Source organism: Ruegeria sp. ANG-S4, assembly GCF_000814005.1.
In the GTDB taxonomy this organism is placed as follows: Bacteria; Pseudomonadota; Alphaproteobacteria; order Rhodobacterales; family Rhodobacteraceae; genus Ruegeria.
Window position 1 is genome coordinate 114726 of sequence record NZ_JWLK01000010.1, and the last position, 57671, is coordinate 172396.

Below are 57671 nucleotides of genomic sequence, written 5' to 3' on the forward strand. Positions count from 1 at the left end.
CGTCGCTGCGCGGTGCCGGTGCCCGTGTGAAAGTGACTGAAGTTGACCCGATCTGCGCGTTGCAGGCTGCGATGGACGGTTACGAAGTTACCCTGCTGGAAGACGAAGTCGAAACCGCAGATATCTTTATCACCACCACCGGCAACAAGGACGTGATCCGCATTGAGCATATGCGCGAGATGAAGGACATGGCCATCGTCGGCAATATCGGCCACTTCGACAACGAAATTCAGGTGGCCAGCCTGAAGAACCACAAATGGACCAACATCAAGGAACAGGTGGACATGATCGAGATGCCCTCGGGCAGCCGTATCATCCTGTTGTCCGAAGGCCGTCTGCTGAACCTCGGCAACGCCACCGGCCACCCCTCGTTCGTGATGTCGGCCTCGTTCACCAACCAGGTTCTGGCGCAGATCGAACTGTTCACCAAGGGCGATCAGTACGAAAACAAAGTCTACATCCTGCCCAAGCATCTGGACGAGAAAGTGGCCCGCCTGCATCTGGACCGGATCGGCGTGAAGCTGACCCAGATGGATAGCGAGCAGGCAGCATATATCGGGGTCAAGCCCGAAGGCCCGTTCAAGCCGGAACACTACCGCTACTGAGCGCGGTTCGAGTATGACCGAACCTTCTGGGCGCCGCCGGTATCTATTGCTGGCGGCGTCTTTTGTTTTCAGGATTGCAGTTGTCGCGATCTTGTTGGGCGGAGGTGGCTGGTGGTTGTTGGCGCATCCTGAAACGCCCGTTCCGTCACATTGGAATCCTCTTCGCGCGCTGAGTGTGACCGCGCCTGTGACGCCGGTCACGCGGTATCAACTGAACCGAGCGCTGGCGGACGAAGCGCAGTGTCGGGCGGCGATATCCCAAGCGGGTGCTCGCTTTGACGCGATGGAGGATCTGGTCGTTGACCAGAACTGCGGCATCACTGGTCGGGGGATGCTGTCGCAGCTTGTGAGCGCACAGATAAATGGGGCCGAAACCAACTGTCGAACCGCATTGCGGCTGGTCCTGTGGGAGCATCACGTCGTTCAGCCCGCTGCCCGTGACATACTGGGGACCGAGGTCGCGGGATTGCGCCAAATTGGCAGCTACAATTGCCGTAGAATGCGCACGGCACAGGGTGACAACAGTCGCTGGAGCAGCCACGCGCGCGCGGACTCAATTGACATCATTGGTGTCGTTCTCGCTGACGGGCGTAGTTTGACCTTAGTTGAGGACTGGGGCGGCACCGGCCCAGAGGCTGATTTCCTTCGACAGATCTGGCGCGGTGCGTGCGATTGGTTTCGCGTGGTTCTGGGCCCTGATTTCAACCGTTTGCACGCAGATCATTTCCATTTGCAAGGACCCGGCTGGGGCTATTGCCGCTAGGGTGGTGAGCGGGTTTTCACCTGTTTTGTACCCAAGGATGGAAAACGGGCCCCATTTCCTTTCCGGGGCCCAGACGCACCGCGGCTGTTTGCCAACCGTGAGCAACGCCAAAGCGCCGCAAGCGGAATCCGCGACACGGGCAAGCGTTACGATTTGAGCGTGAGATATACAGACGATCTAAAAAAAGATGCGGGTTAGAGCCTGATATGGAGCTTTTGACCAAGGTCCCTGTCGGTTGCAGCCTCGCGTTCCATAATGCGGATGCGGCGACTGTCACGGCCGGTCACGAGTCAGAGCTTGAAACCGTTAAAACAATTGCCGATCAGTGAACGCGTTGAATTTTAGAGAAAACTTCTGAACTTGGTGTTTGATCTGACACAGTGACATCAGCTAACTTCGACCCGTGACCAGGACGGTCAGGACCATGATTTTCCATACGCGTGTGGTGAGTTGGGAGCACGCGGGGGTAGGGAAGGTTCTGATCCGTCGGAACCTTCCCTTTTTAATCAGCCTGTGTCTGGCCCAGCTCGCAAATAACGGACCATTCGTCGTCCGTCACCGGCTGAACCGAAAGGCGGGAGTTCTTGACAAGCACCATCTCGCACAATCGTTCGTCAGCTTTGATCTGATCCAGCGTGACAGCTGTTAGAAAAGGCCGAACCGCTTTGATATCCACGCATTCCCACCGTTCATCATCGGTTGTGCTGTCCGGATGCGCTTCGGCACAGACTTCGACAATGCCTACAATCGCTTTGTCCTTTTGGGAATGATAAAAGAAGCCACGGTCGCCAATCGCCATCTGGCGCATGAAGTTTCGCGCCTGATAGTTGCGCACACCGTCCCATTCTTCGCCTGCTTCACCTTTGGCGACCTGTTGATCCCAGCTCCAGGTTGAGGGTTCGGATTTGAACAGCCAATTCGCCATCAGCCGATTACCTTTTTCCACGGGATCAGCTCGACCGACTGAAACAGCCCGGCCTTGGCATAAGGATCACCGTCGGCCCACGTTTGCGCCGCGTTCAGATCTTCTACATCCAGAATGATCAACGACCCAATCATATCGTCACCATCCAACAGAGGCCCGGCCTGCGCGACGACGCCCGTTTCCTCGATGTAGGCCAGGTGCGCCGAACGGTTGTCCAGCCGGGTTTGCAAGGCGCCGTCCTTGTCACGGGCAATCAGGGCGATCAGCATTTCATTCCTCCTTGAGTGGGCGATTGAGCAAGGTGTCAATTGCGTCTTTGACGTTGATCTTACCGTGGCTGAGATCGGCGACAATCATGCTTATGGGGATGTCCAAACCTTCGGCAGTGGCCAGGTCGGCTACGGCGCGGGCTGTTGCGACGCCCTCGACGGTCGTGTTTTGATCAAAGGGACGATTTAGACCCAAACACAGGCCAAAGCGATAGTTTCGGGACAACTCTGACGAGCAAGTCAAAACCAGATCACCCAGTCCCGACAACCCCATCAAGGTGTCAGCCTGCGCACCGCGCATCAACGCGTATCGCTGCATTTCGGCAAACCCGCGCGTCATAAGGGCCGCGCGGGCACTGTCGCCCAGCCCCGCACCGATTGCCGCACCGCAGGCAATTGCCATCACGTTCTTCAAGGCCCCACCCAGCTCAGCGCCAATTGTGTCGGTGGTGCGATAAAGCCGCAGATTACTGGTCGTGAGTTGCGTTTGCAATGATCGCCCCACGGTTTCGTCGCCACATGCCAGCGTAAGCGCCGTTGGCAGCCCCCGCGCGATATCATCGGCAAAACTGGGTCCCGTCAAAAGCGCGGGTTGTGCCTGCGGTACCGTCTGTTGCGTTACGGAAATCGGACCCAGTCCGGTCGTCAGTTCGATTCCCTTGCAGCATGCCACCAGAGTCTTTCCCGCCAACATGTCGGAATGTTCGGTCAGCGCCGACCGAAGGTTTTGCATGGGCACAGCCAAGAGGATGACATCGGATGCGGCCGCACCTGCAATGTCCTCGGTCACGGTCACATTTGATGGCAAGGCGACACCTGGCAACCGCGCGGTATTCTCGCGTGCTTCCTGCATCCGTCGGGCATGATCAGCGCTGCGGGCCCACAAGGTGACGGGCCCATTGCCGGCCAGCGAAATTGCCAATGCGGTCCCGAAAGCACCGGAACCCAGAACTGAAACGGTCAAGCCTTGGCCCCCTTTTTACCGCCACCCAGCATTGCGGGGCTGTCCTGATCCAACGGCCACCGCGGGCGGGCCATCAGGTCCAAACCGTCCCGCGCGCCAGCTTCAAAACGCTCCATCCCCGCAAATGCGATCATTGCTGCGTTGTCCGTACACAGGCCGAGTGGCGGAGCGGTAAAACGCACACCAATGTGGGAACAAACCGACTCTAACGCTGACCGAATGGCTGAATTGGCTGCCACGCCGCCCGCAACGGCAATCACCGGGTCGTCAGGTTCCTGTTCCAGATAGAGGGCAATTGCGCGGCGGGTTTTTTCGGCCAACGTATCGACGATCGCCAGTTGAAACCCAGCGCAAAGATCGGCTCGGTCCTGTCGCGTCAAACCACCTTTTTCAGCGACAATCTGATCGCGTGTCCGCATTAACGCAGTCTTGAGGCCGGAAAACGACAGGTCGCAACCGGGCCGGTCCAGCAATGGGCGCGGAAAGCGAAAACGTTTGGGATCACCCGAACGTGCCTCGGTTTCGACCGAAGGGCCGCCGGGTTGTTTCAGGCCCAGCAAGCGCGCAGTTTTGTCAAACGCTTCGCCCGGCGCATCGTCGATGGTGCCGCCCAAGCGGGTAAACTGTTCCGGCCCCTGGGCGATCAGGTATTGGCAATGCCCGCCTGAGACCAGCAGCATAAGGTAGGGGAACGCGATTCCGTCAGTCAGTCGCGGCGTCAGCGCGTGACCGGCCAGATGGTTGACCCCGATCAAGGGCAATCCTGTGGCCGCGCTCAAACCTTTTGCGCACATGACCCCGGACATGACCCCGCCGATCAACCCGGGCCCGGCAGTGACGGCAATGGCATCCATGTCACGCAGGCTCAGCCCGGCGGCATCCAGCGCCTGAACCACGCAAAGGTCCAGTTTTTCGGCATGGGCACGGGCCGCGATCTCGGGGACGACGCCGCCGAACGCGCTGTGCAGCTCGGTTTGGCCATGCACGACAGAGGACAGAATTTCGACTTTCGACTCCCCGGTTTTTTGCACAACTGCGGCGGCTGTGTCGTCACAGCTGCTTTCCAGTCCGAGGATCGTAAGTGTTTGCACCATTGGCCTGATCCGTTGCATCATGACTTCGAAGCGGGGTATCACCCCGCGCGGACGCAAACAATCCCAAGGCCGAAGGCGCCGCCTGTTGTACTTGTTGATGACCCGCCCTCGCGCCGCCTCGGAGAGGTTCGTTGCGCAGCTTCCAACGCGCGCCCGGTCGCGCGTCACGGTGGTTCATTCCCCTTTACTTGAGATCCGCCCGCTGGATGTGCAAGTGGCGACCGCTGGCGTTCGCGGATTGATTTTCACCTCTGCAAACTCGGTTAACGCTGCGGTGTCGTTGGGCGTCGACCGGACGCTGCCCGCGTTTTGCGTCGGCTCGACGACCACAGGAACGGCAAAAGGGGCAGGGTGGCCTGCCCAGATGGTTGGTGCAACCGCTGAGGAGCTGGTGGCCAACCTGCTGAAATTGCGTCCGGAAAGCCCGCTTTTGCATCTGCGGGGTGAACACAGCAGGGGAAACGTCGCCGAACGGTTGACCGAATCCGGTCTGACGACGTTGGAACAGCCCGTCTATCAGCAACGTTTGCTGCCCCTGACACCGGAAGCTCAGTCTGCTGCGAGTGGTGACCGGCCGGTCATCGCGCCGATCTTTTCACCCCGGACCGCGCGACAATTTGCCGATGTCTGGGATGGGACAGCTCCGTTATGGCTGGCAGCCATTAGTCAGGCTACGGCGGAACCACTTAGATCTTTGGCGTTCCAACGTCTGAAGATCGCTAAGGAACCAACGCCAAAGAAGATGAGTAAAGCCGTTAAAAAACTTGTGAAACATGCCTTGCGGGTTGAGGGCGGACCCGGTGCAGATTAACTTGGGATCGTCTGTACTTCGCGTATTTTTGGAATCGATAAGGGGAATGTGACGGTGGCTGGTAACAAGAAATCCGATCAGGAACCGGTAGAAGGCCCCCAATCGGAGGACACGGTCGAGTCTCAGACCGTAGAAAACAGCGGCAAGGAACAAGGCGCGTCCCTTGACGCGGCAGACAACCCGGACGAGTTGACTTCCGAAGCCGAAGCCGAAGCGGCATGGCGCGCAAAAGAACCTGCGCAAGAGAAGGTGATCGAGCGTACGGTCGAAAAGCGCGGTGGATTTTTACCGGCCCTGATCGGCGGCGTCGTTGCGGCCGGGATCGGATTTGCCGTGGGCAGTGGTGTCTTTTCCTCGGGGGGGACGGAAACGTCGGACGCAATTGCCGCGCTCGAGTCCAAGCTGTCGGATCAGTCTGATCAGATTGCACAACTGACCAAGTCCCTCAGCGATGAGCCCGATGTTTCGGGCCTGTCGGATCAGATCAAAGCGTTGTCAGACAAGCTCGCGCCGGTTGAAAGTGATCTAAGCGCGGTGAAATCCAGCGTGGACACCTTGTCCGGCCAGGTCGGACCGTTGGGTGATCGTTTGTCGGCGCTTGAGAAAGCCCCGGTTGAGGCAAGCGTCTCTCCCGAAACCGCTGCGGCATTTGAGGCCGAGCTCAAGAAACTTCAGGATTCGCTGACCGCTCAGCGCGGCGAGGTTGAAAAAATGGTTTCTGACGCACAGGCGCTTGAGGCCAAGGCCGCCGCCGAGGCGCGTGCTGCCACCAACACGGCCATCCTGTCCCGCTTGCAAGGCAAATTGGACGCGGGCCAACCCTACGAGGATTTGGTGTCGCAGCTGCAGGCCGGTGGGTTGACTGTGCCCGAAGCGCTGACCGCATCGGCTGACAAAGGCGTGGCGACGATCGCGGCGCTCAGTTCTTCGTTTTCCCCGGCGGCCCGCACGGCATTGGCGGATGCACGCGATGCAAACAAGGGCACCGGATTGGTCGCGTTTTTGCAACGTCAGACCGGTGCCAGGTCGGTAACGCCGCAAGATGGGGATGATCCCGATGCCGTTCTGTCGCGTGCGCAGGCAGCCTTGTCGGATGGGGATGTTTCAGGCGCATTGACCGAGCTTAAGTCCTTGCCCGAAGCCGCTCAGACCGCCATGGCGGATTGGGAAACCGCAGCACAGGCCCGTCTGGCCGCGGTGGATGCCGTAAATGCGCTTGCCGCAAGCGTAAACTCGAACTGAAGGACCTGCTATGCTGTGGTCATTGTTTAAAATTCTTGTTTTTGTTGCGATTATCGGTCTGCTTGCCATTGGCGCCGGGTTTCTTATGGAATCCAGCGGCGGTGTTCAGGTCACCGTTGCGGGAACGGAATATACGCTTGGTCCTTTACAATCGGTCATCGCGCTGGGCGTGCTGGTTTTTGCGGTTTGGTTGTTTTTCAAGCTGCTCAGCCTGCTGGTCGCGACGCTGAAATTCCTCAATGGCGACGAAACGGCCCTTTCGCGTTATTTCGACCGCAGCCGCGAACGGCGCGGATATCAGGCGCTGGCTGACGGATTGATGGCCCTCGCGTCGGGCGAGGGGCGTGCGGCGATGACCAAGGCGAACAAAGCCGAACGGCTGCTCAACAAACCCGAATTGACGAACCTTTTGGTTGCTCAGGCTGCCGAGATGACCGGCGACACGAAGAAAGCCGAGGAAACCTACAAAAAACTGGTGACCAACAACGCTACCCGATTTGTCGGTGTGCGTGGAATCATGAAGCAAAAGCTATCCGAAGGCGATGACGAAACCGCCCGCAAACTGGCGGAAAAGGCATTGGCCTTGAAACCCCGGCACGAAGAAACGCAGGACGTGCTCTTGAGCCTGCAAACCAAAGCGCAGGATTGGGCGGGGGCACGGTCGACGCTGACCTCGAAATTGAAGGCTGGATACCTCCCGCGCGACGTTTTCAAGCGGCGGGATGCCGTTCTGGCGTTGTCCGAAGCAAAAGGCATTCTGGATGACTCGGCCACGGTTGCGCAGCAGGAACACGCAATTGAAGCCAACCGGTTGTCACCTGATTTGGTTCCAGCCGCAGCCATGGCCGCGCGTGCTTACATCGAAAAAGGAAAACCGCGCCCTGCGACCAAGATTCTGAAAAAGGCTTGGGAGGTTCAGCCTCATCCCGATCTCGCCCACGCCTTCGCCGAGATCGCACCGGATGAAACGCCCGAGCAACGGATCAAACGGTTTACGGCACTGACCCGCATACACCCTGAAAACCTGGAAACGCGGCTTATTCTGGCTGAATTGAACATTGTAGCAGAGGACTTTCCCGAAGCCCGCCGTGCGCTGGGTGATGTTGTGGAAAACAAGGCAGACGCAAGGGCCTATACGCTGATGGCGGCGATCGAACGGGGCGAAGGCGCGTCAGATGCCGTTGTTCAAGGTTGGCTGGCCAAGGCGTTGAACGCGCCGCGCGGGCCGCAATGGGTCTGCACGAACTGCCACGATATCCAACCCGAGTGGGGACCCGTCTGCCAGAACTGCGGCAGCTTTGACACGCTGAGTTGGCAGACGCCGCAGACACCCGAAATCGCCACCGCCACCGGGGTGCACATGTTGCCTCTGATCGTCGGTGCGCTCGAAGATCAGTCCGAGGTGGAAGACATATCCGATGTCGAAGAGCCGGACCCGGAGGATGTGATCGAAGCGAGTGCCGAGGCTGTCGACACCGAGGCACAGAAACAGGCCTGATCAGGAACCTGGCGCACGAGGGTCGCGTTAGTCCTGCGGCGGTTTGCCTGTATATGTCCACCGATACTGTGGCGGGGTGGGGCCCTTGTTGCGGCCACCCTGCTGTGATTGTTCCCATGCGTGCGCGAGGATGCCGACTGATCGCGACAAGCAAAACAGACCCCGCGCAAGTGGTGCCTCAAATCCCAGTTCGGCATAGATAACAGCTGTTGCGCCATCTATGTTCATTGGAACCGGTTTACCTTTTCGCGCTGAAAGCGCCGCTTCGACATCCTGACCCGTTTTCATAAAGCGCCCCGAACAGGCACCTGCATCAACTGCTTCGGTAACCAATTCCATCAGGCGCGGGGCACGTGGGTCTGTCGGCGAGTGAAAACGGTGACCAAAGCCGGGCAATATTTTGCCATATGTTGCGATCCAGTCGTCCATGGCATTTTCCAAACCGCCGGAATGCGCGTCGATAAAGTGATACATCATGACCGCTTGCTCGCCCGCCCCTCCGTGAACGTCGCCAAGCATGTTGACGGCGCTGGCCATCGCGTTGTTGAGGGGCAAGCCACAGGTGACGGCCATACGGGCCGCCGCAATCGATGGTGCCTGCGGACCATGGTCCACCGCGGATACCAGAGCAGCTTCGAACAGGCGGGCTTGCGCGGAACTCGGTCTGTCGCCCCGGATCATGAGCCAGATCATTTCGGGAAAACTCAGCTCGCCGATCAGGCTCTGAATCGGTTCTCCGCGCACCTCAATGCGCCCCGGTTCCATATCGATGATGGCCGTCTGCCACCAATCGGCGACGTCATTCATATGACCCCCTCGTTTCGCAGTGTGTCGATTTCGTCGTCTGACAGGCCCAGTTCGGACCAAATCGCCACGTTGTCAGCGCCAAGGTTCGGTGGTGCTGTTCTTGGCATCCGACGTTCGCCATCCATGACAACCGGGCTGCCCGTCAGGCGCATGTCTTCGCCGTCGACGGGCAGCGTTCCGACCAATCCGCGGTCCGCAAGTTGAGGATCGGCGAGCGCCTGCGGTACGGTCAAAACCTGCCCGGTCGGCACGCCCAACGCATTCAATTCGCGGACCCAATCGCCGGCCGGGCGCGCAACAAGAGATTGCTCAAGTTCAGCGCGCAACGCATGCCGGTTCGCCTTTCGGTCCTCGCGGGTCACATAGTCGGGGTGGGTCAGCAAATCCTCTCGGCCCAGATGTCGGGCGAGTGCCTGCCACTGTTCGTCCCGGTTTGCGGCGATGTTGATCGGACCGTCGGATGTGGCAAAGGCACCGGATGGGGCCGAGGTCGTATTCTCATTACCATGCGCAGCCGGCGCGACCCCGCCAACAAGATAGTTCGAAACGACCCAGCCCATTGTCGACACGACCGATTCCGTCATCGCGACATCAAGAAAGGTTCCACGAGGTGAGGCGTTCAGGGCCGCGCTGATTGCAAAAGCTGCCGTCAGTCCGCCCACAGTGTCCGCAAGCGGATAGCCAACACGATAAGGTGCGGTGTCCGGCGCCCCCGTAATTGACATGACGCCGCTGATCCCTTGAACGATCTGATCGTAGGCCGGATCATCCCGGCGCGGCCCGTTCTGCCCAAACCCGCTGATCGCGCAGTAAATCAGGTTTGGGTTTTCGGCCTGCAAAACATCGTACCCGACGCCCAGCCGGTCCATCACGCCGGGTCTGAAGTTTTCGACCAGCACATCTGAGGATCGAACCAATCGCTTCAACAGGGTCTTGCCCCGTGCGGCCTTCATATCCAATGTCACGGATTTTTTGTCCGCATTCTGCGCCAGAAAACTGATGCCCATCCCGGCTTTGTTCCGAACCGGATCGGCGCCAAGGACTCGTGCCAGATCGCCGCTGCCGGGGCGTTCGACTTTGATCACCTCGGCCCCCATGAGTGCCAGCTGGTAGCAACAATAGGGACCTGCAAGAACATTGGTCAGGTCCAGAACCCGCACCCCGGCAAGCGGCTCAGTGGCCATTGGCCACTCGATTTGACCGACCCGCAAAAATACTGTTCACCGGGCGTTTTTTGGAACCCAGTCGCGAGCAAGCAATCAGGGTGACCGAAAAAAGGCTACTGCCGTCGCGCCGCGTCAGGGTCCGGGTGAAATTGTCCTGCGTCATGCAGCCAAGAATAAGACCGATCAACGATCGCGCAAGCGGATTGTCGGTAACTGTCACGACCAGCCAGCCAGGCGGTGTTGGGCTAGAAACACTCCAAATGACCGGGTGAAAATTGGATTAGTTCTGCGTTTTGACCAGAAAAATACGACGAAGCAACGGTGTGTTCAGCCGCGATTGTCCCAGTCGGATCAGTTTGCTAACGTCGCTCTCGCGTCGGGGAGGGCGCGCATATCCAAATGCTGGACTATTCTCATAACGGCTGGCTTGTGGCGGCGTCCCTTGCCGTTGCGCTGATGGCCGGTTTCACCGGGCTATACCTGACCCATGGCGCGTCAAGGCTGGACAGCCAAAGGCGTAAGTTCGTTGTGGCGCTGGCAGCCGTCATTCTGGGTGGCGGCATCTGGTCGATGCACTTTGTGGCCATGTTGGGCCTGCAGCTTCCGATCCTGTTTTACTACGACGCTCTGATCACGCTGATTTCGGCGCTGGTTGCGATCCTGATGGTGGGCTTGGCATTGCTGCTACTGCATTTCAGACCCCGCACGATGCAGACCATTGTTGGCGCTGGCGTGATCGTCGGGCTTGGCATTGTCGTCATGCACTACGTGGGCATGGCGGGGATGGAGCTTTGCCGACCTGTCTACAACCTGACAGATGTGGTGATTGCAACAGCCGCGTCTGTCGTTTTGTCGGTTCTGGCAATCTGGGTCGCCTACGACAACCGGACACAGCGCAACATCCTTTTGGGAACAGTGTGCTTCGGTCTTGCCGTTTTCACGATGCATTTTGTTGCAACAGGCCTGACAGACTTTGTTGCAACGGACAGCCCAGGCGGGGCGGGTCCTGCGCTCAACAATCAGGTGCTGGCCATGGGCGTAACTGTGTCGGTCTTCCTGATCTGTGGGGCGTTCCTGTTGACCGGCATCAGCTTTATCGGGCCGGAACCCGCGTTGGAAACCGCCGAAAAGCCGGAACCTGCGCCTCAGTCCGATCCGGCACCCTTTCGTGCTGGCGTTCCTTTTGAACGCGAAGGTCAGACGTTCTTCGCGGAACCGGCGCGCATTGCGGCCATCCGGGCCGAAGGGCACTACACGGTTCTTTACATGGGTCAGGAAAAGCTGTTTTGCCCCTGGTCGATCACCGAAGCAGAAACACGGCTTGAACCCGAGGGGTTTCTGAGGGCGCACCGAAGTTATCTGGTAAACCCAAAACATGTCTCCAGTTTCGAGCGGCACAAGGACAACGGAACCTGTTATTTTGACGGCGTGGACGCATTGACAAAAGTTCCGGTTAGTCGCTCTCGGCTGCCTGACATACGCGACGCCTTGGGCCTCTGATCGCAACTGGTTCAGCCTATTCGCAGTTCGTGAAACAAGCCACGCGACCCGTTTCCGCCGTGTGGAACCGCTGAACACGCTGTCCTTTCTTTGTCCCCAGGTCCCCCAAGGCACTTCGCTCGGACCCAGGGAGGAAAAATATGATACCAGCCGGTTTTGAGTATCACCGGCCAGGCGACGTCGCCTCGGCCATCAGCATTTTGCAGGAATACGGAGATGAGGCGCGGGTCGTCGCGGGCGGGCACAGCCTGATCCCGATGATGAAGTTGCGCATGGCCGAAATGGGCCACCTGATCGATCTTCAGGCGATTGACGAGTTGAAGGGCATTGAGATCGGTGCCGAAACGGTTTCGCTGGGTGCGATGGTCACGCAGCATGAACTGATCACCCATGACGGGCTGGCCTCGGCCATCCCGCTGATCCGCGAGGCGGCGCTTCAAATAGCAGACCCGCAGGTGCGGTACATGGGGACCGTTGGCGGCAATGTGGCCAACGGTGATCCGGGTAATGATATGCCGGGCCTGATGCAATGCCTGAACGCGACATTCGAGTTGTCCGGCCCCGATGGCAATCGCAGCGTCGCTGCGCGAGAGTTTTACGAGGCCGCGTATTTCACCGCCCGCGAGGATGAGGAAATTCTAACCCGGATTTCGGTCCCTGTTCCGGATGCGGGTGTTGGACAGGCTTACGAGAAGCAAAAGCGCAAGATCGGCGACTATGCGACAGCCGCAGCCGCCGTGATGGTGGGCAACGGAACGGCATCGGTTGCGATGACCAATCTGGCCGATACGCCCATCTGGTCCGAAGCTGCCAGCACGGCCTTGGCGGCCGGGGATGTCGATGGCTGCGTGGCCGCAATGCTCGACGCGATTGATCCTGTGGCCGACAACCGTGGCCCTGTCGAATTCAAAAAACACGTGGCCGCTGTGATGTTGCGCCGCGCCATCGACCGAGCGCAAAGCCGCGCGGCCTGAGGGGAGGAAAACTCATGTCGAAAATGCACGTCAAACTCACCGTGAACGGCAAGCAGGTCGAAGGTCTGGCCGAGCCGCGCACGCTGCTGATCCACTTCCTGCGGGAAGATCTGAAAATCACCGGCCCTCATATCGGATGCGAGACCAGCCATTGCGGGGCCTGCACCGTGGATATCGACGGCAAATCGGTCAAATCCTGCACGACCTTCGTGGCGCAGGTGAACGGGTCCGATATCACCACCGTCGAAGGCCTCACCAATGATGATGGCAGCCTTGGAGTGTTGCAGGAAATGTTCCGCGAACATCACGGGTTGCAATGCGGATTCTGCACGCCGGGCATGATCACCCGCGCGCATCGTCTGTTGCAGGAAAACCCGAACCCGTCTGAGGAAGAAATCCGTTTTGGCATGGCAGGTAACCTGTGCCGCTGCACCGGATACCAGAACATTGTCAAAGCAATCTCGGCCTCGGCTGACTTGCTGAACGCTCAGAAGGAGGCTGCGGAATGAACGATCAAACCATGACCCCCGAAGAACGCGCCGCCAATCTCAAAGGGATGGGCAGCTCGCGCAAACGCGTCGAGGATGTGCGCTTTACCCAAGGCAAGGGTAATTATGTCGATGATATCAAGCTGGACGGGATGCTGTTCGGCGACTTTGTGCGTTCCCCCTACGCACACGCCCGTGTTGTCAGCGTGAACAAAGACGCGGCCTTGGCTCTGCCAGGTGTGATCGCCGTTCTGACCGCCGAGGACCTGTCGCCTCTGGGCCTGCACTGGATGCCGACCTTGGCTGGTGACAAGCAGATGGTGCTGGCCGATGGAAAGGTGTTGTTCCAAGGTCAGGAGGTCGCCTATGTCGTGGCCGAAGACCGGTATATCGCGGCAGATGCCGTTGAACTGGTCGAGGTCGAATACGAAGAACTGCCGGTTCTGACCGACCCGTTTGAGGCGCTGAAATCGGATGTTGTTCTGCGCGAAGACCTTGAAGGTCAGACGGAAGGGGCCCACGGCCCGCGCAAGCATCACAACCATATTTTCACATGGGAACAAGGCGACAAAGACACGACCGAGGCCGTTCTGGCCGAGGCTGACGTGGTTGCGGAGGAGATGGTCTATTACCACCGCACCCACCCCTGCCCGCTGGAAACCTGCGGCTGTGTGGCCAGCATGGACAAAGTGACCGGCAAGCTCACGCTCTACGGCACGTTCCAGGCCCCGCATGCGATCCGAACGGTTGTGTCGCTGATCTCTGGCGTGGCCGAGCACAATATCCGCGTCATCAGCCCCGATATCGGCGGCGGCTTCGGCAATAAGGTTGGGGCCTATGCGGGGTATGTCTGCTCGGTCGTTGCGTCGATCGTGACCGGCCAGCCGGTGAAATGGGTCGAGGATCGGATGGAAAACCTGATGTCCACCGCCTTTGCACGCGACTACTGGATGCAGGGCAAGATCGCCGCCACCAAGGATGGCAAGATTACCGGGCTTTGGTGTCACACAACGGCGGATCACGGTGGGTTCGATGCCTGTGCCGACCCGACCAAGTTCCCGGCGGGGTTCATGAACATCTGCACCGGGTCTTACGACATCCCCACCGCTTATCTTGCGGTGGATGGGGTCTATACCAACAAGGCTCCGGGTGGTGTGGCCTATCGCTGTTCTTTCCGCGTGACCGAGGCCGCCTATTTCATTGAGCGGATGATCGAGGTTCTGGCCATCAAGCTAAACATGGACGCGGCCGAGCTGCGCCGGATCAACTTTATCAAGGCCGATCAGTTCCCGTACCAGTCTGCGCTGGGCTGGGAATATGACTCGGGCGATTATCACACCGCCTGGGACAAGGCCTTGAAGGCCGTGGACTATGAAGGTCTGCGCGCAGAACAGGCGCAGCGGATCGAGGATTTCAAGGCGGGCAAAACCCGCAAGTTACTGGGGATTGGTCTGACGCATTTCACGGAGATCGTGGGCGCTGGGCCAGTGAAGAACTGCGATATCCTCGGGCTGGGCATGTTTGACAGCTGCGAGATTCGTATCCACCCGACCGGCTCGGCCATCGCGCGGCTGGGGACGATCAGCCAGGGTCAGGGCCATGCCACGACCTTTGCCCAGATCATCGCCAGCGAGATCGGTTTGCCTGCGGATGACATCACTCTGGAGGAAGGCGATACGGACACCGCGCCTTATGGTCTGGGAACCTATGGCTCTCGGTCGACGCCTGTGGCGGGCGCGGCGACAGCGATGGCTGCACGGAAGATCCGTGCCAAGGCACAGATGATCGCGGCCTATCTGCTGGAGGTGCATGACGACGATGTCGAATGGGACGTGGATCGTTTCGCCGTCAAAGGTGCGCCCGAGCGGTTCAAGACGATGAAAGAGATCGCTTTCGCCGCCTACAATCAGGCCATCCCAGGTCTGGAACCGGGTCTGGAGGCGGTCAGCTACTACGATCCGCCGAACATGACCTATCCGTTCGGTGCCTATGTCTGCGTCATGGAGATCGATGTGGATACCGGCGAATGGGAAGTCCGGCAGTTTTACGCACTGGACGATTGCGGCACCCGGATCAACCCGATGATCATCGAAGGGCAAGTCCACGGTGGCGTGACCGAGGCGCTGGCCATCGCGATGGGTCAGGAAATTGCCTATGACGAGATGGGCAACGTAAAGACCGGCACGCTGATGGACTTCTTCCTGCCGACCGCGTGGGAGACGCCCAACTACATCACCGATCACACGGTAACGCCCTCACCGCACCATCCGATTGGAGCGAAGGGCGTGGGCGAGAGCCCGAATGTGGGCGGGGTCCCTGCGTTTTCGAACGCGGTGCATGATGCGTTCAGGCCTTTTGGTTTGACCCAGAGCCACATGCCGCACGATCATTGGCGGATCTGGAAGATTGCCAATGGGCTGGGGATGCATGGGTAATCGGTTTCGAACCAGCTTGCGCCGGTCCGACCAAACGGAGGGGGCCAGCCCCCTCCGTACCTCCCCCGAGATATTTTTGGCCAGATGAAGATGGGATCCTGGTTTTGACCTTGAGTGATGTTCAGAGCGGATTGGCCGCGCAAGGCTATGTCGCCGATGACTGGTTGGCGATGGCGTTGCATCTGGCGCAGGCTTTGGGGCGCCCCTTGTTATTGGAAGGCCCAGCGGGCGTTGGCAAGACAGAGGTCGCCAAGGCGATGGCGGGCTGGCGCGATACACGCTTGATCCGGCTTCAGTGTTACGAAGGGCTGGATGCCAGCCATGCGATCTATGAGTGGAATTACCAGCGGCAGTTGCTGGCGATCCGGGCAAGTGAAGCGCAGGGCGGTTTGCCGGAAGCGCAGCTGTTTTCGGATGAATATCTGCTCAAAAGGCCTTTGTTAGAGGCTATTTCCGAGGAAAAACCTCCGGTGCTGTTGATTGACGAGATTGATCGCGCGGACGAGGAGTTTGAGGCTTATCTTTTGGAGATCCTGTCGGATTTCCAGATCACGATCCCCGAGCTGGGCACGGTCAAGGCCCGTACGCGGCCCATCGTGATCCTGACCGCCAACGGGACGCGCGACCTGTCTGACGCGCTGCGCCGGCGGTGTTTGTACAGTTTCCTGGATTATCCGTCGAAAGAGACGGAAATGGCTATCCTGCGCGCGCGGATGCCGGAGATTGAGGGCGTCTTGGCCCGCCAGATCATCGGCGTGGTTCAGGCGCTTCGGAAGGAAGAGCTTGAGAAGACGCCGGGTGTGGCAGAGATGCTGGACTGGGCGGCGGCCTTATCGGGGCTTGGCGTCAATGATTTGGCTAGGTCTCGGGACGAAGTTCAGGCCACGTTGGTATGTCTGCTGAAAACAGCTGCTGATTATGACGCCGCGCCGCCCGAGGTGATGGATCGTCTGATCGGGAAGGTTGCGTGATGCAGGTGACACGCTTTCCCGCGCGGGCCTCGGGTCTTGCGGACCGCATGTCGGGGTTCATCGCGCATCTGCGGATGAACGGGTTGCGTGTGGGGCCGAAAGAAACCGCGGATGCGTTGGCGGCGTTGTCGGCGGTTGAGGCAACGGATTTCGGTCAGGCGCGTCAGGCCTTGTGCGTGCTCTTGGCCGGTGACGCAGAGGATTGGCGGCGTTTTGATGAGTTGTTTGATGCCTATTGGTTCAACTCGGGGAAGCAGCGCACCGGAATAGCCCAGAACACGCATGTGCGGGTGCAATCCTCAAAGCCGATGATCTGGCAAACTGACAACGAAACGGCCCGTGACGGGTCAGCGGATACGGACCAGGCCACCGCTCCGGATCCGGGCGACGGGGAGGCCGAAGGGATGGACGGGAAGCTGATCGCGACCCGTACGGCCAACCTGTCGCGCCGGGATCTGCGGGAATTGATGGACGAGCAGTCTCTGAAACAGGCGCAAACGGCGGCTGAGCGGTTGGCGCGGGCCATTCGGGATCGTCGGTCGCGGCGACGCAAACACGCGTTGCGGGGGCCGGCGCTGGATATGCGCCGCATTCAGCGCGCCAGTCTGGCGCGCGGGGGTGAGCCGTTGGACCTGTACCGGCGTGCACGTCCACCGCGACCGATGCGGATCGTCGCACTATGTGATGTCAGCGGGTCGATGACCGTGTATTCTCGCGTCTTTTTGGCCTTCCTGAAGGGGTTGGTCGGCACGGGGGCGGAGGCGGATGCCTATCTGTTCCATACACGCCTGATGCGCGTGACGGATGCGTTGCAGGACCACGACACGCTGCGCGCAGCCGGTCGGTTATCGCTGATGGCAGAAGGCTTCGGCGGCGGGACCGACATCTCGGGCAGTTTGGAGAGTTTTCTGAACGGCTATGGCGCACGGGCGTTGAACGGGCGTACGATCGTGCTGATCCTGTCGGACGGGTATTGCAGCGCGGACCCGCAGGCTTTGGGCTCCGTGTTGGCACGCTTTCGGCGCAAAGCGCGGCGGATCGTTTGGCTCAACCCGTTGAAAGGGTGGCAGTCCTATCAACCTGTGGCTGCCGCGATCCGCGCTGCCGAACCCTATCTGGATGCGCATCTGCCAGCGAACACTCTGGAGGCGCTTGCCGCGCTTGAGCCGCAGTTCCGGAAGTTGTGAAAGGAGGGCTGAATGGCCGGCTTCGACATATTCGACACGATCGAAACACTTCGCCAAAGCGGCGACCCATTCTGTGTCGCTACGGTTTTGCGCACAGCTGATGCGACATCGGCCAAGGCTGGCGGCAAGGCTGTGGTCACGTCGGACGGTCGCATCCTCGGTCATTTGGGGGGAGCCTGTGTGCAACGGGCCGTGCGGGCGTCGGTGCAACAGGCTCTGACCACCGGCGCGGCGCAGATGATCCGCGTCAAACCGACGGAGAAGGTGGTAAATATGACAGACCCCGACGGCGTGCAGACTTTCAAAAGCGGGTGCCCATCGGGGGGAACGGTTGATTTGCTGGTCGAGCCGTATCAACACGCACCCAGGCTGGTCATTTTTGGCGCCACACCGATTGCCGATGCATTGGCCGCACATGCGGGTTTGATCGGATTGCGCGTTTGCGTGGCCCAGGGCTCAGAGCAGTCGGGACAAACCGCATTTGACCCGGATGACCTGGAGTCGCTGGGAATAGAGCCGCGCGATTTCGTCGTGGTCGCGTCGCAAGGGCAGGGTGATCGGGTGGCCTTGCAGTCCGCGCTCAGGTCGCCCGCGCGGCGCGTCTCAATGGTGGCCAGCAAACGGAAAGCGCAGGTTTTATGTGATAAACTGATCGCACAGGGGCTGGATCGCGCGCGGGCGGCACAGCTGAAGGCCCCGGCGGGCTTGCACATACATGCCGTTGACCCGCACGAGATCGCCTTGTCGATCCTGGCCGAGATCGTTGAATGGAAAAACACAGACAGATCCGAGGAGACCGCACAAAATGAAAAAATGGCGTGACCGATGGCGGAGATTTTGGCCTAAACGACCTGAACGGTCTGCGTCCGAGGCGACCGAAGAGGCGCTGCGCGTCTATCCAAGGTGTTGTTAAAAAAAGGAAACAGGAATGGACCTGAGTGACGAAATCCGAATTGCCGCGCCGCGTGAAGATGTTTATCGAGCGCTGAACGACCCTGACGTCCTGCGCGAGTGCATTCCCGGATGCGAAGAGCTGACCCAGTCAGAGCCCGGCAAATTGGAGGCAAAGGTTGTTCTGAAAATCGGTCCTGTCAAAGCGCGGTTTGCAGGTGAGGTGACTTTGGACACCTCGAACGCGCCCGACGGTTTCACGTTGTCCGGCGAAGGCAAAGGCGGTGCTGCGGGGTTTGCCAAGGGTGGCGCGGATGTGACGCTGACAGAAGACGGAGACGAAACCGTTCTGAGCTACACTGCAAAAGTGGATATCGGTGGTAAAATCGCGCAGTTGGGCAGCCGTTTGATTGCCGGGACAGCGAAGAAACTCTCTGGTAAATTTTTCACCAAGTTTGGTGAGGTCGTGTCAGAGCAAACGCTATCATGAGGGGGCGACCACTGCTTAACCAAACTATTGCGTGGTTTTAGATAGTCTGAATGTGAACCCGATAAACCACTTCCATGCAGCCAAAGAAGCGGCACGATACTGTCTAAGCGGTCTTTCAAAGAGCGCGGCGAAGCCAAAGCAGATCAGCAAAGTAAGAACCAACAGCCAAATATCATACCCCGGCAAGGTTTCAGGCAAAGTTGCGTCAAGCAAGTGCAAGGTTGGATAATGTACCACATAGAGTGAGAAGCTGCAGCCTGCGATCCATCTAACACAACGCGAAACCCAACCCTCCTTACGGCTTGCTGTATTCGCGGTCAGTACACGGACCCCTAGTAGGTGAACCGCAACCAATAAGGCCAGCAGAGTGTTCCATAGCACTTCGTTGGAATAGACGAGCACGTTGTGGTGATTGAGGGGCTTCAAGGCCAAAATTGTCAGGTATTCCAGCAACTCAGGGATACCGGAGGTCTTAAGGCCAATGAGCAGAACGATGCTGCCGATAGCGTAACACCAGGCTTTGGTCATAAGGTTTTTTGAATTGGTACGAGGTGTAAGTTTCCATACCAGAACCCCAAGCAACCAAGCCGGGAACATGGCTAGAACAGGTATTCCGACCAGCAATACCAGCAAAGCCAGAACCACAGCCCTTAGCGCACCTTTCAAAAAGACGATGGCGCCAAATAACAGATAAAACCCGACCTCATAACTTAGGGACCAAATTGGTCCGTTCGAGCCAAGCCGAACCCAGTCGGTCAATCCGGTCCAAAGATTGGTTACCGTCAGCCCGCGCCATAGGAATTCTCCGATCGGCAGTTCCTGATAATAGCCATCGGGATACGCGGACATATCAATGCGGGTACCAATTGCGTCAAATGCCAACGTTAGCAAAAGTGCAGGAAAGAGGACCGAGAAAACTCTGGTCACTCTGTTAAAGGCATATCGCCCGAGGGTTTGATCACGCCCCGCCGCGTATGCGATTACAACACCAGACAGAACAAAGAAGACGGCAACGGCATCGCTTGCGACGTTCCATTCGCGTAGAAAATAGTAGTCGCCGCGCGTAAAGCGAATATGCGCCATATGACCGAATAGAACCATCAGAGCCGCACCCGCGCGCAAAACGTCCAACCAGAGAGAGAACCCTTCGGACATCGTCAATTTGTTTGGCGTTGATATCCGGGTCATGCCGGTGTTTTGTTTTAACTTGGCGGCGATTGCCTCCCAGCATTCTTTGAAAGGCAAAATCAATGCTGCGACCAAAGTGGGGTAGGGCTGATCAACGGGCTGTCCGTTTCCGTCCGAAACCCCGAATGTTAACTTTTCCTGTTCGGTTGGGATGTACAGTGTTCCAAACATCCAATCCCACAGTGCGAACATTGAGCCATAGTTTTTATCGTGGTGCTTCACGGCTACGGAATGGTGAATTTGATGCTGGGCTGGGGAAATCAGGATGTGCTCAAGCACACGCCCGTAGCTTATCCAGATGTGGCTATGACGGAAATTTGCGCCCAGCGCATTGAACATGAAATACAAAGCGTTGGCGCCACCAATGGTCACGACATTTATCTGCCCGACAAAAGCGTAGAGTACGAAGCCCTGGACTATTCCGACCACAATGGTAATCAGAAAATTCCGCAGGATTGGTTCTACTGGATGCGTACGCTGAACCGTCAACGGCGTCAGTACGTCAGCTGAGTGGTGCACTGCATGAAATGGCCATAGAAACGGCATTTCGTGATGCGCGCGGTGCGCCCAGTATTTGCAGAAATCAGATGTGGCAACGATTATCATCGTGACAATCAAGCCTTGCGTCCAACTTGTTGGAGAGGCCTCTAACGCACCGCCATTTAGCCAGTGCAGCAAAAAATAGGCCACCGTAGTGGGAAAAAATACGGCCCCCATTATACCCAGAGCAATGAATAGACGGCTGGCTAAAAATAGTTTGATATCAAGCAGGTTAGACCTGTGAGCATAAATCCTTTTGGGCACAAGCCAACTTATGAATCGTTCGGGACTCCCGCGTAGCTTCCAGACAAAGAACGCAATAATGATGGTGCAACAGATATAGAAAATCGAATAGCGCACGTTCATATCGAAGGGCGCATTCAAAACGCTACTCAGAAATGTGTTGATTGTATCCAAATTCGGCACTTTCTATTTATTCGCACCGAGATAGTTGAGCATTACGGCAATTGTTTGGCTGCTATTGGACCAAGTTGAAGCGCTTGAAGTCCGTGTGTTTGCCCTGCGATTTGGAAGGAGGCCACCAAAAAGCCCCGTCAAAGTCTGACGGGGCTAAATTTCCCGCTTTGAGCGGTTCACTAACGGGAACTCAGCCCTTTTTAAGAACCTCACGGCCAAGCAGTTCGGCAATCTGAACCGCGTTCAGGGCGGCGCCCTTGCGCAGGTTGTCCGACACGCACCACAGATTCAGGCCGTTCTCGATCGTCGAGTCCTGACGGATGCGGCTGATGAAGGTGGCGAAATCGCCCGCGCATTCGATGGGCGAGACGTAGCCACCAGCTTCACGCTTGTCGATCACCATGATGCCCGGTGCCTCGCGCAGGATGTCGCGGGCCTCATCTTCGTCCAGGAACTCCTCGAACTCGATGTTCACAGCCTCGGAATGGCCAACGAAGACCGGAACCCGAACACAGGTCGCTGTGACCTTGATCGACGGGTCGACGATCTTTTTCGTCTCGACAACCATCTTCCATTCTTCCTTGGTCGAGCCGTCTTCCATGAAGACGTCGATCTGCGGAATGACGTTGAACGCGATCTGTTTCTGGAACTTCTTCGGCTCAACTTCGGTCGTGGGGTTGTAGATGGCCTTGGTCTGATCCCAGAGCTCATCCATGCCTTCTTTACCGGCACCCGAAACCGACTGATAGGTCGATACAACCACGCGTTTGATCTTGGCGCGATCATGCAGCGGCTTAAGCGCAACCACCATCTGCGCGGTCGAGCAGTTGGGGTTCGCGATGATGTTCTTCTTGCTATAGTCGTGGATCGCTTGCGGGTTACATTCCGGCACGATCAGCGGAATGTCCGGGTCATAGCGATAGAGCGATGAGTTATCGATCACCACACAGCCCGCCGCCGCCGCCTTGGGGGCGTAGACTTTCGTCGCCTCGGAGCCCACGGCAAACAGCGCCATGTCCCAGCCGGTGAAATCGAAGGTGTCCAGGTCCTTGGTCGTGAGCGTCTTGTCGCCAAATGTCACCTCGGTTCCCAGCGAACGACGGCTTGCCAGGGCGGCAAGTTCATCGACAGGGAACTGGCGTTCTGCCAGGATGTTCAGCATTTCGCGGCCCACGTTGCCCGTGGCGCCGACGACTACGACGCGATAGCCCATTTCATGTCTCCAGAGTTAAGGACGCGCGTTCATAGCCGCGTTGCAGCAAAGAAAAAAGGCCAATTGCGCAGGTTTTTGGCCCGGCGCATTGATTTGGGCCACATGAGCGGGGTCAGGGCGCGTCCAGAAGTGCGCGGTAGACCCCGACGATGGCCTGCGCTTCGCTTTCGATTCGAAAGTTCTGCTCGACATGGGTGCGTGCAGCGCGGCCTGCAGCCTTCAACTTGTCGGGATCGGACAGCATGTCCTGCAGGGCATCCGCCAACGCAGCGGCATCGTCCTTTTCGATCAGTCTGCCGGTCATCCCGTCTTCGATCTGCGCGCTGAAAGCGCCGACGCCGTGGCACGCTATGGCTGGAACGCCCGAGGCCATCGCCTCGAGCGGGGTCAGGCCAAACCCCTCGTGCCGCGCGGGGGCGACAAACAGATCCAGCGCGCGATAAGTTTCAACAATCTCGTCCCAAGGGCGTTCACCCAGAAAGTGCACGCGGTCTGAAAGACCGGCGGTTTCAAGTTTTGCTTCTTGCTCCCGTTGGAAAGCTTCGAATTCTCTCGTCGCGCGGCCGGTGAACACGATCTGTGCATCCGGATAATTGGGCAAAACGTCTATCGCGGCATCAACCAGCAGATCAACGCCCTTCTGCGGGCGGATGCGACCAAAACAACCAATCAGCGTTCCGTCGGGAAGACCCAGTTTGTTGCGAAGCGTGGGTTTGTCATGGGCAGGGTGAAATAACTTGGTGTTTACGCCATGCATAATGACGGTCGAAGGATGTTCGAGAAACGACGCCGCTTGCGGCGTTGTAGCGATCAAGGCGTCCATCTTCATGATCAGCCACTTGGTGAACCCGGAATGATCCCGCTGTGCCGCCGAAGTAAAAAGCAGTTTGAAGTTGCATCGTAGAAGCGACTTGAGTGCCAAACCCATCAGCATTTCTGTGTTGCGGCGCGCGTGCCAGACGCGTCTTGTTTTTCGCGACAAAAACGGCACTTTCCAGAGTCTGATATGGGGAATATCCGCTGGAAGCCCGGGGCCGGTGGCGCGAATACCGATCAGCTTTTCTTGGATCGGCAGCAAACGGATCACCGTTGTTGTCACGCCGGACAAGCTGTGTTTCAGATTGGGCGCGATGACCTCGATTTCCCGCACAGTCTTCTCCGTCCAATGGTGTCAGGTCATATTGTCCCGGCTGAATAGATAGATCGCGCAGCCAATGGCAAGAGCAACGGCAAAGAAACCAAAGATTGCCGTATAGGGCGCGGATGATCCCGCATCTAAGGTTGCCGCGTGGATACGACCCGTTGCGAACTGCGCCAATCCGACCCCGCCGACGCCGAACAGGTTCAACAACGTGACCCCGCGCCCAACCAGATGCGGTGCGATGAATGCCCGTCCATGCGCCATGATGACGGGAAACGATGCCCCCGTGAAGCCAACGACTGCCAGCAACAGGACAGAGATCCAAACGGATTTGCCAATCCAAATGCATAGCAGGACAAGGGCCAAGACGCCGAGGGCGTTGCCACCGAAAATCACCCATTTGCGGGTGTTCAGAATGCGATCAAGCGGCCCGTAGACAAACGTGCCTGCAATCATCGCGGCCCCCATGACCAGCGTGGCCTGCCCAATCTGCGTGGTGTCGAGTGCGAACACGTCTGCAAGGTACGGGCCGGCCCACAGCCCCCGGATTGCGCCCGATGGCGCATAGGCGACCAGCATCAACGGCAGAATTGCCCATAACGCGGGAATTTTCAAAAGGTCCAGTACCGATCCCTTGTGGTCGGATTCAACGCGCCCGGGATCATGAACCGTAGACCAGATGCCGACCGCGACGAGGGCCGAAGTCAAGGCCAGCCCGATCATCGTCGCCCGCCATCCCATCCATTCGACCGCCAAGGCCGTCGGGTATGAGGCCACGAGGTTGCCGACCGATCCAACGCCCAGCATCACGGCGGCAAGTGTCGCGAACTTTGCCGGAGGAAACTCACGCGCAAAGATGAAGTACGACGCCATGAGGACCGGAGAGCACCCGACGCCAATCAGACCCATCGCGAGGCTGACATGGATCGGGGCGGTCGCGACGGCAAACAAGCCCGCACCACCTGCGCCGCCGATCAGCAGGAGGGTTGCTGAAGTCACCCTTGGCCCAACGCGGTCCAATGCCCATCCGACCGGAATCTGCATGGCAGCAAAGATCAGGAACCAAAGCCCGGATGCGAAAGCCAGGTCTTCGGCGGTGGCGCCGATATCGCGACCCAGGTCCGCCGTTAAGACCGCCAGAAATGCCCGAAAAAACTGGCTGAGGACATAGGCCAGACACAAAACAATCAAACCTGCCTGCATTCCATTCCCCCTCGACGAAATGCTTGGCATGTTGCGAAGGTGTGCACAAGCGTGTGAAGTGGGGTGACGCGACCGGAAATGAATCGCGATTGAACTATGTCCCACCCCATAGTTTGAAAACCATTTGAGGGCATGATGAACGCCTCTGACGCATCATTTTATGAAACTGTTCCCGTTTCCGACGAATTTCTGACTTTGAGCGATCCTGAAAGGTTCACGCCAATTCCAAACAGCTGGGTGGTCGGTGTTGCAGATATCGTCGACTCGACCGGTGAGATTGCACGCGGGCGATACAAGACCGTGAACATGGTCGGTGCGGCAGTGATATCCGGCATGATCAACACGCTGAAGGGGCACAGTTTTCCATACGTGTTTGGCGGCGACGGCGCTGCGTTTGCCGTTCCGGCCAAGGACGAAGCTGCCGCGAGACAAACCTTGGCCACCTTACGGTCCTGGGCGAAGTCCGAGTTCGACATCTCTCTGCGCGCGGCCTTGGTGCCGCTGCGCGACATCAGGCAGAACGGGCGGGATCTGCGCGTGGCGCGGTATGCGCCATCTTCCGGCGTTGACTATGCCATGTTCGTAGGCGGTGGGCTTGCATGGGCCGAGGCGCAGATGAAGTCCGGAGCGTTCGAAGTGCCGCCTGCGGACGCAGATGCCCAGCCTGATCTGACAGGGCTGTCCTGCCGTTGGTCCAACAGCGCAGCGCGGCATGGCCAAATCGTATCCTTAGTGATTCAACCCACGTTAGAGTCTGATGAACAGGAATTTGCGGCTTTGTCGCAGTCGGTTCTGACGGCCGCAGAGGCTTTGGACCGGGCAGGCCACCCGGTGCCCGAAAACGGACCGCCAATGCGCTGGCCGCCGCCCGGCGTCGACCTCGACGCGCATGTCTCGCGCGCTGGGCGCAACTTGTTCCTGCACAAACTCGCTCTGCTTGGTCAAAACCTGTTGATCGGGCTGCTGTTCAAAACCGGATTGCGTCTGGGCAAATTCGAACCGCTGCACTATCAGCGCATGGTCAGCCAGAACTCGGATTTCAGAAAATTCGACGACGGCCTCAAGATGACGCTTGATTGCGATGACGATACGCTGACGCGCATCAAGCAGATGCTGGATACAGCACAGGAGCAGGGAAAAATCCGATACGGCCTGTTTTCGCAACAAGAGGCGATGATGACCTGCTTTGTTCCTTCTGCAATGCGTGATGATCACGTGCATTTTGTCGACGGTGCCACAGGCGGCTACGCGCAGGCCGCCGCCACGATGCGGTCTTAAAAGCCCATATTTTGCATAAAGTTGCGAAAAAGCGGGTTTTGAGCGAGAATTGGACATGACCGAAGACCTGCCACTGATGTCCCGATCTTTGCCGATTGCCCTGCTGCGGGCTCGGGAAAAGGTGATGGGGCCAATCCGGGCCATCCTGACAGATGCCGGCGTGACCGAGCAGCAATGGCGGGTTTTGCGCGTTCTGAAAGAAGAAGGGCCACAAGAGCCGACCCAGATCGCCGAGCGCGCCTGTCTTTTGTTGCCCAGCTTGACGCGTATCCTGCGAAATCTCGAGGAAAAAGACCTGATCGTGCGGCGGATCGCCCCCAATGACCGGCGTCGGCAGATTGTCGAAATCAGCAATGGCGGTTTGCAGATAATTCGCGCCAATATCGCCAGAAACGTCAGGCAGGCCGAACGCATACGTACAAAACTGGGTCCGGAACGGCACGATCTGCTTTTGGATATTCTGGGCGACCTGCACGACCTGGATGTATGATCCAAGCCTTGGGCGGAAAAATGCATGATGCTGCCTAAATGGTTGCGCGATCGGCTCGCACATCGTATTTTGTGCATTATTTTTCATATTCAAGCCGCATCGAATGAAAGAACTGACCCCTTCAGAAACCGCACTGAACCCGCAAGGGGGTGATGGTCCCACGGAGTTGGCAGCGCGTGTCGGCCATCGTGTGCGGGCAGCCCGCAAGGAACACGGCATCTCGCGGCGCGTCCTGTCTGAAAGGTCCGGCGTTTCGCCCAGATACCTGGCGCAGCTGGAGGCAGGGGAAGGAAATATCTCGATCGGGTTGCTTCAGCGTGTCGCCCAGGCATTGGACAGCAAGATCGAAGCGTTGATAACTGAAAACGCATATTCGGACCCTAAGGCTTTGCAGGTCGCCGAATTGTTCCAACGGGCGGACAAAAAGACACGCGAAAGTGTCCTGCAGCTGTTGCGCGCTGATCCGACAAACCCAAGCCGCGCGGGGCGGATTTGCCTGATTGGCCTTCGGGGCGCGGGGAAATCGACACTGGGCGCGATGGCGGCCAACGCGCTGAATCTGCCGTTTGTGGAGCTTACTCGCGTGATCGAAGGGATGGCCGGCATGCCGCTTCCCGACATAATGGCGTTCTATGGTCAGGAAGGGTATCGCAAGCTTGAGGCGCAAGCTTTGGACCGGGTCGTCGACGAGCATGACCGGTTGGTTCTCGCAGTGGCAGGCGGCATTGTCGCCGAGCCCGATACCTACGCCACGCTGCTGCGCCGGTTTCACACAATCTGGCTTCGGGCAACGCCGCAGGAACACATGGACCGTGTCCGGGCGCAGGGGGACGAAAGACCGATGCAGGGGAACCCGGCGGCAATGGACCAATTGAAATCGATCCTGGCAAATCGAGAGGACCAATACGCCCGGGCCTCGGCCCAACTCGATACGTCCGGCCATCAGGTCGTGGACTCATTACAGGACGTCCTGAGTTTGATCCGGAACAATCACTATCTGGATTAGAAACAGAGTCTATTTCGCAGTTTTCAGCCAACCGTTTTCAAACTCAACTTGGTCAAGCCCCGCGAACCGCCGAACGCGATCCAACTCTGCGTCCAGTCGTTTGGTTCTTGCATCCGACCAACGCACCGACCTTTCCGGCCAGACAGCCTTGATGCGCAGGGCGCCGCAGTCGCGGTGCGCTTTGGCGTCGATCCGCCCAATCAGACGGTCGCCTTCCAGTATCGGGAAAACATAGTAGCCGTATGTCCGTTTCGGCGCGGGCACGAAAACTTCGATGCGATAGTAGAACCCAAACAACCGTTCGGCCCGGTTGCGGTCGCGCAGCATCGGATCGAACGGGCTGAGCAAGCGGATACGGCCCGGCGGCGACGGAAGTGCCTTAGCTTCTTCAATCACACCCTGACGCGCCAAGACCTTGCGTTTGCGACCGTCCGCACAGGTGATTTCAACCTCTTCAACAGCGCCCGTTTTTAACGCCTGTTCGCACCAGATCTTTGCCTCGGCCGGACTGACCGTATCCCAAAAGGCAGCCAGTTCCCCGGAGGTGGCAAACCCCAGCCGATCCAGCGCTGCGTTGCAGAGCCAATCGATGGTCGCGGTCTCATCACAATCGCGGTTGCCCGGGCACAGATGAGTTTCGATCACGCGCTCGGTCAGATCATAACGCTTTTGGAAGCCCTCGCGACCGACTACGGCCAATGCACCAGACCGCCACAGAAATTCCAGCGCCGTTTTCGACGGGTGCCAGTCCCACCACCCACCTGACCCCTTCTTTTCCTCCTGACCGACGTCAGACGAACTTACCGGTCCATGGTCGCGGATATGGCGCAACACGGTCTCGAACCGTTGTTCGTATCCGTCCCGGCGCCAATTCTTCCACCGGGCTTTCAAATCCTTGGCATCACGCAGAAAACGAAGGTGCCAATGTGGGTAGAACTCCATCGGGATGACGGCTGCATCATGCGTCCAATGTTCGAACAATGCCCCGTCCGTCTCATACAGGCGCTTGAGGTTGCGCGCTCGGTATGTTGGTTTGCGGGCGTACAGGATCATGTCGTGCGCCCGCGCAACGGTGTTGATGCTGTCCAACTGCACGAAACCAAGACGATGGATCAAAGACAACAGGTCGGACCCTTTCGCCGCCCCGCCGGGCTGTTCCAGCAGCGCGTGTCGGTCCATGAACAAGGCCCGCGCTGCCTTGTTGTCGAGCTGCGGCAAAGCCACCCGTTCAGCGCCGCTTGAGCGTATCGCCGTAGCTGATCTTGGGTGTCAGGGTCACGCGCTTATCAATCTCGGTGTCGGGATCATTCAATTGGGCCGAGATAATCTCTGCCGCCTGCCGCCCGATTTCCAAACGACAGGCGTCCATGGTGGCCAGTTTGCGCGGCAAACCCTGCAACAACTCAACGTTGTTGAAGCCCGCCAAGCCAATCTGGCCCGGCACTTCGATCCCCTGTTCCAGCAGATACAGCAACCCACCCGCACCGATCATGTCATTGGAATAATACAAGAAATCCAGATCTGGCGAGCGCTCCAGCATAGCCTGCGTCATCTCACGCCCCTTGGCCAGAGCCGAGCCGCCGGAATAGAATTCGCGATCCTCAATCTCGACCCCGTGTTTTCCAAGAACTTCGGTGAAGCCTTCAAACCGTTTCCGGGCGCGGTGGTCCAGAGGCATCTTGGTGCCCATGAAGCCGATATGCTCATAGCCTGCCTTCAGGATCGCCTGCGCCATTTCGCGACCCGCGCGGCGGTGAGAGATCCCGACCATCGCATCCACCGGCTTGCCATCCGTATCCATGATCTCGACCACCGGAATGCCGGCCGAATCCAGCATGGCCCGCGCCGCCTCGGTATGTTCCAGCCCCGCTATGATCACACCCGAGGGCCGCCAAGAGAGCATCTCGTACAGTACTTTTTCTTCTTTCTCGGGCAGGTAGTCGGTTACGCCCACGACGGGTTGCAGTTCCGTGTCTTCCAGCACCTGGTTGATGCCGGTGAGCACTTCGGGAAAGACCATGTTCGACAGCGATGGGATAATGACCGCAACCAGATTGACCCGGCTGGATGCCAGCGCACCTGCGATCTTGTTGGGTACGTATCCCAGTTCCTTGGCCGCGGCCAGAACGCGGGTCCGGGTCGCGTCGGACACATCACCTCTGTTGCGCAGGACCCTGCTGACCGTCATTTCGGACACGCCCGACGCTTCCGAGACATCGCGAAGGGTAAGCGGGCGTTTGGTTTCAGTTGTCACGGGAAGGCACCTGCACTGTTGTTTTGCCCGATGGTAGCGTGAACGGGTCGCGTTTTACAACTGTTGCGCAAAGGTCATGACAACCCCGAAAAACCAAGATACAGAGAGCGTTGCGCGGCCCCGTGGCTCAACTGGATAGAGCAGCCCCCTCCTAAGGGGCAGGTTGCAGGTTCGAATCCTGCCGGGGTCGCCAAGTTCGGCGCGGAAAATCCACAGTTCCGACCAAGGCTCGTGCGCAACATAAGAAGACTCAACGCAATCCAAACCACGGCATCGGGCCGGGTTTCATACCCGTTCGTGGGGATTGAAATAACTTCTTTCTCTTTCTGGGCGATTTCGTGTTAAGGTCGCCACCATAGTTTATTGATTTTACATTTTGGAGGAATTTGGCCCTTTGTCCGATGCACCACAAAGGCGCTTCCGGCTTCGACCTCTGGAAGCAGCGGATTTCGAAACCGTTTCGCAATGGTTTCAGGATGTTCAGGATCTTGCGCTCTTTGACCGGGCCCTGCGCGTGCCGTTGAACAGGGCACAAACCGAAGAGATTTGGAAAGATGCGGTTGGCGGCATGCAGAATGTCGGCAAGTGCTGGTTCGTGATCGAAACCGATCAGGCAAAGCCTGTCGGGCTGGCCGGGCTTGAGGCGATATCCAACACCAACCGTGACGCCGTTATTCCCTTGTTCGTCGATAAGTCGGTGCGCAGGTGCGGCGTTGGCATCCGCGCGGCCGCGCTAACGCTGGACTTTGCCTTTCGGCAGTTGGGCTTGCATCGGATCACCTCGTATTACCGCGAAGATAACCATAGCACGCGCGATCTGGTCGGTCAGTTGGGCTGCAAGGTTGAGGGCACGATGCGACAGGCGTGGTTCGCAGACGCGAAATACCACAACATGGTTGTTGTCGGGCTTTTGCAGCAGGAATGGATGGTTCGGCGTGAGGAGCTGATCAAAGAGTTGTCACCGGAAACCACCGTTGCCTTTGGAGACGCAACGTCCGGCGATTGGTGCTGGCCACCCCGGAGCGCATGACTTGACCCAAACGCACAGATTTGTCACGCATTTGCCTGACCCGTTTTTGTTATATCTTTACTGTCAGAATCGACGACAGACCTTATGCGAGTGCCCGCAGTGAACCGTACATCAACAGGAACTCCCATCCGGCAAAAGCTCGGTGCCGTGGTTTTCGCCGATGTCGTCGGCTATTCGCGGTTGATGAGCGAGAACGAGATCGACACGTATAATTCTCTGAAATCGTTGCTGTCGACGCTCGAACAGATCTGTCCTCAGTATCAGGGCAACGTTGTCGAGGTTCGTGGTGACGGAATTCTGGCCCTGTTCGATACCGCAACCAGCGCAGTTGAATACAGCGTCGAGCTGCACCGCATCGCCAGCAAGCACAACCAGGACCGTGAGCCGAGCCAACAGATCAAGTTTCGCGCTGGCGTGCATCTGGGTGAAGTTCTGGTGGATGAGCGGGGAGTGCACGGCGACAACGTCAACATCGCGGCCCGCTTGCAGGAGATTGCCGAGCCCGAGCGGGTCTATGTCAGTTCCGCCGTTTACGAACAGATCCGCAACCGGCTGCGGTATGGGTACGAGTTTCTCGGGCCCAAGCAGCTTAAGAACATCATGTCACCGGTGGCGACCTACTGTGTGCGCAGCGAAGTCGAAGGCGCGACAATGGCCGCGACCCTACGACCGGAAATGCAGATCGAAGTGTTGGAACGCCCCGATATTCCTTCGGTCGCGGTTCTGCCTTTCGCAAGTCAGGGAAACGACGAAGATGATGCCTGGGTCGCCGAGGGGCTGACCGACGACATCATCATGAACCTGTCGAAGTTCCGGAATCTGTTCATCATTGCCCGGAACTCGTCCTTCTTTTTCAAGACACAGTCGATGTCACCGCAAGAGGCGGCTCGGCGTCTGAATGTACGATACGTGGCGCGCGGCAGTGTCCGCAGGTCAGCAAGCCGAATTCGGATCACCGCCGAGCTTATCGACGCCAACACCGAACGCACGATCTGGGGCGAAAGGTTCGATCGCAAGATAGACGACATATTCGATATTCTTGACGAGGTGACAGAGTGCATCGTTGCGGCCACCGCCGTGATGATCGAATCCCATGAACGCAAACGGATGGTTCAAGCGGTTCCGTCTGACTTGCAGGCCTATGGGTCGGTCCTGCAAGGGCAGCATCACATCTTCAAATACACGCGCCTCGACAATCGCAAAGCGCAGAATTGCTATGAATCGGCCTTGGAACGGGATGGCGGTTATGCGCGCGCTGCGGCCGCGTTATCGCGCACACTGAACCTGGACTGGCGTTATTCCTGGACCGAAGACCCGAACAGTGCGTTGGACAAGGCACTGTCCTTGGCGCAGCGCGCGGTCGAGCTTGACCCTACGGATGCACGCGGCTTTGGTGAGCTGGGGTATGTCCAACTGTACCGCAAGGAACATGACTCGGCGCTGGAATCCTACAAACGCGCACTGGCATTGAACCCCAATGATGCCGATATGCATTCGGACTACGCCGATGCGCTGGCTCATTCGGGCGACAACGAAAGCGCAATCAGCCACCTGCAACAGGCGATGAGGCTGAATCCCTATTTCCCGGATCAGTACCTGTGGCATCTGGGTGGTGCCTATTACAATCTCAAGCGTTATGACGAAGTAATCGCGTCGGTCAACAAGATGAACAACCCGACCGAGGGGCAGCGCGTGCTGGCTGCCAGCTATGCGCAATTGGGCGACATGGACATGGCGCAGCAAATCGCAGACCGGCACCGGGTTGTGCATCCCAACTTTTCGCTCTCGCGCTGGGCCAAAGTGCAACCCGACCGGCTGACGGATGATACCCAGCATTTTGTAGAAGGCCTGAAGAAAGCCGGATTCTAAAAAGGGCGCTCGATCGAAGCGCCCTTTGCAATTCCGTGTTTGATTGGTTCAGTCGCCGCGCGCCTTTGCACCGCTGACCTTTGCACCGCTCACTTTCGCACCGCTGACCTTTGCACCACTGACTTTTGCGCCGCTGACCTTGGCTCCACTGACCTTTGCGCCGCTGATGGCCGGGCTGTCAAAGCCAAAGTAGATGTCCAGCAACACCTGCTCGAACTGTCCCGCCATGGTATCCATACGGATGGTGTAGTCGGCCTTGTCATAGTCCCAGACACGAATGTCATCGGCTATCTGATAATCCGCTGCGGCGACACCCCCGAGGGATGGATTGTTCGGTGCCCGCGCCGCCAGATTGCCCGGTTTGTTCATGTCGGTCGCGCTTTCTCCGTCTCCATGAACAAGGAATATGGACGGCTCCGGCAGATCATAAAACGTACCTTCGTACGAGAACCCATAAATCCGCGCGAACCGTGCACCTTCACCCAGCTGATCGCTCAGGAAATTGTTGGCGCCCTGACCCTTGCGTTTGGGCACTTTCTTGAACTTCTGCCGCCCCTTCGAGAAGCTTCCGATCTGTCTCCAAAACCCTTTTTGCGTTCCATCCTTTACTTCTATCACGGTGCCCCACTCGAACTGCCGCTTGTCTTTCCAAGGATTGCCGTTTTCGTGAGTTACCCGATAGAGGCCATTTTCGCTCTTGTTGGACTGGTCTTTGAGCAAGATCTGGTCGCCTGCATAAACATTTTGGCCATTTACAGTGAGCCCCTTGAGATTAGCGATGTTGCTATCGCTGGCGACTTTGGCCTCCAAAGACGAAATCTGTAGTTCCTGAATAACGCGTCCAAACAACAACACTTCTGAAAAACTGAGCAAGGACTCAGACATATCATATTCTCCCGACTAAAGGATCGACGACGTCACGGACCTCATCTCCCCCCTTTTTGGCTCACACGCAGTGCGCGCCTAATTTCAAAAAATCATCATCCCGTGCGTGTAAACTGCCACAAAACCGGAAAAAAACAAAGACCTTAAGGTCCCGTCAGTCGGGGACCATAGTTCGAACCGATACCGCATGGCTTGACTCGTCAGGCTCTGCAAGACGCGGACCTGCAGAGGTCAGACCGATCTCGCGCATGCGGAAATTGCCTTGAATGATCTGCTGAAATGCCCCGCCTGTGATTTCCTGATCGACGGCCAGCAACGCGCGCTCGACACCAAAATAGCTGAGCATATCTGCATCCAGCCTCTCCCATGCGTCGGCAAGGTAGGATCCCAGAAAGTCGCGCGCCTCAAGCAGGGCAATGCGAAAACCGTCGGGATTGTCAGCATAGCGCCGGTCAAAAATCTGCTGCATCACCTGTTCGTATTCAGGCGTGCCCTCCAGCTGATCGGACAGATGTTCTTCCTCGGGTGAGATCAGGTCATGGACCAGAAGGCGTTCGTGATAGATATCGACCAGGACATCGAACATCGCACCGGTCAGGGGTTCGGACAAAGCATGCTCGCTGGACCAGCCGTGGGCGAACTCGGACAGAACCCTGTCGTTTGCCGCAATGCGGATCTGCGCATTCTCCGACAATTCCGCAAAGCGGCTCAGGCGATTGAACGAGTAGAGATTGCCGCGCGTGTTCTCCAACAGGTCTTCGACCACGGACCCAAAGTGAAGCGACGCGAGAAGCGCCACCAGATCGGCGGCGGATTCATGAAATCCGTAATATTCGCCCGATGCATCCCCGTCCGACGGCATCCCGATCACGCTGTAGATGATGGCGTGACCGATCTCATGCGCAACGACATCGAAATTCAGACTGTAGGGCCTGTATTCGTTCCCGTGATCCCATGTGCCACCGGTTTCCAGAAATCCCCAGCCGATATGTGCGTTGTCCAGACTGGGCAACAGCGACAATTCCAGCCGGTCGAAATCGCGTGCGAAATGCCACGGGATCGAGCGCCCAAAATACCCCTCCCAGACATCCATCGTGAAATGGGCGGATCCGAACAGATGCGCGGCTTCGAAACCGGGGTCTTCGGGGCCAATATGGATGAAGTTGCCCAGATCGTCCGGTTCCGGCGGCGGTTCGATATAGCCATCCCACGCAGGTAGGTACATCTGGGGGCCGTTCGGGCCGGGGATCATCGCGCCATAAGGCGTGGTTTTGCCCACAGGGTTCATTGCGTACATGCGCGGGCCGGACGGGCCGGGGCCAATGCTGCCTTGCGGTGCTGAAATCTCGACCATCTCGGGTTGCATTCCGGGCTCGAGATAGGGCGACTGCGGGTAAAGCAGGAACCGGGTTCCCGGTGTCTCTTCGTCCTTGGGTGTCTCGGGCCAGCTCATTCATCTATCCCTCAAGGTCTCAATCCGATGCCGCGTTTCCTTGGCAAAATGCGTATTCAGCTTCAATCAGTTCAAAAAACCTGTCACGCCCGGTCAAACCAAGGGCGACTGCATAGGATTCAAGATCATCCGGCACCGCGCGGTCAAGCTGTGTTTCAAAGTACCAGATTAACGCCTGCATGCGGCGGGTGGGCTCTGCACCACCCGATTGACTGGCCCGCAACGCGGCTGATTTGCGTGCTGCGCGCTCTTTCAGTTCTGCATAACGTCCCGACCTTTGCAATTCGGTCAGCAAGGCCCTGTCCATTTGTCCCTGCCGCGCGGCGATCGCCGCCTCGGTATGCGCCCGGCCCGCCAAAAGGGTCTCGTATTGCTGCACTGTCAGATCATTGTCTTCCAGCCATCGCATCAGGTCGGCCTGTCTCGGCAATCCGGCCTCGGACCGGTGATCCGACATCTGCCGCATCAGGTCCTCTTTGTCCGGCTGATACCCATCCTCGCGGGACAGTAGCCGCAACGCTGCCCGTTCCCGCAAACCGGTGTAGTGTTTTGGGTCAAGCCTGACCTCGTCCAACACTTTGGTATGGTCAGGTGTATTGTTGTGCGGTGCGTCATCAATGCGCGCGCATAGTTCACGCCACGCCAGCGTCCGTTCGACGCGAACGGGATCAGCGACAGCGCCATCGGCCCTGTCCAAGTGTCGCGCCATCAGGCGCAGCATTTCGCGCGCATCTTCGGCTTTGATATCGACAGCTCCGTCAGGCAGCCATTGCCGAAACCTGTCGAGATCGGGCAAATCCAGCGCGGCCTCAAGAACCTTGTTCCAATCCCGCTGCCGATAGTGCAGCGCTTTGGCCAGATTCAGGATCTGGCCTGCGGCGTCTGGCTGCAAAATCCCGTGATCAAGTGCCTTTTGAACTGTGGCGCGGATTGACACCATTGGCGTGCCGAGAGGTCTGAAACCAAGTTCCGCAGGGCTGTGCAGAACGGCGACTTCGTCGTCATCTTGTATGGCCCCGCTGCGGTAATCCTGAAACACCCGGCCAACGCCGATCATCCCGAAATCCACCAATTCAGCCGCACGCAACGCACCCATGCTTGCGCTGCCGTAAACGGGTATGCCCAGTTCCATCGCCCAAAGGATTTCCTTGTGCCAGACGGATGGGACCCCGTCGAAGTACCCGTCTATGATCCCGATCGCACGAACGTTCTCTGACGCAGCGCGGTAGACGTCCCCTTGCTGCACAGGTGGCAGAATTTCCGCGTCCAGAAACTCTAACACGTCGGCGGCAGGCAGGGTCGGTCCGGTGAACACAACGACGGTCATAGGGTCGATCCGTTAACACTTCGCGCCCGAGGCCCGGCGACAAAGTCAGCATCGTCATGCGGCGCCTCCAGCCCCGGGACGACGGCCCGAACAACGGCAATGTCAAATTCCGGTCGTGACAGATCGACGATCACGACCTGCGGTGCCCCGATGATGGCAAGCTGCGAAACCAGGAACGAAAGGTCCTGCTCGAACGAGTCGGTCACATGCGTTGGGCACTGTTGATAGTCGCCTGTCGGCGCGGACCCGCCAATCATGTCCCGCGCATAGTCGCCGCGCCAGGATCGGGCAGTGTCAGTGAACTCTGCCGGGTCAAGATCGTCACGCGCGCCCGAGATATAGGTCAGGCGCGTTTGCGCCGCTTCGGTCAAAGCGCGTAACAGGGCGATGGCGCGGTCCGGGTGGCATCCGTCACCAATCCCGATGTGACCGGCGGCGCTGCTTTCGTCGCAGATCATGCAGCGAAAACAGGCGATACCGGCATCCGAAGTGGTGTTCCAGATGCCGAACTGCAAACCGGCTGTCGTGATCCTGTCCATCGCGTGTTTGCACCGGGCATCATCCACCGTTTCCGGGTTTATGCGCGGAGCGATCCCGCGATGGTGCCACAGGGTTGTCGCGTCTCGCTCGATCACCTCGCAGATCGCGTGACAACTGGCTTCGGTCACGCTGTTGCCCGAGGCCAGACCGTTGGTCGTACGCGGAAATGCCCTGTTTTGGCCAACGGAAGAGGTGGTGTAGTCCGTATCCACCATTTCGTAGGGTACCCAGCAGAGTCCATCGGCCTTCAGATCGACGCCTTCGATCCAAAGCCTGCGGTCATGGGGATCAAAATCTGCTCCGGTGACCCGAGGCAATTGCGCGGTATCGACGACCTGTTCCGTGGCAGCAAGATCGGCAAAGCTTGCCAGCCGCAAGGGCAGCTCAATCCGTTCGGCGTGCCAGGATTCGATTGCCTCCATCACGCCCGAGGCCCGAGCGGCGCTGGGCGTGAGACCCTTTCCGAGCGACACGGCAACCGAGCGGGAATTGGGTCGCGTTACCATCACCGTTGGCAGCCCGATCCGGTCGAGTCCTGTCAGGTCGGCAATCCGCGTGATCCCCATTTGCGCCAGGTATGGCTGGACCAAAGCAAGGGTGTCCTCGGGACTCCGCAGCCGATGGGTATCGTGCAGATACAATTTCTGCGGTGTATCGGCCATGCGTTCAACCTTGCCAAGCGATTGATGCGAAATCAAAATTCCCGCCCGAATTGCGGACGGGCCCAATCCGGGCAAGGATGCGTGATCCGGCCGAACAGGTCAACTCTGCTGCGTAAGCGGCGTTGGTGATACAAATCCCAAACCGCGCCGCGCCCCAGCGAACAGAGACCGCGGGCCACATCAGCCTTATTTGGCTACGCGCCCTTTCCGGAATGCGCCAGGGCGATTTGCAGCCGTACGATCTTTGCGTCGCGTTCCGCCGCAAGCTGTTCGACGGAGGTGCCGTTGGTGGCGTCGGCAAGCCCGTCAACAAGCATCTGCGACGTTTCGGGGGTCAGTTCCGGGGTTCCAAGGTCTTCCCACCAGCCATTGAAAGTGTCCGAAAAGTGATCACAAAATGCGGCCAGCCCACCCGATCCGGCACCGAGACCAAAGAGCGTGGTCGGGCCCATCACCGCCCATCGCAGCCCGGGTCCGGCCGCCATGGCCTTGTCGACATCACCGACGCTTGCAACACCTGACTGAACCAGATGAATTGCCTCGCGCCAGACAGCGGCCTGCAGCCGGTTGGCAACATGGCCGGGAAATTCCTTTTTGACGCGAATGGTGACCTTGCCGATGTCTTCATAGAACGCCTCGGCGGCGGGCACCACATCCGGGTCGGTTTGATCGTTGCCCATTACCTCGACAAGCGGGATCAGATGAGGTGGATTGAATGGATGCCCAAGAATGAAGCGCCCCGGGTTGTCCCAACCAGTCTGCATCTGGCCAAGCGTCAAGCCAGAGGCTGAACTGGCAACGATGGCGTCAGATGCCAAGGCTGGTTCGATCTCGGCAAAAGTGGCATGTTTGATCGGCAGGCGTTCGGGTACGTTTTCCTGTACGAATCCAGCGCCTTCGACCGCGTCGCGTGCTGTGTTCACAAAGGCGATCCGGTCCGGGTTGCCCCGCGCCGTCAGGCCCAGATCGCTCATGGTATGCCATGCTTGGTCGATATAGGTGCGGACCGCGATGTCCGAGCTGGCGGCGGGATCGTAAACAGTGACGGACCGGCCAGAGGCCAGGAACAATGCCGCCCAGCTTGCGCCGATGGTGCCGGCCCCCAAAATTGCGGTGTGCGCGAAATCTGTCATCAGAACAATCCGGTGTTGATCGGCGAGGCCGCAGTCATGCCGCCGTCGATGGTGAACATTTGCCCGGTTGCAAACCCGGCCTCGTCAGACGCCAGCCAAACCGCCATGGCGGCTATGTCTGCGGGTTGACCAAACCGGCGCGTCGGATGCCGGGCCAGCGCGTCTTTGCGGGCCGCATCGGGATCATCGGACAAGTCAAATCCGGCGGTCAGCATGCCGGTTTCGATCCAGCCGGGGCAGATCGCGTTGCAACGCACGCGCGGGCCATGATCCACAGCGATGGAACGTGTGAGACCGTGAACAAAAGACTTCGATGCATTGTAAAGCGCCATTGACGGATCTGATGCTTCTCCCGAGATCGAGCCGATGTTGATAATCGATGCACCCTGAGGCATGGCCGGAAGAAACGCCCGGCACATATTGAATACGCCCCGGCAATTGGCCCCGATGACGAGATCCCAGTCGGCATCGGTGCTTTCGACGACGGTCTTTTCGATCTGGACACCTGCATTGTTGACCAGAACGTCAATTGCACCAGTGTTCGTTGCCAGCGCGGCAACTTGCGACGGGTCGGCTACATCCGTGCTGTGCCAGACAACAGTCTCGGCCAGCCCTTCAGGTCGCGCGCCGCGTCCGCATGTCGAAACCGTTGCCCCTTCAGCCAAAAAGGCGTCGACGATACCGCGCCCAATGCCTTGCCGCCCGCCGGTGACCAGTGCTTTTTTCCCAACCAGTCGCATCAGTGTGCCACCATGACATGACGAACCGACGTGTACGCGTCGAGCGCATAAACGCTCATATCGCACCCGGTGCCAGACCCTTTCATCGCGGCCCAGGGCATCTCTGGCGTGCCCACGCCGTGAGTATTGACCCAGGTAAAGCCATAGCGCAGGCGGCTGGTCATCTCCATGGCGCGACCGACATTCGCGGTCCAAACGGACGAAGCCAGCCCGTACCGGCCCGCGTTCGCAATTTGCAGGGCGTCTTCGGCGTCACCGAACCGCGAGATGGACACGACCGGACCAAAAACCTCGGTGGTGGCAATTTCGGCGTCGTTGTCGACATTGGCCAGAACAGTTGGTTGGTAGAAATAACCGTTGCCGTCACCTGCCGAGCCGCCGGTCACAACTTCGCAGGCGGGCCGCGCACGATCGACAAATCCGGCAACCCGGTCCCGTTGGATTGCTGAAATGACCGGGCCCATCTCGGTCCCCTCAGCCTTTTGTGCGCCGGTCTGAATTTGGCCCACTTGTCCTGCGACCGCAGCGACCAGTTTCTCGTAGATTCCGTTTTGCGCCAATACGCGACAGGGCTGCGCACAGTCCTGACCGGCATTGAAGAAGCTGCCATAGCGGATGGTTTCAGCAACCGCGTCGATGTCTGCGTCGTCAAAGACGATCACGGGGGCTTTGCCGCCCAGTTCCAGATGCACATGTCGGATCTGATTGCCCGCCGCCCGCATCGCCGCCATTCCCGTGGCCGGGCTGCCGGTTACGGTAATAGCCTCCATCGCGGGGCTGTTGATCAGTTGATCGCCGGTTGTTGGTCCTGCCCCGTGGATGACGTTCAGAACGCCTTTGGGCAGGATATCATTCAGCAATTCCGCCGCCCGCAGCGTGGACAGTGGTGTAAGCTCTGATGGTTTCAGCACGACGGAACATCCCGCCGCGATGGGCGCGGCAAGCTTCCAGGCCGCCATCATCAACGGGTAATTCCAGGGCGCGATAGCCGCGACCGGTCCGACAGGGTCGCGTCGGATCATGCTGGTATGGCCCGCAACATATTCCCCTGCGGCCGAGCCGGTCATGGTTCGCGCAGCACCGGCAAAAAAGCGGAACGTGTCGATCGTCAACGGCATTTCATCATCGCGGGCAGAGGGCCAAGGCTTTCCGACATCCATGCTCTCAAGTTCGGCCAACTCATCCTGATTTGCCTCAAGACGATCCGCGATGGCCAGCAACACTGCAGATCGCTCTGCAGGGGTGCTGCGAGAAAACGTTTCAAACGCTTCCGCGGAAGAGCGCACCGCGGCTTCGACTTGTTCGGGGTCGGCCTCATTCACGCGGGCGATTTCGGCACCGGTTGCCGGATCGACCATTGGTATTGCCGCGCCAGTTCCGGCGACCAGTTCGCCATTGATCAGCATATGTGTCTGCATGTTCCCCCCTAAAACGCGACCTGATCGCCGCCCTTCAGGCCGAGGCGGGTGCGTGCCTCGGAAGGTGTGGCGACCGAAAGCCCCAGATTTTCGATGATGTTGCGGATTTTCCGAACCTGTTGGGCGCTGGATACCGCCTTTTCTCCGGGACCAATGTAAAGGCTGTCCTCCATCCCGACCCGAACATTGCCGCCCAGCAAGGCGCTTTGCGTGGTGAATGGCATCTGAAAGCGTCCTGCCGCCAGAACCGACCATTCATAATCGTCGCCGAACAGCTTGTTGGCGATGGTGTGCATATGCATCAGATTGTCGAGATCGGCGCCAACACCGCCCAGAATGCCAAACACCATCTGCACAAAGATCGGACCGTCAATCCAGCCCTGATCGCGAATCCAGGCAAGGTTGTAGAGGTGGCCAAGGTCATAGCACTCGAACTCGAAACGCGTGCCGTGACCCTGGCCCAATTCCTTCAGGCAGTATTCAATATCCGCAAAGGTATTGCGGAAAATGAAATCGCGGGTCATGTCCAGGAACTCGGGCTCCCAGGCATGTTTCCAGTCCGAGTACTTGTCTTTCATGGGGAAGATGCCGAAGTTCATCGACCCTATATTCATACTGGCCATTTCGGGTGACGCGGTGACGGCGGCACGAAGCCGTTCCTCTCGTGTCATGCCAAGGCCGCCGCCAGTAGAGACATTCATGACTGCGTCTGTGGCCTGTTTGATCCGTGGAAGGAAGTCCATGAACAGGTCCGGGTTGGGATCGGGTTTTCCGGTTTCCGGGTCGCGCGCATGCAAGTGAATAATCGCGGCTCCGGCTTCTGCCGCTTCGATTGACGCGGTTGCGATCTCGCTGGGCGTGATCGGCAAATGCTCGGACATGGTGGGCGTGTGTATCCCGCCGGTTGGGGCGCAGGTGATGATCACAGACTTCTGCTTGGGCATGATGCGATCCTCAAAGCTTCATCTGCTGAACTTGCGCTGACAGGCCACCGTCCAGCACCCAAAGCTGACCCGATGCATAGCGCGCCTCGTCCGAGGCCAGCCAGTTCACCAGATTGGCAATGTCTTCCGGCGTGCCATAGGTTCGCATTGGGTGAACGTCGCGCACTGCCTGTTGTAGCGTGTCGATGTTGCCGCCTCCGCCGCCTGATCCTTCGCCGTCAAAGAAGCTCTGCAACATTGGCGTGTCGATATAGCCCGGGCAGATGGCATTGACGCGGATGCCCTCGGGACCATGATCGCAGGCCATTGCGCGGGTCAGCGCATGAACCGCACCTTTGGTTGCGCAATAGGCCGCCAGACCGGGATCGGCGATGAACCCATCATAAGATCCGAAATTGATGATTGAGGCCGACGTTCCCGCTTGCGCGGCTCTGCGCATCAGCGGAAGCGCGTATTTGGACGCCAGAAATGTTCCGGTGCAGTTCACCGCAAAGCTGCGGTTCCATTCCTCCAGCGTCGTATCTTCAATGGTCTTTTCGATCTCGATGCCGGCGGCGTTGACCAGCACATCCAGCTTTCCCGCGTCTGCATCGACAAGGTCCATCGCGGCAACGGCGTCATCCTCCTGTGTGATGTCCAGTTTGACGAAGATGCTTCCGTCTTCGTCATGTTCATCCAGCGATCCTTGCGGGGTCAGATCGGCCGCATAGACGCGCGCGCCTTCGCGCAGGAAACGCGCGACAATTGCGCGTCCGATGCCGCCGCGCCCGCCGGTGACCAAAGCGGTTTTGCCTTCAAGATTCCCTGTCATCAGAGCTCCTAGGATCAAGACGATAGTGATCGGCTGCCACGGTCCAATCCATGTGGTTGCGCACATATTGCTGGCTGGCGTCCGAGGGTGGGTTGTAATCCCAGTGCTCTCCGGCTCCGGCCTCCATCGCCGCGTGCAAAGCGCGGCGCGATTTTTGCGTCGCCATGATATTGCTTCGCAGCGCTTCGCTGTCCCACCGGTCTGCCACTTCATCGGCAAAGGCCTGAGCCGCGTCCGCGTAGGACGGATCTTTGGCCAGGTTCTGCGTCTCCATCGGATCTGCGACCAGATCATAAAGCTGCGGTGGGTCGGCGTCGCAATGAATGTACTTGAGCGGCCCGCGCCGGATCATGAAGACGGGATAAGGCGTCATCTCGGCGCAGTATTCGCCGATGGCTTCGTCCACCGGGTCCATCTCACCCCGCGCCAGCGGCATCAACGACCTGCCGTCAACCGGTTCGCCCAGATCCTCGGCACGGCCGCCTGCGATTTCGACAAACGTCGGCAACAGATCCAGCAACGAGCAAGCATTACCTGCAACGCCCTGCGCAATGGTGGGACCAGCCATGATCAGGGGCACGCGGGCAGAGTGTTCGAAGAAATTCATCTTGTACCACAGTCCGCGCTCACCCAGCATATCGCCGTGATCGGCGGTGACGATGACGATGGTGTTTTCCCGCTCGCCCACGTCGTCGATGGCTTTGACGATTTCACCGACTTTGCTGTCGAAATAGCTGACATTGGCCAGATAGGCGCGGCGGGCGCGGCGGACCTCTTCCTCGCTCAACGGGACGAAACTGGCCTCGATCCCGTCCATTACCCGTCTCGAAAACGGGTCCTGTTGATCCAGCGGGGGCACATAGTCGGGCATCGGGATGTCTTCATCGGCATACAGATCCCACCATTCCGGTTTCGCCACATAAGGGTCATGTGGATGGATGAAGCTGGCCACCAGACAGAACGGCGTCTCGTCGCCCGAGGCCCGCTCGCGCCCGCGATCAATCAACCACCGGCGCGCGGCAAAGCCGACCTCGTCATCATAGTCGGTCTGGAACGTGGCGATTGCGACGCCGCTTTCCTTGACCGTCTGCATGTTGTGATACCATTTGTCGATACGCTCATCCGGGGCTTCCCAATCCGGGGTCCAGGCGAAATCGGCGGGATAGATGTCGGTGGTGACACGATCCTGAAACCCGTGTTTCTGATCCGGCCCGACAAAGTGCATTTTGCCCGACAGGCAGGTGCGATAGCCAAGCGCTTTGAGGTAATGGGCGAAGGTCGGCACCGAGGCCCGGAATTCGCTGGCATTGTCATAGGCGGCAATGCGGCTGATCAACTGACCTGACATGAAAGCAAAGCGCGACGGCGCGCAGAGCGGCGAATTGCAGTAAGCCGCATCAAACCGCATCCCGCGCGCTGCCAACGCGTCAATATGCGGGGTCTGCGCCACGGAATGGCCGTAGGCGCCGGTCCAATGCGGCGCCAATTGATCGGCCATTACGACGACGATGTTCGGCTGTGTCATCGCGGCGCCCTGGCATAGGCATCCAGAACAAGCCCGTGGAAATGATGCACCGCATGTTCGGATTTGCCCGACCCGGTCGGGTCGTTCACAATGCGCCCCTGCGTAAAGGCTGGTGTGCTCATACCGCGCTGAACGCTTTCCACCAGTCCGATGTCCTCGACCTGCAAAACCTCGTCCAGATAGCGGATCGCGTCCAGTTCACCCTCGTCGGGTTCCGGGGTTTCCAGAAAAAAATCATATGTTTCGAGGGTCCTGTCCGGGCCCACCGGGATGACGTTCAGAACAATCATGCTGGATCGTCCCGGATACCGCATCAGGCAAGTGGTCGGCCACAACCACCAGACGGCGTGGGTGCGCACCGTGGCATTCGAGACATCGTAGGCCGAGTTTGCCGATTTACCGGCATCCGCCATATGGCTCGAGTAAATCCCGTGTGTTGTCACCTTGTAGGTGTCCATGTCCACGAGATCGCAGAAATCCTTATGAGCTGTCGGGCAGTGGTAACACTCCAGAAAATTGTCGACCACATTCTTCCAGTTCGATTTGATGTCATAGGTCAGTCGATGACCGAATGTCAGTTGATCGATATCCGGTGCCCAGTGGCGGATTTCGGTTTCCAAATCGCCCGATTGTTCCCTTAAAGGCGCGGCAGATGGGTCCAGATTGACGTAGACAAAACCTGCAAATTCCTCGACCTGAACCTGATCCAGGCAGATGTCGCTTGTGCTGAAATTCTCGAGATGTTCGGTCTCGGGCGCGCGGACTAGTTGGCCATCCAGTTTGTAGACCCAAGCGTGGTACGGGCACATGATGCGGGTCGTGTTGCCTTCGCCACTCAGGAGCTCGTGTGCGCGGTGCTTGCAGACATTGTAAAACGCGCGCAGCATGCCTTCCCGGTCGCGGACGATGGCAATCGGTTGCCCGGCTATGTTGATCGTGATGTAGGAACCCGGCGTTCGCAGTTTTTCAACATGACAGACCCATTGCCATGACTTTGCGATGATGTCGCGCTGATCGGCTTCGAACCACTCTTGCAGAACATATGCGTCAGATTTCAATGACTGCGAATTGCCTGCATCCGGTGAATAGCCGTCGCCGATGGCCGTGAACTGCGCCTTGGTCGGTAGGTTTGTCATCCCGGATACTCCGTTGCCTGCCTGCGGGTTAGCAAAGGTATGATCCAACAAAACGCCCCAGATCGACTATAGCCCAATCGCCGCTCAATGAACTTTATTGGCCATTTTGCGTTACGACCGCCGGGCGGTGCATCGGCCAGGCGCGGAACTCGAACGGAACCCGGCCCTCTATCCGGTCCTGGCTTGGGGGCAGACCAAATCGTTGCTTGTAGGCCCGCGCAAAATGCACGTGGCTCGGGAACCCGCAGGCCAGCGCAACTTCGGAAATCGGCAATTCGGTCTGCGTGACAAGACCCCGGGATCGGTCCAACCGAATGTCCCGGTAATACAATTGCGGGCTGGTTTTGACGTATTGTTGGAACAAACGGTTCAACTGACGCTGCGAGATCCCGGCACGCCTGCAAAGCTCGGGGATGCTGATCAGCGTTTCCAGATGCTGTTCCATGATTTCGACGGCTTTGCGAATTTTGGGCGGTGCCGTATTTCCCAGCGGCTCCAGGTGATCGTCCGTCTGATGGGCACCCGGTCCGCGCAGGTTTTTGTAGAACAAATATTTGGCACAGTTGTTTGCCAGTGCATCACCGACAATGGCACGCAGTAGGAAAAGAGAATACTCGCCGCTCGCCGCGCCGCCGCAACAGGTCCCGATGTTCCCGTCATGTATGTAGAGGTCTTCGCAGATTTCCGTTTGCGGGTATGTCTCGCCAAAAGCATCGATATGTTCGTAGTGAACCGTGGCACGTCTGTTCCGAAGCAATCCTGCCTCTGCCAGAATGAAAGCGGCGGTATCAATCCCGGCAATGTAGCTGCCCGTGCGTGCGAATTTCCGGATCGCGGATAGCAAAGGTTCATTCGAGAACGCCTCGGGCGTCCAACTGCTTGACACGGCAACAATGTCGGGTTGTTCTTGCTTTGATAGGCCCAGCGGCGCGCAGGAAATTTCGAACCCGTTACTGGCCCGGCAAAGGCCGCCATCTTCGCTTGCGATGTTCCATTGAAACAAAGGCCGACCGCCAAGGTAATTGGCGGCACGAAATGGATCCAGAAAAGCCATTGTCGCCGCCAGATTGAAGTGCGGTGTAACCAGAACCAAAATCTGGGTCGTCTCGGTCTTGTTCTGCATGGCAAGAGCGTAGCGGAAACCGGGACGGTCGGCGAGGGTTTGTCACCATGGGCCAGGAACCTTTTGGCGGTGGCGACGGCTATTGGTACAGCACTGGTCTCAAATCTGTGCGACCGAGCGACAGGACAAGGAATAAGGGCGCGCCCACCACAAGCGCGCCCTACCAACAGGGAGAAGAAAGAAACTCGCGTTCTTAACACACACCATGAACGCTTACTCTTTAATGCAACCAACATTGCTGATTCTGTCGTACGCGTCAGTGATGTTGAACACACATAATACCAACGAAATGTGTTATTATTGACGTTATTGAAATGCGCTTAGAACCATTTGTTAGACCGCGCAGACATCCATTTTTTATATTCTTTCCGGAGTTAACATGGGTTTATTCTACGGAGTTTTGTTTTCCCTCTTTACCGCAGCCATAGTCATCGCCGGCGACCTGTTCATCAAGGTCGCTGCAGATGGGGCGCGTCCGATCACGTCGCCTCCGATGGTTGCGGGTATCGTTCTTTACGCCGTGTCGGCAGTTCTTTGGTACTTCGCCATGCGCCACATCCCGCTGGGGCAAGCGGCCGTTGCCTACTCGATGCTGTCTTTGATCGTGCTATGCGGCGCGGGCTGGGCCTTTTTTGGCGAGCATATCGGACTTCGCGAGGCGGCAGGCGTCGCTTGCGCGTGCCTCGCGATGGTCCTGATGATGCGCATTGCCTGACGTCACACCAATTGCAGGAACAACACAGGAAGCCCAAGTGCGCCTGCCACGATTATTACCATTGAGATGCCAAGTCCTTTGAACATTTGCGATTTCTCTCCTGTCAAACAAAGCCTGACGGAAAAGGTAGGGCGAAGCATAAAAGCGCCAGTGCGTCACCTGGCCGCGTGTTTCAGTAAAGGTCTGACCGACAGCTCAAATGGCAGAAATCAGGGCATGGGCGGCGCCCACGAATCCAGCCACCGCCACTATGCCGGCAAGCACCAAACAAATGACTTCCAATGCGCTGAACTTCATCTTTTGGCCCTCTAACGAGTGTGCCTTTGCACATATGACAAGAGATCACGACCGCAAAGAGGGTGCAGGTTTACGTGGCGGAAACCTGCTATTCCGGCAGCGTGTATTTGCTCAGCCGCCGGCCTTCAGCTGTCGGCCACGTCTCCGCTGGACACACTTGAAACTTGACTTGTAGCGTTGCAGCATCACTGGCCGCGAATTCTGGGACCGGCGCCCGTTCCATGTAGAATTCTTAATATTTCGAAAGTGCGGCCGTCACCTTTGGTCACCAAGTCAAAGCCATGAATTGGTGTTTCATAAAAGGAGGCATTGATTATGGCACACACCGAGACCAACGCTCAGACCCGTTTCTGGGGCGCTTTTTTTGCCACGCCAAAAGAAAAGCTGGAACGGCGAAAGAGAAAAGAGCTGGCGCGCAAAGAACAAAAAGAAGCCAACCTGCAACTGGCAAAGGACCTGCGGGAATCCGGTTACTTCGATCAGCCCCAGGATGCCTTTTTCTATCGGCACTATTACTTTTGAAAAGCAGCCACGGCGTGCGTCAAAAAGAAAAGAGGCGCGCCCACCAAAAGCGCGCCCCAAGGAACAGGGAGGACAGTGAAAATTCCGCGCTCGAAACACAACATGAGCGCCAACTCTTTAACTGAACCCAATGTGCCGCAATCGACGATTGGGGTCAGGATTTCAGATCACGGCAATTCTTCGGGCGGGCCTACTGAACGACAACCGCCCAGCCAGCCAATTCCTCAGGTTTCTCGGTAAAGCGATAGATGCCGCCCAGCTCATAGACGTCGCTGCATTTACGAGGGTTATTGCCGGTCTGACGACAGTACTGGTCTCCTGACATCTCCCAAACAGACGAAGTTTCCCACGAGCCATCATCCGCGCTTGAGTTCGATGTGCCATTACCGTGGATGGTCCACGTCCATCCGCTCGCTCCGGCCTCGTCGAGGGTTTTGCCGACAAGCTCGGATCTGAAGTCGTTCGCGTTCAATTTTCGCGCGCCCAAAGCAGTAAGCTGGGATGGGGTCGTCGCGGCCAATGCCGCGTCTCTGTCAACCGAACCGCCGGAACTGTCTGTCGTAGTTTGTCAAGCAGCAAGCCCAATGAATACAAAAATTGCAAAATAACTGAGTTTCAATTTTCTTTCTCCACACTGGTACATAAACACTAAATTCGTTTGTCAGAAACTTGGCTTGGCACAGATCAACAAGTGCTACGCATCGCCGATAATAATCCCACTCATTTAACATTTTAAGTGCGCATTCTGTCAATCCCGGCCCAATTTGCCCCCCAAATGTCGCGCCGACCGGGCAAGAGGCGTTCCAGGATTCTTGGTGGCAAGTCTACCGGGCCAAAGATCGATGTTCCGAAAAATGCGTAGATCTGACGTGCAAAAACGGCGCTGTGCTGAGTATCGGCCAAGGTCCTTGCGCGTAAACGAGCGAGTTTTAGAACTTTGGGTTCAATCCGCTTGCCCAAAAGGGTTCAAATAAACCAGCAGTTTAGGATGCTCTGACAGGCGTTCCGCACCGTCAATCAACTCCGGGCTACAAGGTCCCACCAACTTGAACCCGCACATGGATATAGCAGCGTCAATCGGTTCGGGGACATTTGCGGAAACAGCGCACACCCTTTTGTGCTCCAAGAGTATCGAAGATTCCAGTTCGGGATTGAAGCAGGCAAAAGCTGTGGGCGGCGAGTCGAACACGTTTCCCCAAAATGCCCCTTCGAACACCGAAAACTCAGCTTGTTCCTGTTCGGTGACTTGAAGCGCCGAATACTCTTTCAAGTCAACCGTGCCCACGCGTAGCGATATTGAGACCTTGGCCCCAAAGGCATTCGTTCTTGCCAGCAAGCAGGCGCTAACCCTTTTCTGTTCCGCCTCATTCATGGGGCGTTCAACCCATGCCGGGGCAAGTCCGAAGGCACCGAAGAACTCTGTATCTTCTCCAGCAATGGAAAGTCGTGCGCTTTGCTCTTACGGCAAAGCGCAGCTCACAACGTACTTCATTAAGGTCGCCGCCTCGCGAGTGTTCAACGGATCAGAGACGTCTCCTGTTTGCGCAATGGCAATACCGGGACACCAACCGAGACCCGCGAGGCACAGTGTTGCGACCTTAGTCCAGCACAGTATGATGTTTGACTTCGGCATTCAGCGATACCAGGCTCGACTGTGAGATTGTCTGAATGGCCGTTGGAACTTCAGCGTTCTTGATATCCAGTTGGTCAACACTTGTCTCGTGAAGCTCGGGGCCCACACGTTCGGTTGTGTCTATGCTGATATGGATGGCAGCGTTTAACGGCACGCCATTCAAGCCGATGCCGTTTAGTCCGATGCCGTTGGTGGTTTCCGCCACGACGCTAGCTGGAATTAGGCAAAAGGAAAAAAGCGCGAGAAATCGCATAACGTATGTCCTCTATTTTGGTTGGGTTGGTGCTAAATTCGCAGCCTTAATTCTGCTAAAAATGAGTCGTTGAATGAAGGTCGAAACTAGTCACTTTTACTGCCAACAGCGGCACAGAAGCTGACAGCAACATCCTGGCGCTGCCCAATATCCGCCAACCGATTGGGATTTTGCCCTAATTCGCCGGGACGATTGAGGCAACTTCAACCGCCAGCAGGGCAAAGCCTCACACGTTCCGCTTCTACTGAACATCGAAGCCATGCCGCTGCATGAACGCATTGAATTGGGTCCCTCGCCCCTATGATAAGGCCTCCAAAAGCCCTGACGTTGTGCGTGTATCGCGTATCGCGATGCCTCATCGGTTTCGCCCGCATCAGCGCGCCTTCTATTGTGTGGCAATTGGGCAAGTCGCATCTGTTGTAGGTGGTCATTGGTTCACTTCTGAAGCTGAAACCAGCCCACCGTTGCACCCTTTGCACGGTTCTCAGGGTTCGCAGCCAGTCAGACATCGGCCCGCGCTATCAACACCCTTTCCATCAATCTGCGTTAAAGTTGTCCGCCTTTTTGCAATGGTGAAAATTGGGCACCGGGCGTACCAGCAACTGCCACCCCCCTTTTGGGGGAGGTGAAAGAAACAGCCGGGTATCACCGAAAAATCAGAGGACACCGAACAGACTTTCCGAAGAGCCGGTGAACTTCTGCATTTTTGGGAAAACATGGTGCCCAGGAGAGGACTCGAACCTCCACGTCCATACGGACACTAGCACCTGAAGCTAGCGCGTCTACCAATTCCGCCACCTGGGCAGGTGTCGTGGAGGGGCGTTTAAGCCGACTGACGCAGGGCGTCAACCGGATTCGGAAGGAAAGCCCAAAGTTTTTTGGCCGGTTCAGGGACTATTCATTTGCGGCCGCGCGCGGCGTTATTGCGCCTTGTTTGAAACACCTGCGGATAGTAGATCAAAGGGACTACGACAGCAGGAGCGCCATCATGTCCAAACTGGTCACGATTTACGGTGGGTCGGGCTTTGTTGGCCGCTACATTGCACGCCGATTGGCCGCCGAAGGTTGGCGCGTGCGCGTGGCTGTGCGGCGTCCGAATGAGGCGATGTTTGTCAAAACCTACGGCGTCGTCGGGCAGGTTGAGCCTGTCCTTTGCAATATTCGCGACGATGCCTCGGTCGCTTTGGCCATGCAGGACACGGACGCGGTTGTGAATTGTGTTGGCGTTCTCAATGCGCTGGGCAAGAACGATTTCGGATCCGTGCAGGCAGAAGGCGCCGAACGGGTTGCACGCATGGCTGCCGAAAACGGTGTGTCCCGTATGGTTCATCTGTCTGCCATCGGTGCCGACGCAGAGTCAGACAGCGAATACGCACGCACCAAGGCGCATGGCGAGGCAGGTGTTCTGCGCTATATGCCGGACGCGGTCATCCTGCGGCCGTCGGTTATTTTCGGAACTGAGGATCAATTCTTTAACCGCTTTGCGGCCATGACCCGGATGGGGCCGTTTCTGCCTTTGTTCGGTTCTGATACGCGGTTTCAGCCTGTCTATGTGGATGATGTGGCCCGCGCGGCGGTGCAGGGTGTTCTTGGGACGGTCGGCGGGGGCGTTTATGAGTTGGGTGGGCCCGAGGTCCAGACGTTCCGGGACCTGATGCAGAAAATGCTCGGCGTGATCCATCGTCGGCGGATCATAATCGGAATGCCGTTCTGGGCGGCGCGCATTATGGCCGGCGTTTTGGATATCGTGAAGTTTGTCAGTTTTCAGCTGTTTCCGAACCACATCCTGACCCGCGATCAGGTCAAGAACCTGCGCCGCGACAATGTCGTCGCCGATGGGGCCAAGGGTTTTGCAGAACTTGGGATCGAACCGGCCACACTGGACTCGGTTCTGCCCGAGTATTTGTGGAAGTACCGCCCGTCAGGCCAGTATGACGACATCCAGAACTCGGCCGAAAACCTGCGGAACTGATCAGCTGTAGGCGATCGCCAGCAATACTACGCCAAGTACAACGCGGTAGATCACATAGGGCGTGAAGCTGACGCTGCGCAGCAGGCGCATCATCAGGGTCAAGGCCAACAGGGCGGACAAAAAGGCAAAGAGCGCTGCGATGGCCCCGTCCTTTGCCAATTGCACATCAGCCGTCCGAACAACATCAGCCGACAACAGAACACCTGAGGCCAGGATCGTGGGAATCGACATGAGCATGGCAATCCGCGCGCCGTCTTCGCGGGTATACCCCAACTGGCGCGCGCCGGTAATAGTGATACCGGACCGAGACGTTCCCGGAATCAGCGCCAGCACTTGCCACAGCCCCATGATGATTGCGTCACGTGGGCTCCAATCCGTTGCCTGTTTTGTCTGCGGGCCTTTTTGGTCCATCCAATACAGCAACAACCCGAACCCAAGCATGGCCCAGCCTATGACAGCCACGGACCGCAAGGAGTGTTCAAGTCCTGTGAAGTAAAGCGCCGCACCGACAATCACTGTTGGGATCGTGGCCAGGATCAGACCCAGTGCCAGACGGGACTGCGGGGTATCCGTTCGTCCGGCCACGGCATTGGGTAGGCCAGAGATCGCATGTTTCACGTCCTTCCAGAAATACAAAACGACCGCGCCCAAGGTGCCGACATGCACCGCAACATCGATGGCCAGCCCTTGATCGTCCATGCCGGTCAGACCGGGCAGCAGGATCAGGTGACCAGAGGAGGATATCGGTAAAAACTCGGTAATACCCTGTATTATTGCCACGAGAATCAAATGAAAAATACTCATCAATCTTGCCGAAATTCCGTCACGTATTCATTGTTTCAATGGGTATAATCGCAGTGACGGAAAGGAAAGCGATCAATTAGGTCCGATTCGGTTCTAAATTTTCACTCTTTTTGCCAGCGCTTCCGAAAATCAGGCGACTTTTTTGAATATAGGTCATAAATACTGACTTTTCATCCGGAGAACCATACTTTAAAGAAACCCGACCAAGCCAATTCATGGAGTCTTTGCCGTGGCCAAGCAACCGATGCTGAAATTTGTGCAGATCGATCGTGTCATGCCTGAAAAGCGTGCCGCTGATGACCGCAAGGAAGACTTCGACGAAATCTATGCGGAATATGCCGCAGAGAAAGCGGCAGAACAGGCGAGTCGCTGCAGCCAGTGTGGTGTGCCCTATTGTCAGTCGCATTGCCCCCTGCACAACAATATTCCCGATTGGCTGCACCTGACGGCTACGGGACGCCTGGAAGAGGCTTATGCGACCAGTCAGGCCACGAATACCTTCCCCGAAATCTGCGGCCGTATCTGCCCGCAGGATCGTCTGTGCGAAGGCAACTGCGTCATCGAACAATCCGGTCACGGCACGGTCACCATCGGCACGATTGAGAAATACATCACCGATACCGCGTGGGACAAAGGCTGGGTCAAGCCTGTCGTGCCAAGTGCCGAGCGCGGCGAAAGCGTTGGCATCATCGGCGGTGGCCCCGGTGGTCTGGCGGCAGCGGACATGCTGCGTCAGGCGGGTATTCAGGTCACGGTCTATGATCGATACGATCGTGCGGGCGGGCTGTTGATGTACGGTATTCCGGGCTTCAAGCTGGAAAAAGACATCGTGCAACGCCGCAATGAGCTGTTGGCCGATGGCGGGGTCGAGTTCGTCCTGAACTGCGATGTAGACGCGGCCAAGTTTGATGAAATCCGGGCGAAGCACGATGCGGTGATCGTTGCCACTGGCGTCTATAAGTCCCGCGATCTGTCCATGCCCGGTAGCGGTTTGGCTGGCATTGAGAAGGCCATTGATTTCCTGACAGCGTCGAACCGCAAAAGCTTTGGCGATGCAGTTGAGGACTTCGACAATGGCCGCCTGAACGCTGCTGGCAAGAAGGTTGTCGTGATCGGTGGTGGTGATACGGCGATGGATTGTGTGCGCACCTCGGTCCGGCAGGGCGCGACATCGGTCAAGTGCCTCTATCGCCGCGACCGCGCCAACATGCCCGGCTCGCAGCGTGAAACGCAGAATGCCGAAGAAGAAGGTGTGATCTTCGAGTGGCTGAGTGCCCCCAAAGGATTCACCGGCGACGATCAGGTTTCGGGCGTCATGGTGCAGAAAATGCGCCTGGGCCAGCCCGATGCCTCAGGCCGTCAGGCGCCCGAGGTCATCGAAGGCGCGGATTATGTTGAAGAGGCCGATTTGGTCATCAAGGCGCTGGGCTTCGAGCCGGAAGACCTGCCCACCTTGTTCGGCCAACCCAACCTGCCCGTGACCCGCTGGGGCACCGTCAAAGCGGCGTTCCAGACCGGTGCAACCGAGATGGACGGTGTTTATGCCATCGGCGACATCGTGCGCGGTGCCTCGCTGGTGGTCTGGGCGATCCGTGACGGGCGTGAGTGTGCCGAAGCGATCATCGACCGGTTCAACGCCAAAGCGGCCATTGCAGCCGAATAAGACCAAAGATCATGAGAGTTCGAAGCGAAGTAAGCCCTCTCGGAAGAAGGAGACAGCCAATGACCAAATATGATGCCGATTGGGTGCGGTCCGAGGAAGCCAAGCGCACATGGATGGCGGAAAACGGTCTCTATTCCGAAGAAGAAGAGCATTCATCCTGCGGCGTGGGCCTTGTTGTGTCCGTGGATGGGAAAGCCTCACGCAAGGTCGTGGACGCGGGGATCAATGCGCTCAAGGCGATCTGGCATCGGGGCGCGGTGGACGCGGATGGCAAGACCGGGGACGGCGCAGGCATTCACGTGCAAATCCCGGCACCCTTCTTCTATGACCAGATCCGTCGCACCGGGCATGAGCCCAACATGGACGAGTTGATCGCGGTCGGTCAGGTCTTTTTGCCGCGCACCGATTTCGGCGCGCAAGAGCAGTGCAGGACCATCGTGGAAACCGAAGTTCTGCGCATGGGCTATTATATCTATGGCTGGCGTCACGTCCCGGTGGATGTGACCTGTCTGGGGGACAAGGCCAATGCGACCCGGCCCGAGATCGAGCAGATCCTGATCTCGAACGCCAAGGGTGTGGACGAGGAAACCTTCGAGCGTGAGCTTTACGTGATCCGCCGCCGGATCGAAAAGGCCGCGCTTGCCGCGGGTATTTCGGGCTTGTATCTGGCCTCGCTGTCCTGCCGCTCGATCATTTACAAGGGTATGATGCTGGCCGAGCAGGTCGCTGTCTTCTACCCCGATCTGATGGACGATCGCTTTGAATCCGCCTTTGCGATCTATCACCAGCGGTATTCCACCAACACCTTCCCGCAGTGGTGGCTGGCACAGCCATTCCGCATGTTGGCCCATAACGGTGAGATCAACACGCTGAAAGGCAACATCAACTGGATGAAGAGTCATGAGATCCGCATGACGTCGGACAGCTTTGGTGACTACGCAGAAGGCATCAAGCCGATCATCCCGGGCGGATCGTCAGATTCCGCCGCGTTAGACTCTGTTTTCGAGGTCCTTGTTCGCGCCGGTCGCTCAGCCCCGATGGCGAAGACCATGCTGGTGCCGGAAAGCTGGTCCAAACAAGCGGTCGAGCTGCCACAGGCGTGGCGCGACATGTATTCCTACTGCAATTCCGTGATGGAGCCGTGGGACGGCCCAGCCGCGCTGGCGATGACCGATGGGCGCTGGGTCTGTGCGGGTCTGGATCGGAACGGTCTGCGCCCGATGCGGTATGTGGTGACAGGCGATGGTCTGGTTATCGCCGGATCCGAAGCAGGCATGGTCCCGATTGATGAGGCCAGCGTGACCGAAAAAGGCGCGTTGGGTCCGGGTCAAATGCTGGCCGTCGATATGAAAAAGGGCAAGCTGTTCCGCGACAAGCAGATCAAGGACAAGCTGGCCCGCGCGCTGCCCTTTGGGGAGTGGGTTGGCAAGATCAATGACATGGATGCCACGCTGGCTGGTGTTGCCGAGGCTCCGATCTTCTCGGGCGAAGAACTGCGGAAGCGTCAGATCGCGGCCGGGTATTCCATAGAAGAACTTGAACAGATTCTGGCCCCGATGGCGGAAGACGGCAAAGAGGCGCTGGCCTCAATGGGCGATGATACGCCCTCAGCCGTTCTGTCGAAACAGTACCGCCCGCTCAGCCATTTCTTCCGCCAGAACTTCAGCCAGGTCACCAATCCGCCCATCGACTCGCTGCGGGAATATCGCGTGATGTCGCTGAAAACGCGGTTCGGCAACCTTAAGAACGTACTGGACGAAGACAGCAGCCAGACCGAGATCATCGTTCTGGAAAGCCCCTTTGTCGGCAACACCCAGTGGGACAAGCTGGTCGAGAATTTCAATGCGCCGCAGGTCGAGATTGATTGCAGCTTTGAACCGGGGCGCGGCGCGCTAAGCGCAGCCTTGGCCCGTGTCAGAGCCGAAGCAGAAGAGGCCGTACGCTCGGGCGCGGGGCATTTGGTGCTGTCCGACATGAACTCGGGCGAGGGCCGCGTCGGAATGCCGATGATCTTGGCGACCAGCGCAGTGCATTCGCATCTGACTCGCCAAGGGCTGCGCACTTTCTGTTCTCTGAATGTGCGGTCTGCCGAATGTGTCGATCCGCATTATTTCGCCGTGCTCATCGGTTGCGGTGCGACCGTTGTGAACGCCTATCTGGCCGAGGACTCGCTCGCCGACCGCATTGATCGCGGCTTGCTGGATGGAAGTCTGACAGAGAACGTGGCGCGGTATCGCGAAGCAATCGACCAAGGGCTGTTGAAGATCATGGCGAAGATGGGGATTTCTGTCATCTCCTCATATCGCGGTGGTCTGAACTTTGAGGCTGTGGGCCTCAGCCGCGCGATGGTGGCCGAGTATTTCCCCGGCATGACCAGCCGGATTTCGGGCATCGGTGTCACCGGCATTCAGGCCAAGGCAGAAGAGATTCATGCCAAAGGCTGGGACAGCGGTCTGGATGTGCTGCCGATCGGTGGTTTCTACAAGGCGCGGAAGTCGGGTGAGACCCACGCGTGGGAAGCGACCTCGATGCACATGATGCAAATGGCCTGCAACAGAGCCTCATTTGAGCTGTGGAAGCAGTATTCGGCCAAGATGCAATCGAACCCGCCGATCCATCTGCGCGACTTGATGGACTTCAAGCCCATGGGCAAGCCGATCCCGATCGAAGAGGTTGAATCGATCACTTCGATCCGAAAGCGGTTCGTGACCCCGGGCATGTCGCTGGGGGCATTGTCGCCAGAGGCGCACAAGACGCTGAACGTGGCAATGAACCGGATCGGGGCCAAGTCCGACTCGGGCGAGGGCGGCGAGGATCCGGCGCATTTTGTGCCGGAACCCAATGGCGACAATCCGTCGGCCAAGATCAAACAGGTGGCCTCGGGCCGGTTCGGAGTGACCGCCGAGTATCTGAACCAGTGTGAAGAGCTTGAGATCAAGGTCGCCCAAGGCGCAAAACCCGGTGAGGGCGGCCAGTTGCCCGGCATGAAGGTCACAGACCTGATTGCGCGTCTGCGGCACTCGACCAAGGGCGTGACCCTGATTTCGCCGCCGCCGCATCACGACATCTACTCGATCGAGGATCTGGCGCAGCTGATCTATGACCTCAAGCAGATCAACCCGCGGTGCAAGGTGACGGTGAAGCTGGTGGCGTCGTCGGGTGTTGGCACGATCGCGGCTGGCGTGGCCAAGGCCAAGGCCGATGTGATCCTGATTTCCGGCCACAATGGCGGCACCGGGGCATCACCGGCAACATCGATCAAGTACGCGGGTCTGCCGTGGGAGATGGGCCTGACCGAGGCGCATCAGGTTCTCGCAATGAACAACCTGCGTGACCGTGTGACCCTTCGGACCGATGGGGGCCTGCGCACCGGGCGCGACATCGTCATGGCCGCGATGATGGGGGC

At 58.0% G+C, this 57671-nt stretch carries 52 protein-coding genes and 2 tRNA genes (2 of these 54 cut by a window edge); 25 read left to right on the forward strand and 29 right to left on the reverse strand.

Going from position 1 to position 57671, the window contains the following annotated elements:
* From ahcY to RA28_RS23095, 3 genes are all read left to right on the forward strand, one after another.
* Positions 1-605 carry the 3' end of an adenosylhomocysteinase gene (ahcY, locus tag RA28_RS21555; protein WP_039533275.1) on the forward strand. 784 nt of this gene lie to the left of the window's left edge, so only the last 605 of its 1389 coding nucleotides appear in the window; its start codon lies off the left edge, out of view; it ends in the stop codon at positions 603-605.
* 13 nt (positions 606-618) lie between these two features.
* Entirely contained in the window at positions 619-1368 is a 750-nt protein-coding gene (locus RA28_RS21560; RefSeq protein ID WP_039533277.1) for an extensin-like domain-containing protein, read from the forward strand.
* Between the two features lie 206 nt (positions 1369-1574).
* Complete coding sequence (locus RA28_RS23095) at positions 1575-1697, forward strand: DUF2853 family protein (RefSeq protein WP_342585430.1); 123 nt, start codon at positions 1575-1577, stop codon at positions 1695-1697.
* 173 nt (positions 1698-1870) lie between these two features.
* Here the strand turns inward: RA28_RS23095 and RA28_RS21570 are convergent, their stop codons facing one another.
* From RA28_RS21570 to tsaD, 4 genes are read right to left on the reverse strand one after another with little or no spacing between them, the layout of a single operon-like run.
* Positions 1871-2293, reverse strand: a complete 423-nt coding sequence (locus tag RA28_RS21570) for an EVE domain-containing protein (RefSeq protein ID WP_039533278.1) — start codon at positions 2291-2293, stop codon at positions 1871-1873.
* The gene (locus RA28_RS21575) at positions 2293-2562 is read right to left on the reverse strand and encodes a YciI family protein (RefSeq protein ID WP_039533281.1); all 270 of its coding nucleotides are present in this window, start codon (positions 2560-2562) and stop codon (positions 2293-2295) included. Before RA28_RS21575 ends, RA28_RS21570 begins: the two co-directional genes overlap by 1 nt.
* A gap of 1 nt (position 2563) precedes the next feature.
* A complete protein-coding gene (locus tag RA28_RS21580) occupies positions 2564-3526 on the reverse strand; it encodes an NAD(P)H-dependent glycerol-3-phosphate dehydrogenase (protein WP_039533283.1) in 963 nt (320 codons plus the stop codon).
* Entirely contained in the window at positions 3523-4620 is a 1098-nt protein-coding gene (gene tsaD / locus RA28_RS21585; RefSeq protein WP_039533406.1) for a tRNA (adenosine(37)-N6)-threonylcarbamoyltransferase complex transferase subunit TsaD, read from the reverse strand. Before tsaD ends, RA28_RS21580 begins: the two co-directional genes overlap by 4 nt.
* Before the next feature lie 19 nt (positions 4621-4639).
* On the opposite strand from tsaD, the gene RA28_RS21590 reads away from it, so the two are divergent.
* The 3 genes from RA28_RS21590 to RA28_RS21600 are packed head-to-tail and all read left to right on the forward strand — an operon-like array spanning position 4640 to position 8171.
* The gene (locus tag RA28_RS21590) at positions 4640-5431 is read left to right on the forward strand and encodes a uroporphyrinogen-III synthase (protein ID WP_082029886.1); all 792 of its coding nucleotides are present in this window, start codon (positions 4640-4642) and stop codon (positions 5429-5431) included.
* 54 nt (positions 5432-5485) lie between these two features.
* Complete coding sequence (locus RA28_RS21595) at positions 5486-6673, forward strand: hypothetical protein (protein ID WP_039533410.1); 1188 nt, start codon at positions 5486-5488, stop codon at positions 6671-6673.
* 10 nt (positions 6674-6683) lie between these two features.
* On the forward strand, positions 6684-8171 hold the full coding sequence (locus tag RA28_RS21600) for a heme biosynthesis protein HemY (RefSeq protein ID WP_039533285.1): 1488 nt from the start codon (positions 6684-6686) through the stop codon (positions 8169-8171).
* A gap of 27 nt (positions 8172-8198) precedes the next feature.
* Here RA28_RS21600 and RA28_RS21605 read toward each other — a convergent pair whose 3' ends face one another.
* Positions 8199-8978, reverse strand: coding sequence for a citryl-CoA lyase (locus RA28_RS21605; protein WP_039533287.1), 780 nt, complete (start codon positions 8976-8978; stop codon positions 8199-8201).
* A complete protein-coding gene (locus RA28_RS21610; protein WP_039533289.1) occupies positions 8975-10162 on the reverse strand; it encodes a CaiB/BaiF CoA transferase family protein in 1188 nt (395 codons plus the stop codon). Before RA28_RS21610 ends, RA28_RS21605 begins: the two co-directional genes overlap by 4 nt.
* 381 nt (positions 10163-10543) lie before the next feature.
* Here RA28_RS21610 and RA28_RS21620 point away from each other — a divergent pair, with 381 nt between their 5' ends.
* The 8 genes from RA28_RS21620 to RA28_RS21655 all read left to right on the forward strand — a co-directional run bounded on the left by RA28_RS21620 (position 10544) and on the right by RA28_RS21655 (position 19080).
* Positions 10544-11644: an MHYT domain-containing protein gene (locus tag RA28_RS21620; RefSeq protein ID WP_039533293.1), complete on the forward strand. Its 1101-nt coding sequence runs from the start codon at positions 10544-10546 to the stop codon at positions 11642-11644.
* A 140-nt stretch (positions 11645-11784) separates the two neighbouring features.
* A complete protein-coding gene (locus tag RA28_RS21625; RefSeq protein ID WP_039533296.1) occupies positions 11785-12618 on the forward strand; it encodes an FAD binding domain-containing protein in 834 nt (277 codons plus the stop codon).
* A 14-nt stretch (positions 12619-12632) separates the two neighbouring features.
* Positions 12633-13127, forward strand: a complete 495-nt coding sequence (locus tag RA28_RS21630) for a (2Fe-2S)-binding protein (protein WP_039533297.1) — start codon at positions 12633-12635, stop codon at positions 13125-13127.
* Complete coding sequence (locus RA28_RS21635; RefSeq protein WP_039533299.1) at positions 13124-15541, forward strand: aerobic carbon-monoxide dehydrogenase large subunit; 2418 nt, start codon at positions 13124-13126, stop codon at positions 15539-15541. Before RA28_RS21630 ends, RA28_RS21635 begins: the two co-directional genes overlap by 4 nt.
* Before the next feature lie 104 nt (positions 15542-15645).
* Positions 15646-16512: an AAA family ATPase gene (locus tag RA28_RS21640; RefSeq protein ID WP_039533300.1), complete on the forward strand. Its 867-nt coding sequence runs from the start codon at positions 15646-15648 to the stop codon at positions 16510-16512.
* Entirely contained in the window at positions 16512-17699 is a 1188-nt protein-coding gene (locus RA28_RS21645; protein ID WP_052261557.1) for a vWA domain-containing protein, read from the forward strand. Before RA28_RS21640 ends, RA28_RS21645 begins: the two co-directional genes overlap by 1 nt.
* A gap of 12 nt (positions 17700-17711) precedes the next feature.
* A complete protein-coding gene (locus tag RA28_RS21650) occupies positions 17712-18521 on the forward strand; it encodes an XdhC family protein (protein WP_052261558.1) in 810 nt (269 codons plus the stop codon).
* A 106-nt stretch (positions 18522-18627) separates the two neighbouring features.
* Entirely contained in the window at positions 18628-19080 is a 453-nt protein-coding gene (locus tag RA28_RS21655; RefSeq protein WP_039533304.1) for an SRPBCC family protein, read from the forward strand.
* A gap of 24 nt (positions 19081-19104) precedes the next feature.
* Here the strand turns inward: RA28_RS21655 and RA28_RS22325 are convergent, their stop codons facing one another.
* The 4 genes from RA28_RS22325 to RA28_RS21675 form a co-directional block, all read right to left on the reverse strand.
* Positions 19105-21174, reverse strand: coding sequence for a sterol desaturase family protein (locus RA28_RS22325; protein ID WP_082029887.1), 2070 nt, complete (start codon positions 21172-21174; stop codon positions 19105-19107).
* Between the two features lie 241 nt (positions 21175-21415).
* The gene (locus RA28_RS21665; RefSeq protein WP_039533306.1) at positions 21416-22438 is read right to left on the reverse strand and encodes an aspartate-semialdehyde dehydrogenase; all 1023 of its coding nucleotides are present in this window, start codon (positions 22436-22438) and stop codon (positions 21416-21418) included.
* Between the two features lie 112 nt (positions 22439-22550).
* Positions 22551-23588, reverse strand: coding sequence for a glycosyltransferase family 4 protein (locus RA28_RS21670; RefSeq protein WP_039533309.1), 1038 nt, complete (start codon positions 23586-23588; stop codon positions 22551-22553).
* A gap of 21 nt (positions 23589-23609) precedes the next feature.
* The gene (locus tag RA28_RS21675) at positions 23610-24782 is read right to left on the reverse strand and encodes an MFS transporter (RefSeq protein WP_039533310.1); all 1173 of its coding nucleotides are present in this window, start codon (positions 24780-24782) and stop codon (positions 23610-23612) included.
* 135 nt (positions 24783-24917) lie between these two features.
* Here RA28_RS21675 and RA28_RS21680 point away from each other — a divergent pair, with 135 nt between their 5' ends.
* The 3 genes from RA28_RS21680 to RA28_RS21690 all read left to right on the forward strand — a co-directional run bounded on the left by RA28_RS21680 (position 24918) and on the right by RA28_RS21690 (position 27556).
* Positions 24918-26060 (forward strand): DUF3095 domain-containing protein, encoded by a 1143-nt coding sequence (locus RA28_RS21680; RefSeq protein WP_039533417.1) that lies wholly within the window; start codon positions 24918-24920, stop codon positions 26058-26060.
* Positions 26061-26115: 55 nt separating this feature from the next.
* Positions 26116-26550, forward strand: a complete 435-nt coding sequence (gene hpaR / locus RA28_RS21685; RefSeq protein ID WP_039533312.1) for a homoprotocatechuate degradation operon regulator HpaR — start codon at positions 26116-26118, stop codon at positions 26548-26550.
* A 103-nt stretch (positions 26551-26653) separates the two neighbouring features.
* The gene (locus RA28_RS21690) at positions 26654-27556 is read left to right on the forward strand and encodes a helix-turn-helix transcriptional regulator (RefSeq protein WP_039533313.1); all 903 of its coding nucleotides are present in this window, start codon (positions 26654-26656) and stop codon (positions 27554-27556) included.
* Positions 27557-27565: 9 nt separating this feature from the next.
* Here RA28_RS21690 and RA28_RS21695 read toward each other — a convergent pair whose 3' ends face one another.
* Together RA28_RS21695 and RA28_RS21700 are read right to left on the reverse strand one after the other, a co-directional pair.
* Positions 27566-28780: a winged helix-turn-helix domain-containing protein gene (locus RA28_RS21695; RefSeq protein WP_039533315.1), complete on the reverse strand. Its 1215-nt coding sequence runs from the start codon at positions 28778-28780 to the stop codon at positions 27566-27568.
* A gap of 4 nt (positions 28781-28784) precedes the next feature.
* Positions 28785-29810 carry a LacI family DNA-binding transcriptional regulator gene (locus RA28_RS21700; protein WP_039533317.1) on the reverse strand — a complete coding sequence of 342 codons (1026 nt, stop codon included), beginning with the start codon at positions 29808-29810 and terminating at the stop codon, positions 28785-28787.
* Between the two features lie 116 nt (positions 29811-29926).
* Here RA28_RS21700 and RA28_RS21705 point away from each other — a divergent pair.
* The 3 genes from RA28_RS21705 to RA28_RS21715 all read left to right on the forward strand — a co-directional run bounded on the left by RA28_RS21705 (position 29927) and on the right by RA28_RS21715 (position 32709).
* Positions 29927-30003: transfer RNA gene (locus tag RA28_RS21705), tRNA-Arg, on the forward strand.
* 201 nt (positions 30004-30204) lie between these two features.
* Complete coding sequence (locus tag RA28_RS21710; protein WP_039533420.1) at positions 30205-30840, forward strand: GNAT family N-acetyltransferase; 636 nt, start codon at positions 30205-30207, stop codon at positions 30838-30840.
* Positions 30841-30939: 99 nt separating this feature from the next.
* Entirely contained in the window at positions 30940-32709 is a 1770-nt protein-coding gene (locus RA28_RS21715; protein WP_039533422.1) for an adenylate/guanylate cyclase domain-containing protein, read from the forward strand.
* Positions 32710-32757: 48 nt separating this feature from the next.
* Here the strand turns inward: RA28_RS21715 and RA28_RS21720 are convergent, their stop codons facing one another.
* From RA28_RS21720 to RA28_RS21775, 12 genes are all read right to left on the reverse strand, one after another.
* Positions 32758-33594, reverse strand: coding sequence for a hypothetical protein (locus tag RA28_RS21720; protein ID WP_039533318.1), 837 nt, complete (start codon positions 33592-33594; stop codon positions 32758-32760).
* A gap of 154 nt (positions 33595-33748) precedes the next feature.
* On the reverse strand, positions 33749-35047 hold the full coding sequence (locus tag RA28_RS21725; RefSeq protein WP_052261561.1) for a hypothetical protein: 1299 nt from the start codon (positions 35045-35047) through the stop codon (positions 33749-33751).
* Positions 35048-35066: 19 nt separating this feature from the next.
* The gene (locus RA28_RS21730; RefSeq protein ID WP_039533320.1) at positions 35067-36374 is read right to left on the reverse strand and encodes a TfuA-like protein; all 1308 of its coding nucleotides are present in this window, start codon (positions 36372-36374) and stop codon (positions 35067-35069) included.
* A complete protein-coding gene (locus tag RA28_RS21735) occupies positions 36371-37576 on the reverse strand; it encodes a YcaO-like family protein (RefSeq protein ID WP_039533321.1) in 1206 nt (401 codons plus the stop codon). The genes RA28_RS21730 and RA28_RS21735 overlap by 4 nt, the downstream gene beginning before the upstream one ends.
* Positions 37577-37770: 194 nt before the next feature.
* Positions 37771-38709, reverse strand: coding sequence for a 3-hydroxyacyl-CoA dehydrogenase family protein (locus RA28_RS21740; protein ID WP_052261562.1), 939 nt, complete (start codon positions 38707-38709; stop codon positions 37771-37773).
* The gene (locus RA28_RS21745; protein WP_039533326.1) at positions 38709-39449 is read right to left on the reverse strand and encodes an SDR family NAD(P)-dependent oxidoreductase; all 741 of its coding nucleotides are present in this window, start codon (positions 39447-39449) and stop codon (positions 38709-38711) included. Before RA28_RS21745 ends, RA28_RS21740 begins: the two co-directional genes overlap by 1 nt.
* Complete coding sequence (locus RA28_RS21750; RefSeq protein WP_039533329.1) at positions 39449-40867, reverse strand: aminobutyraldehyde dehydrogenase; 1419 nt, start codon at positions 40865-40867, stop codon at positions 39449-39451. Before RA28_RS21750 ends, RA28_RS21745 begins: the two co-directional genes overlap by 1 nt.
* 8 nt (positions 40868-40875) lie before the next feature.
* Positions 40876-41811 carry a 3-keto-5-aminohexanoate cleavage protein gene (locus RA28_RS21755; protein WP_039533331.1) on the reverse strand — a complete coding sequence of 312 codons (936 nt, stop codon included), beginning with the start codon at positions 41809-41811 and terminating at the stop codon, positions 40876-40878.
* A gap of 10 nt (positions 41812-41821) precedes the next feature.
* Complete coding sequence (locus RA28_RS21760; RefSeq protein WP_039533333.1) at positions 41822-42622, reverse strand: SDR family NAD(P)-dependent oxidoreductase; 801 nt, start codon at positions 42620-42622, stop codon at positions 41822-41824.
* Positions 42606-44147: a choline-sulfatase gene (betC, locus tag RA28_RS21765; RefSeq protein ID WP_039533335.1), complete on the reverse strand. Its 1542-nt coding sequence runs from the start codon at positions 44145-44147 to the stop codon at positions 42606-42608. Before betC ends, RA28_RS21760 begins: the two co-directional genes overlap by 17 nt.
* Complete coding sequence (locus tag RA28_RS21770; protein WP_039533337.1) at positions 44144-45283, reverse strand: aromatic ring-hydroxylating oxygenase subunit alpha; 1140 nt, start codon at positions 45281-45283, stop codon at positions 44144-44146. The genes betC and RA28_RS21770 overlap by 4 nt, the downstream gene beginning before the upstream one ends.
* A gap of 94 nt (positions 45284-45377) precedes the next feature.
* Entirely contained in the window at positions 45378-46406 is a 1029-nt protein-coding gene (locus RA28_RS21775; protein ID WP_039533339.1) for a GlxA family transcriptional regulator, read from the reverse strand.
* Between the two features lie 379 nt (positions 46407-46785).
* Between RA28_RS21775 and RA28_RS21780 the strand changes: the two genes are divergently transcribed.
* Positions 46786-47121, forward strand: a complete 336-nt coding sequence (locus RA28_RS21780) for a hypothetical protein (RefSeq protein ID WP_039533342.1) — start codon at positions 46786-46788, stop codon at positions 47119-47121.
* Between the two features lie 612 nt (positions 47122-47733).
* Entirely contained in the window at positions 47734-47940 is a 207-nt protein-coding gene (locus RA28_RS21785; protein WP_039533344.1) for a hypothetical protein, read from the forward strand.
* 190 nt (positions 47941-48130) lie between these two features.
* Here the strand turns inward: RA28_RS21785 and RA28_RS21790 are convergent, their stop codons facing one another.
* The 4 genes from RA28_RS21790 to RA28_RS21805 all read right to left on the reverse strand — a co-directional run bounded on the left by RA28_RS21790 (position 48131) and on the right by RA28_RS21805 (position 50630).
* On the reverse strand, positions 48131-48460 hold the full coding sequence (locus RA28_RS21790; protein ID WP_152612133.1) for a hypothetical protein: 330 nt from the start codon (positions 48458-48460) through the stop codon (positions 48131-48133).
* Positions 48461-48883: 423 nt separating this feature from the next.
* The gene (locus RA28_RS22330) at positions 48884-49225 is read right to left on the reverse strand and encodes a hypothetical protein (protein WP_193747449.1); all 342 of its coding nucleotides are present in this window, start codon (positions 49223-49225) and stop codon (positions 48884-48886) included.
* A gap of 313 nt (positions 49226-49538) precedes the next feature.
* Positions 49539-49778 (reverse strand): hypothetical protein, encoded by a 240-nt coding sequence (locus tag RA28_RS21800; RefSeq protein ID WP_039533348.1) that lies wholly within the window; start codon positions 49776-49778, stop codon positions 49539-49541.
* Positions 49779-50543: 765 nt separating this feature from the next.
* Positions 50544-50630: transfer RNA gene (locus RA28_RS21805), tRNA-Leu, on the reverse strand.
* Between the two features lie 184 nt (positions 50631-50814).
* Between RA28_RS21805 and RA28_RS21810 the strand changes: the two genes are divergently transcribed.
* Positions 50815-51798: a complex I NDUFA9 subunit family protein gene (locus tag RA28_RS21810; RefSeq protein ID WP_039533427.1), complete on the forward strand. Its 984-nt coding sequence runs from the start codon at positions 50815-50817 to the stop codon at positions 51796-51798.
* On the opposite strand, the gene RA28_RS21815 is transcribed toward RA28_RS21810, so the two are convergent.
* Positions 51799-52602 carry an undecaprenyl-diphosphate phosphatase gene (locus tag RA28_RS21815; RefSeq protein ID WP_039533350.1) on the reverse strand — a complete coding sequence of 268 codons (804 nt, stop codon included), beginning with the start codon at positions 52600-52602 and terminating at the stop codon, positions 51799-51801.
* 229 nt (positions 52603-52831) lie between these two features.
* Between RA28_RS21815 and RA28_RS21820 the strand changes: the two genes are divergently transcribed.
* Positions 52832-54265: an NAD(P)-dependent oxidoreductase gene (locus tag RA28_RS21820; RefSeq protein WP_039533353.1), complete on the forward strand. Its 1434-nt coding sequence runs from the start codon at positions 52832-52834 to the stop codon at positions 54263-54265.
* Positions 54266-54324: 59 nt separating this feature from the next.
* Positions 54325-57671, forward strand: the 5' portion of a protein-coding gene (gltB, locus tag RA28_RS21825) for a glutamate synthase large subunit (protein ID WP_039533355.1). Its footprint extends 1186 nt past the window's final position; the window shows 3347 of its 4533 coding nt (coding positions 1-3347); it begins with the start codon at positions 54325-54327; its stop codon lies beyond the right edge, outside the window.

Coding starts and splice junctions, on each gene's coding strand:
- RA28_RS21655 (WP_039533304.1), top strand. CDS start 18,628: ATGGACCTGAGTGACGAAATCCGAATTGCCGCGCCGCGTGAAGATGTT.
- tsaD (WP_039533406.1), bottom strand. CDS start 4,620: ATGGTGCAAACACTTACGATCCTCGGACTGGAAAGCAGCTGTGACGAC.
- RA28_RS21625 (WP_039533296.1), top strand. CDS start 11,785: ATGATACCAGCCGGTTTTGAGTATCACCGGCCAGGCGACGTCGCCTCG.
- RA28_RS21635 (WP_039533299.1), top strand. CDS start 13,124: ATGAACGATCAAACCATGACCCCCGAAGAACGCGCCGCCAATCTCAAA.
- RA28_RS21600 (WP_039533285.1), top strand. CDS start 6,684: ATGCTGTGGTCATTGTTTAAAATTCTTGTTTTTGTTGCGATTATCGGT.
- RA28_RS23095 (WP_342585430.1), top strand. CDS start 1,575: ATGGAGCTTTTGACCAAGGTCCCTGTCGGTTGCAGCCTCGCGTTCCAT.
- RA28_RS21650 (WP_052261558.1), top strand. CDS start 17,712: ATGGCCGGCTTCGACATATTCGACACGATCGAAACACTTCGCCAAAGC.
- RA28_RS21630 (WP_039533297.1), top strand. CDS start 12,633: ATGTCGAAAATGCACGTCAAACTCACCGTGAACGGCAAGCAGGTCGAA.
- RA28_RS21750 (WP_039533329.1), bottom strand. CDS start 40,867: ATGCAGACACATATGCTGATCAATGGCGAACTGGTCGCCGGAACTGGC.
- RA28_RS21575 (WP_039533281.1), bottom strand. CDS start 2,562: ATGCTGATCGCCCTGATTGCCCGTGACAAGGACGGCGCCTTGCAAACC.
- RA28_RS21735 (WP_039533321.1), bottom strand. CDS start 37,576: ATGGCCGATACACCGCAGAAATTGTATCTGCACGATACCCATCGGCTG.
- RA28_RS21785 (WP_039533344.1), top strand. CDS start 47,734: ATGGCACACACCGAGACCAACGCTCAGACCCGTTTCTGGGGCGCTTTT.
- RA28_RS21560 (WP_039533277.1), top strand. CDS start 619: ATGACCGAACCTTCTGGGCGCCGCCGGTATCTATTGCTGGCGGCGTCT.
- RA28_RS21665 (WP_039533306.1), bottom strand. CDS start 22,438: ATGGGCTATCGCGTCGTAGTCGTCGGCGCCACGGGCAACGTGGGCCGC.
- RA28_RS21760 (WP_039533333.1), bottom strand. CDS start 42,622: ATGACAGGGAATCTTGAAGGCAAAACCGCTTTGGTCACCGGCGGGCGC.
- RA28_RS21570 (WP_039533278.1), bottom strand. CDS start 2,293: ATGGCGAATTGGCTGTTCAAATCCGAACCCTCAACCTGGAGCTGGGAT.
- RA28_RS21740 (WP_052261562.1), bottom strand. CDS start 38,709: ATGACAGATTTCGCGCACACCGCAATTTTGGGGGCCGGCACCATCGGC.
- RA28_RS21610 (WP_039533289.1), bottom strand. CDS start 10,162: ATGGCCACTGAGCCGCTTGCCGGGGTGCGGGTTCTGGACCTGACCAAT.
- betC (WP_039533335.1), bottom strand. CDS start 44,147: ATGACACAGCCGAACATCGTCGTCGTAATGGCCGATCAATTGGCGCCG.
- RA28_RS21720 (WP_039533318.1), bottom strand. CDS start 33,594: ATGTCTGAGTCCTTGCTCAGTTTTTCAGAAGTGTTGTTGTTTGGACGC.
- RA28_RS21745 (WP_039533326.1), bottom strand. CDS start 39,449: ATGCGACTGGTTGGGAAAAAAGCACTGGTCACCGGCGGGCGGCAAGGC.
- RA28_RS21645 (WP_052261557.1), top strand. CDS start 16,512: ATGCAGGTGACACGCTTTCCCGCGCGGGCCTCGGGTCTTGCGGACCGC.
- RA28_RS21780 (WP_039533342.1), top strand. CDS start 46,786: ATGGGTTTATTCTACGGAGTTTTGTTTTCCCTCTTTACCGCAGCCATA.
- RA28_RS21810 (WP_039533427.1), top strand. CDS start 50,815: ATGTCCAAACTGGTCACGATTTACGGTGGGTCGGGCTTTGTTGGCCGC.
- RA28_RS21755 (WP_039533331.1), bottom strand. CDS start 41,811: ATGCCCAAGCAGAAGTCTGTGATCATCACCTGCGCCCCAACCGGCGGG.
- RA28_RS21730 (WP_039533320.1), bottom strand. CDS start 36,374: ATGACCGTCGTTGTGTTCACCGGACCGACCCTGCCTGCCGCCGACGTG.
- RA28_RS21675 (WP_039533310.1), bottom strand. CDS start 24,782: ATGCAGGCAGGTTTGATTGTTTTGTGTCTGGCCTATGTCCTCAGCCAG.
- RA28_RS21770 (WP_039533337.1), bottom strand. CDS start 45,283: ATGACAAACCTACCGACCAAGGCGCAGTTCACGGCCATCGGCGACGGC.
- RA28_RS21590 (WP_082029886.1), top strand. CDS start 4,640: ATGACTTCGAAGCGGGGTATCACCCCGCGCGGACGCAAACAATCCCAA.
- RA28_RS22325 (WP_082029887.1), bottom strand. CDS start 21,174: ATGAACGTGCGCTATTCGATTTTCTATATCTGTTGCACCATCATTATT.
- hpaR (WP_039533312.1), top strand. CDS start 26,116: ATGACCGAAGACCTGCCACTGATGTCCCGATCTTTGCCGATTGCCCTG.
- RA28_RS21775 (WP_039533339.1), bottom strand. CDS start 46,406: ATGCAGAACAAGACCGAGACGACCCAGATTTTGGTTCTGGTTACACCG.
- RA28_RS21815 (WP_039533350.1), bottom strand. CDS start 52,602: ATGAGTATTTTTCATTTGATTCTCGTGGCAATAATACAGGGTATTACC.
- RA28_RS21620 (WP_039533293.1), top strand. CDS start 10,544: ATGCTGGACTATTCTCATAACGGCTGGCTTGTGGCGGCGTCCCTTGCC.
- RA28_RS21725 (WP_052261561.1), bottom strand. CDS start 35,047: ATGAGCTGGCCCGAGACACCCAAGGACGAAGAGACACCGGGAACCCGG.
- RA28_RS21680 (WP_039533417.1), top strand. CDS start 24,918: ATGAACGCCTCTGACGCATCATTTTATGAAACTGTTCCCGTTTCCGAC.
- RA28_RS21690 (WP_039533313.1), top strand. CDS start 26,654: ATGAAAGAACTGACCCCTTCAGAAACCGCACTGAACCCGCAAGGGGGT.
- RA28_RS21605 (WP_039533287.1), bottom strand. CDS start 8,978: ATGAATGACGTCGCCGATTGGTGGCAGACGGCCATCATCGATATGGAA.